Genomic DNA, 48,321 nt, shown 5'->3' with positions numbered 1-48,321 from the left:
GGTCCAGTCCCATGGGTAAGTGTCCGCGAATCCCTGGAATCGACGCACCAGCTTCACCCTCACTTCGATCGTCCGCGCCTCCAGCCCGCGACTCGATTGCTGCTCGGCCCATCCGTCCAGCATCGAGTCGAAGACGAACTTCTCTTCGTGCAGAGGAAAGACGTTGTTTCGCAGCTGAAAGGGGATCGGCGAAAATGAGGAATCCGGCACTCAACCATGTTGCATTAGAAGTAGCATTGATGCAACTAAGGACTCAAGCTAGAAGAGTCGCCCCGGATCCGATGGCGGCGTATCGGCGCCTTCCGGGTCGACATGGATGATCGCGTTTACAGGCGCCGACGCCGAGACCGCCGCTTCAAACAGTTCCCCTCCTGGGTCCGGCCTCGTGAGCCACTCTTCGGCAAAACCGGGGTTGATCAGCAGCGGCATCCGATCGTGGATGTGCTCCAAGTGATCGGAGGCCGGCTGCATCACGATGCTGTAACAGGTGTAGACCGTCCCATCGGCAGCACGACCAGGGCGCGTCACCGCGGCGAGACCCAATAATCTGTTCTCCGGAGCGGTGAAGCGATACCAGACGCGGGACGGCTTAGCCATCTCGCGCCAGTACGAGACAGGCACGATTGCGCGACCGGGGAGAGTGCCCGTCGTGTGGGCGAGTCGCTCGGATCGGGTGTTGATCGACGCGAAACTCGCCGGTGCACCATTGACGAGGTACCCCCACCAGGCCAGTTCCAGACTGGTCAAGTCCGTGACGATAGGGTTCAGATTGCGCAGATTCTTCCCGGTAGGGCGCAGGATCTCGCCGTCATTCTGAGAAGCCCACGAGCGAAGCCCCTCAAGCACTGACGCATCGACGGCATCCCGATATTCGCGATCGTCAAACCGCGGGTCCAGCCCATAACTCGCGCAGATCAGAGGCTCCTCACGTCGAATCGGAATAACCTATCCCGATCAATGCCTGGTCGAGGGTCCAGCCCGTAACTCGCGCACATGCGCCTCAGCGTAGACGCCGCTGTGGCCCGATGAGGGATTGCGTGACGACTTCGCGGCCGAGGCCGCCGCGGCGCACCGCCCGGCGGCCCAGGTCGCGTGCGAGTTGATACGGGAGCATGTCGAGAGCCAGCGACGCGATCTGGTCGTCGGGTTCCGACTGCCGCCGTCAGTCGGCCGCGATGATGCCGACTTCGGTCAGGCGCTCCAACAGTGCCGCACCGTCCTCGCCCGAAACCCATGGCACGTTCGCCGCAGAATGGTCGTTCACCGCCGTGCGACCGCCCGCCAAGACAGCCTCGGCCGGGGAGAGGCGGCGGATGCCGACGGCCGTCACATGATCGGGGAACTCGCTCGTGAATTCGGTGTAGAGCGCATCGTCGTGCTGCCCGTCGTCGCCGATGAGCATCCACTGGATGCGGGGAAACTCCCGCGCGAGGCGCCGGAGGTTCTCCTGCTTGTGGGAGCGCCCGCTGCGGAACCAGCGATCGTGGGTCGGTCCCCAATCCGTGAGCAGAAGTGAACCGGTGGGGAACAGGTGACGCTGGAGAAAGCGTTGGAGCGTCGGTGCCGCATTCCATGCGCCGGTGGAGAGGTAGATCATGGGGGCGCGCCCGTGATCGGGGGTGAGACGCTGCAGGAGAACCGCCATTCCGGGAACGGGCTGCCGGGCATGCTCGTCGACGACGAAGGAATTCCATGCCGCGAGGAAGGGCCGGGGGAGGGCGGTGACCATGACGGTGTCGTCGACATCGCAGATCACGCCGAAGCCGACGTCGTCCGCGACGATGAACACCTGCGTTTCGACCGGGTCACACCGCTCCACCGACATCGTGACGGTCTGCCATCCCGGCGCAAGACGAGCGGGCAGGACGGTGTCGATGACCCCGCCGCGGTCAGTGACGACCTCGTGAGTCGCACCGTCGATCGTCACCGTGACCTGTGCGTAGCCGATCGGGACGGCCGCGTAGCTCCGCCATCCCCGAACGCTCGCGTGCTCGGCGCCCTGGCGTGTCGGGGGAACGATGAGCACCCGGCCGAGCACACGCACCCACTCCTGACTGCCGTATCCGGGGGAGGTGGACACCGTCGGGTGATGACCCCGGCCACGCGCACGACGTTCGCGCCACGCGTGGAAGCGGTACTCGAAGCGCGCCAACCACAGCACCTTCGTGCGGGGCGTGCGCGAGGAGGCCATCGGTCTATCGTCCCACGCGACCCGTGTCGAGCGGTCCGCGGTGGTCGCCATCGGCGGTCATGTGGCGTGTTTCGCGAGCGACGATGACCCGCCTGATCAGATAGGCGACCAGTAGGAAGAGCACGAGGACACCCACGAAGAGGTAGCCCGCGACGTGCAGCTGGTCGGCGAGCTCTCGATACGTGCCGGCCGCGGCAGCGGCGACCGAGACATACGCGATGGCCCATACGACGCAGGCAGGGGCCGTCCAGGCGAGGAAGCGGCGGTAGGCGAATCCGCTCATTCCGACCGTGAGTGGGACGAGCGAGTGGAGCACCGGAAGAAAGCGGGAGAGGAAGATAGCGGGGCCGCCGCGACGGCGCAGGTAGAGCTCCGCCCGGGTCCAGTTGTGTTCGCCGATAAGCGCACCGAGTCGTGAGAAGCGCACGCGCGGACCGAGCCATCGTCCCAGGCCGAAGCCGATGCTCTCGCCGATCAGCGCGCCTACCACCACCACGCCGATGAGGATCACCGCCTCAGCGACGGAGCCCACGGCGGTCGCGGCAACGATGACGATGGTGTCGCCGGGCACGATCAGCCCGATCAGCACGCTGGTCTCGAGCACGATCGCCGCTCCGGCCAGCGCGGTACGGACGACCGGATCCACGCTCTGCACCGCATCCAGCAGCCACGTGAGGAACTCGTTCACGGGCCCAGAGTATGCGTCTAGCCTGAACGTGTGCCACCTCTTTCGACCCGTCGTCTGGAGACCTGGATCGACCCCGAGCTCCTGTTCCTCGGCGGGCCCGCGCGTGCGCCGCACGGTTTCTGGCTGGATGCCGGGTCGGCCGCGCCGTCTGGCTGGAGTTGGCTGGGTCTGGGGGTACCGGCCGAGCCCGATTTCTCGCGGATCGAGTGTGGCGCGCCGGCGGCAGATGTGGGTCCGTTTCCCGGCGGATGGGTCGGCTGGCTCAGCTATGAGGCGGGCGCGGCTGCGGCGGGAGCACCCGTCGCGAGGAGTGAGCCGTCGGCAGTCTGGCTGCACGTCGAGCGATTCGTTGCGGTCGACCACGCTGCGCGGGCGCTGTGGCTGTACGCACCCGAAGACGAACTCGCATCGTTCGCGGCTGAGGTGGACGGCTGGCGGGAAGTGGGCCTCGGGAGCCCGCCCTTTCCGCTTCCGCCGGCCGGCGAGGTCATCGCGCGCGACAGCCCCGAGCGCTATGCCGCGCTGATCGAGGATTGCCGCTCGGCGATCCGCGCCGGTGACGCCTATCAGCTGTGCCTGACGACGCGATTCGAGATCACGGCATCCGCGCTCGACCCCGTTGCGTCCTATCTGCACCTGCGCCGCGCACAGCCGTCGCACCACGGCGGATTCATCCGCAGCGGCGCATGGGCGCTCGCGAGCGCCAGCCCCGAGCAGTTCCTGCACCTCGGAGGCGGAACGGTCCGCACGCACCCCATCAAAGGCACCCGGCCGCGCGGCCATGACGCCGAAACGGATCGCGCGGCGGCGGCGGAACTCGTCTCGAGCGAGAAGGAGCGTGCCGAGAATGTCATGATCGTCGATCTCATGCGCAATGATCTGCAGCGCGTCTGCGTACCGGGCACCGTCGCCGCCGAGAGTCTTCTCGCGATCGAATCGTATCCGTCGGTGCACCAGTTGGTCTCGACGATTTCCGGGCGCCTCATGCCGGGCACGACCATCGGTGATGTGGTGGATGCCGCGTTCCCCGCGGGAAGCATGACCGGGGCGCCGAAGCTGTCCGCGATGACGATCCTGCACCGGTTCGAGCGGGGTCCGCGTGGGGTGTACGCGGGGTGCTTCGGCTGGGTCGGTGCTGACGGCAGCGCCGACCTGGCGATGGTGATCCGCTCCATCGTCTTTCACCCGGGCGGCGCCTATGTCGGGGCCGGCGGGGGGATCACGTGGCTCTCGGATGCCGCGGCCGAAGTCGCCGAAGTCGCCGTCAAAGCGCGTGCGCCGCTGGCCGCGCTCGGAGCGGCTCTCCCCCCCGGCTGGTGAGACGACGCGTCCGGTAACCTGAGAAGACGCGTCCGCGCGTCCCCCCGACTTCCACGATTGGTGCTTTTGTGTCCACAACGTTCCCCCCTGCCGGCGAGACTGCCGAGGGCAGCAGCTTCGATCCGTCCGCGATCCAGGCGAAGTGGCAGCGGCTGTGGAACGATGCCGATCCGTTCCGCGCCGGTGGTGAAGACGACACCCGCCCGCGCAAGTACGTCCTGGGCATGTTCCCCTACCCGTCCGGCGACCTTCACATGGGCCACGCCGAGAACTACGCCTACGTCGATGTCGTCGCGCGCTTCTGGCGGCACCGTGGCTATAACGTCCTGAACCCCATCGGCTGGGACAGCTTCGGTCTGCCCGCTGAGAACGCCGCGATCAAGGGCGGTGCTGGGTCGGACCCGCGCGAGTGGACGTATCGCAACATCGACCAGCACAAGAAGAGCTTTCGCGAGTTCGGGTCCTCGTATGACTGGAGTCGTGTGCTGCACACCAGCGACCCGGAGTACTACCGCTGGAACCAGTGGCTGTTTCAGCGGCTGTACGAGCGCGACCTCGCCTATCGAAAGGAAAGCCCGGTCAACTGGTGCCCGAACGATCAGACCGTGCTCGCGAATGAGCAGGTGGTGGACGGACACTGCGAGCGCTGCGGCGCCGAGGTCGTCAAGAAGAAGCTGACGCAGTGGTACTTCAAGATCACCGACTATGCCGACCGGCTGCTCGATGACCTGAACCAGCTCGAGGGCTTCTGGCCGTCCAAGGTCATCCGCATGCAGCGCAACTGGATCGGGCGCTCCGTCGGCGCCGACATCGACTTCGAGATCGAAGGCCGCGCGGAGAAGATCAGCGTCTTCTCGACGCGCCCCGACACGCTGTACGGCGCGACGTTCATGGTCGTCGCTCCCGATTCCGATCTCGCCGCGGAGCTCGCCGCCGGCTCCAGTCCCGAGGTCCAGGCGGCCTTCCAGGCCTATCTCGATCGTGTCGGTAAGGCCAGTGAGATCGAGCGCCAGGCCACCGATCGCCCGAAGACCGGTGTGTTCCTCGACCGCTTCGCCGTGAACCCGATCAACGGCGAGCGACTGCCGATCTGGGCGGCCGACTACGTGCTCGCCGACTACGGCCACGGTGCCGTCATGGCGGTGCCCGCGCACGATCAGCGTGACCTCGACTTCGCGCGCGCGTTCGGTCTCCCCGTGAAGGTCGTCGTCGACACGACGGCGCCGGTCACCGGCGCGCTCTCGGTGATCGAGCTCGACGAGGAGGGCGTGCCGATCGACCCGTTCGACGACGAGCCGACGCTTGCCGAGCTAGACCCGGCATCCACAGGCATGGCCCTCACCGACGATGGGCGGCTGATCAACTCCGGTTCGCTCAACGGGCTGAGCAAGCGGCACGCAATCGCCCGTGTCATCGAAGAGCTGACGGCTCGCGGCACCGGACGCGCGTCCAAGTCGTACCGCCTGCGCGACTGGCTGATCTCACGACAGCGGTTCTGGGGCACGCCGATCCCGATGATCCACACGGCCGACGGACGCACCCTCCCGGTGCCCGAGGATCAGCTTCCTCTGGTGCTCCCGGACGCGCGGGGCCTCGACCTCGCCCCCAAGGGGACATCGCCGCTCGGAGGCGCGACCGAGTGGATGCAGACGATCGATCCTGAAACCGGCGAACCGGCGCTTCGGGATCCGGACACGATGGACACCTTCGTCGACAGCTCGTGGTATTTCCTGCGCTTCCTGGCTCCTCACGACAGCTCCGAGGCGTTCCCGCCCGCGCAGGCCGCGCGCTGGGCGCCCGTGGACTCATATATCGGCGGCGTGGAACACGCCATCCTCCACCTGCTGTACGCGCGCTTCATCACCAAGGTCCTCTTCGACATGGGGCTCATTGACTTCACCGAGCCGTTCTCGAGCCTGATCAATCAGGGGATGGTGCTGCTCGACGGGTCGAAGATGTCCAAGAGCAAGGGCAACCTCGTCGAATTCGCCTCCAGCATGATCGAGCCGGGTGCCGACGCCGTGCGTGTCGCGATCGCGTTCGCCGGTCCGGTAGAAGACGACATCAATTGGGAAGACGTCTCCACGACGGGAGCGCAGAAGTTCCTGGCACGCGCCTGGCGCGTCGCCAAAGACGTCGCGAGCGATCCGGAGGTCGTCTGGGCGGAGGGCGACGCGGCGCTGAGGCGTGTGACGCACCGACTCTGGGCGGATGCCCCGGGACTCATCGAGCAGACGAAGTTCAACGTCGTGGTCGCGCGGCTGATGGAACTGGTCAATGCCACCCGCAAAGTGATCGACTCGGGCGCCGGGCCGGCCGATCCCGCCGTTCGCGAAGCGGCTGAGGCGACGGCCATGATCCTCGATCTGTTCGCTCCGCACATGGCGGAGGAGATGTGGGAGATCCTCGGCTATGAGCCGTTCGTCGGTCTTGTGCCGTGGCGCCAGGCCGACCCGATGCTCCTCGTGGAGGAGTCGCTCACGGCGGTCGTGCAGGTCGATGGGAAGGTCCGCGGCACGCTGACCGTGTCGGCGCGGATCTCGGCCGACGAGCTCGAAGCCCTTGCCCGGTCCGATGAGAGGGTGCTGCGCTCGCTCGCGGGGCGCGAGATCACCCGGGCCGTCGTTCGTGCGCCGAAGGTCGTCAGCTTCACGACGGTCTAGACCGGCGCGCGTTGCGACGCCTGGTGGGATGCCGGAGTCTCCTCCACAGCGCGGGAGTTTCGGCATCGATCCACGGATCGCTTCCCGGACTGAGCCACCGGCTGTGCGCGCTGACACCCTGAACCCGTGTCCATTTCGCCGCCGCAGCACCCACGCCGGCGCCTGGGCGTGGGTGCTGCGATCGTGCTCGTTCTCGTAGCGGCGTGCGTCGCGGTGGCTGTCGGCGTCGTGAGGACGTCATCCGAGCCGGTCGAGGACATTCCCTACACGCAGTCCTCCGCCGAACCGGCCGTCCTCTACGTGCACGTCTTCGGCGCGGTCGCACAACCCGGGCTCTACCGGCTCCCGGAGGGCGCGCGCGTCGTCGATGTCTTCGCGGCCGCCGGCGGGCTGCTCAGCGAAGCAGACACGGCCGCGGTCAATCTCGCCCGCCTTCTCGCTGACGGTGAACAGCTCTACGTGCCCGCTGTGGGGGAGAGCCCGGTCGTCGACCCGCCCGGTGCCGGGCCGCCCGGAGATGGGCGGGTGAACCTCAACACGGCCGACGCCGCCGACCTCGATACCCTGCCGCGGATCGGCCCGGCGATGGCCGAGCGGATTCTGTCATGGAGGGAGGAGAACGGTCGCTTCACGAGCGTCGAGGATCTGCTGGCCGTCCCAGGGATCGGCGAGAAGATGCTCGAGGGGCTGCGAGACCTGGTGACGGTGTGAGTCTCCGGTCCGCGCGTCGACGCGACCTACGTCTCATACCGGTCGCGCTTTCGGCCTGGCTTACCGCGGCGATCGTCACGGTGCACGCGGAGGCTGCTTCAGCCGTGGCCGTCGCGTTGTGGATGGGGGCATCCGGGCTGCTGGGGGCGGCGATCCTGCGTCGTCGTCGCAGCAGCGGCGCCGCGGGGCTGGTGATCGTCATCACCGCCGTCTGCTGCGGCGTTGCAGCGGCGACTGCGACGTCCGTCGCGGTGTCCGCCGAACCCCGAGCAGACGCCGCGGAATGGCAGCTGGGCGGCGGACGGGCGCTCGAGGCCGAGGCTGCTGTCGTCGGCAAGATCGAGCGGACCACCACCGGGTGGCGCTTCGATGCCCAGTTGCGCTCGCTCGCGACCGGGGCCGTTGCACGGGTCCAGGCGGTGCCCGTGGTCGTGCGCATCTCGAGCGTTCCCGCCGGGCTCGATCTGGGCGCTGTCGTCGCGGTCTCCGGCACGGCGTGGCCGGCTGATCCGGGTCAGCGCGCCGTGCTGGTGATCCAGTCCACCGGCGAGCCCCGCGTGCTCTCACCGCCCGGCGGAGTGTTCGCAGCCGCATCCGCACTGCGCCACGGCCTGCTCGCGACGACGGCGGGGCTTCCACAGCCCGCCGCTGGGCTCATCGCCGGGTTGGCGGTCGGCGATACCTCCGACGTGTCCGTCGACCTGGACGCGGCGATGAAAGCGTCGTCCCTGTCTCACCTGACGGCGGTGTCGGGAGCGAATTGCGCTCTGGTCGTCGGCATCGCGTTCGCCTGCGCCGCACTGTGTGGTGCGCGGCGCGGGCTTCGCGTCGTCATCGGCCTCGCCGCGCTCGCCGGTTTCGTTGTGCTCGTCTCGCCGGAGCCGAGCGTCGTACGTGCGGCCGTCATGGCCGCCATCGCCATGCTCGGGGTTCTGCTCGGCCGTATGGGTGCCGGTGTGTCGCTGCTCAGCACCGCAGTCGGGGTGATCCTCATGGTGGATCCGTGGCAGGCGGGCTCCCTCGGCTTCGCTCTGTCTGTCGCGGCGACCGGGGCGTTGCTGCTCGGCGCCGGTCCGATCGCCGACGGGCTGTCGCGATGGATGCCGTCCGCCCTCGCGCTCGCTCTGTCCGTGCCGCTCGCTGCCCAGTTGGCCTGCGGGCCGCTGCTCATCCTGATCGCGCCACAGGTTCCGGTCTACGGCGTGCTGGCCAATCTGCTCGCTGCGCCCGCGGCCCCGGTGGGCACCGTCCTCGGGCTCCTCGCGTGTGTCACGGCCGGAATCCCGCTGCTCGGCCCGGGCGTCGCGGCGATCGCGTGGCTTCCTGCGGCGTGGATCGCGGGGACCGCCGACGTGTTCGCGCGCGCGCCGGGAGCGAGCATGCCATGGATCGAGGGAGTGCCGGGTCTTGTCGTTCTGGCACTGCTGGGTGCGGCGGTCGTGGGCGTGATCGTCAGCGGACCCGGCCGGGTGCGGGCCGGGTCCGCCTTCGTCGTAGCCGTCGGACTCGTGCTGATGCTCGCGCTCGGACCCATCGCGGGAATGTTGACGCGCGCTCAGGTTCCTGAACGGTGGGCCATCGCGGCGTGTGATGTGGGGCAGGGTGACGCCGTGCTCGTTCGCTCCGCCGGCGCGGTGGCGCTCATCGATACGGGACCGGATCCTGGCCGGTTGCGTGCGTGCCTGCAGCTCCTCGGGGTGGAGCGGATCGACCTGCTCGTCCTCACCCACTTCGATCTGGATCATCGGGGGGGAGTGGATGCCGTGCGCGGCCGGGTCGGGACGGTCCTGCACGGGCCGCCGGGCGGCATTGAGCACCAGCGCGCGCTCGACGCGTTGGCGGCCGGAGGCGCCCGGCTCGAGCGGGCAGTCCTCGGTCAACGTGGCGCGCTCGGCGACGCCCGGTGGCGCGTTCTCTGGCCGCAGCGCGATACGCTGCCGAGCAACGACGCCAGCGTCGTGATCGATGTCGAGGGTGGCGGGGTCCCGGGGGCGCTGTTCCTCGGCGACCTGTCCGGTGCTGGCCAACAGGCGTTCGCCGCGCGTGCGATCCTCCGCGCGCACTACGCCGTGATCAAGGTCGCGCATCACGGCAGTGCCGATCAGCATCCCGCGCTGTACGCGGCCACCGCACCGACGCTCGCGGTGATCTCCGTGGGCGAGAACACGTACGGCCACCCGCGCGCCGAGACGATCGACTTCCTGCTCGACGATCATGCGCGCGTCGTCCGCACCGATCAGGGCGGCACTGTCGCGGTATGGTCCGAACCAGGTGCGCTGCGCATCTGGCGATCCGAGCCTGTCGGCGCCGGTGGCTAGGCTGGGACGATGCCGCCCGCCCCTCGCCGCCCCGCTGGACGCACCTCGTCCGCGATCCCGCAGGTGTCCTGGCGTTCCCCGCAGCCGGCGCCGATCGTGCTGGTCTTCGGACCCGAGGAGGTCTGCGCGGAGCGGGCGGTCGCCGGCATCCGCGAGTATCTGCGCGCCGAGGACCCGAGCCTCGAGGTCTCCGACCTGCGCGCCGACGACTACACCTCCGGCAGCCTGCTCACCCTCACTTCGCCCTCGCTGTTCGGCGAACCGCGACTGGTGCGTGTGGCGGGCGTCGAGAGGTGCTCAGACGAGTTCCTGAGTGAAGCGCTGTCCTATGTCGAGGCGCCGCAGGACGGGGCCACCGTGACCCTCCGACACACCGGAGCCAGCGTGCGCGGAAAGAAGCTCCTCGATGCGCTGCGCAGCGGCAAGGGCGGAGGCATCGAGATCGCGTGTCCGGCGATCAAACGCGACGCCGACCGCTTCGACTTCGCCGCGGGTGAGTTCCAGGCGGCGCAGCGCCGTATCGCGCCCAACGCTCTGCGCGCACTCGTCACCGCCTTCGCCGATGATGTGACCGAACTCGCCGCCGCGTGTCAGCAGCTCATTTCCGATGCACGGGGCGACATCGATGAGGCCGTTGTCACGCGCTACTACGGCGGCCGTGTTGAGACGTCGGCATTCGCCGTGGCCGACACCGCGATCGCCGGACGTTACGGAGAGGCGTTGGTCACGCTGCGTCACGCGCTGGCCAGCGGCGCAGATCCGGTGCCGCTGGTTGCGGCGATCGCGGTGAAGCTGCGCACGATGGCCCGCGTCGCCGGTTCGCGTGAATCTTCGAGCGCGCTGGCCGCCCGCATCGGCATGAAGGACTGGCAGGTCGACCGGGCTCGGCGTGATCTCACGGGCTGGAACGAAGCGACACTCGGCATGGCGATCCAGGCGGCCGCGCGCGCAGACGCCGAGGTCAAAGGCGCATCACGTGACCCGGTCTTCGCGCTCGAGCGGCTCGTGACGGTCATCGCCACGCGCGCGCCGTTCGGCGCCTGATCACACCGCATTGCGACGACGAAGGCCCGCCTCCAGGGGCGGGCCTTGTCATATGGTCATGCTCAGAGTGCGGCGACCTGCTTCGCGATGGCCGACTTGCGGTTCGCGGCCTGGTTCTCGTGGATGACGCCCTTGCTCACGGCCTTGTCGAGCTTCTTGGCTGCGCGAGCCAGTGCCTTCTCGGCAGCGGCCTTGTCGCCACCGGCGACAGCCTCGCGAGTACGACGCACCTCGGTGCGCAGTTCGCTCTTCACCGCCTTGTTGCGCTCGCGCGCCTTGTCGTTGGTCTTGTTGCGCTTGATCTGCGACTTGATATTCGCCACGTTCGACGTCTTTCGTTCGGGGTTTCGGATGAAGAATGTCGCCCGGCGGTAGAGGGGCGCAGGGCGACTGTCGTGTGAGGTGTGGGACTCCCACGCAAGCCAATCACCGAGTCTATCAGGTCACCGAGCGCTGTCACGCGGGGCGGCCGGATCGGTCGCGCCGGCCTCGATCGTCGCGATCGCGAGATCGAGAACCGCGTTGAAGACCTGCGGACGCATGGCGGTCACGAGGTGACTGGTCCTCGGTACCACGATCAGCTCGGCATCCGGCGCGACCTTCGTGAACAATCGCTCATTGACCCGTAGCTGGTCGTACTGTCCGTTGACGAACCACAGCGGCACCTCGATGCGCCGGAGCGCCGCCAGCAGATCGAGCACCGAGAGACTCCGCAGCGCGACGTCCTGCGCGTCATAGGCGTAGCCGCCGGCGCCGAAGTCTGCGCGGGTCTCGGGCGGCAAGGTCAGGTCGAGCAGCTGATCGGCGACCCACGCGCCGCGCCGGGGGAGATGGTCGACCCCGAGCGCGAGGGTTCGATACGTCCGCAGCGCGACACCGCGAGGGATCGCCGTGCAGGACGCGGCGATGAAGGCGGAGATCGGTGGTGGCTTCTCGGCACCTGCGTACTCGACGCACAGGAGCCCGCCCATCGAATGCCCGACGAGGAGCACGTCGCCCGCCTCCGCGGCGGAGCGGACCGCGCGGTCGATCGTGGCGAACGCTTCGTCGAGCGTGAACTCTTCGCTCATGCGTGTCCCGTGCCCGGGAAGGTCCACGGCTGTCGATCCGATGCCCCGTTGATTCAGGTGCTGGACCTGCGCGCGCCACATCGTCGCAGAGGTGCGGATGCCGTGGACCAGTACAACGTGGACAGACATGACCTCAGCCTAAACAGACGAGGTCCGCGGGTGCCGCCGGCATCCCCGCGGACCTCGTCCCGGTTCTCAGAACAGGACCCGCACCTTCACCGCTCCGCTGGTCGAACCGGTGGCGACTTCGGGATCCGACGGCACGAATACGGCGGTATACGTATGCATGCCGCGACTCAGCCGACCCAGTGTGTGGGTTGCGAACCCGCGAGTCACCGGCGCACTCGCCACCAGCGTGTCGCCCTCGCGGAACTCGACGGTCCCCTCGGCGCGGCCGCCATCCTGCTGAACGTAGGCGACGAGCGTCGACGGCACGAGCCGGTTGACGTGGATGGGCAGAATGGCGATCAGCCCGGTGGAGGTCTCCGCCGCCGGCGCGGCCGCAGCCTCCACCGTGAGCGGGACACGCACGACCGTGCCCGACGCCGGGGCGGTCAGCGTCAGCTCCGCGGCGCCGGCGGGTGTACCGAGCGGCAGGGTCACGGTGACCGTGGCCGCGCCTGCCGCGACGGCGACCTCGCCGAGCGCGACCTCGCCGAGCGACACCTGCAGCGTCGTGTTCTCGGGTGCCCCGCGGCTTGTGAGGTCGAGGCCAGATACGGCGAACGTGAACGGCGTCCCCGCGGTGACCTTTTCGGGAAGGCCGCCGACCTGGACGGCGTGCTTCGCGTAGTCCGGTGCGAGCGGCGTTTCGTCGGCGATGTAGTCGACCCACGCCTCGTAGTCGAGGAGACCCGTGTCGACATAGTCCGTGCCCTGCGTGAACCCGCGGAAGTTGTCGCCGCCGGTCGCCAAGAACGAGAACGTGCCGATGCGGTACGACCGGGCCGGGTCGAGCGGTGCGCCGTCGATCGTGACCGAGGTGACGCGGGAACCCTCGGGGCGTGTCGTGTCATACGTGTAGGTGACGTTATCCGACAGGCCCAGCTGCAGATACGGCCGGGAGGGCACCGTGCCGGCGGCGGTGCGCTGCCACTGCTGCTCGAGCACGGTCTGCAGTTGCGTACCTGTGAGGGTCACGAGGCTGAGGGTGTTGTTGAACGGCAGAACCGCGTTCGCCTGAGAGAACGAGACCGTCCCGTCGGGGAGTCCTGGAACGGCGGCCGCACCGAACTCGGTCTGCGTGTTCCAGAGGTCGGCGCGCAGACCGCCAGGGTTCGTCACGCCGATGTCGGCGCCGTTCGGGAGGACGCTCAGCGAGTCGCGCAGCATGTTCGCCACGGCGTTGCCGAGGGTTGATTCGCTCGCCCGGTCATCGCGTGTTCCGCCCGACCACACTCCGTTCTGGAACGCGCCGCCCGCGTACGCGGTCGTGATGTCACCTGCCACCTCGCCGACGCCCGTGTTGCCGATCTCCGCGGCCGCGGCCAGTGCGGCATCGACGATCGACCCCACGGCGGCGACCCGTGGGTACGTGGCCACGAGCGTGGCGGCCGTCGTCGTCGTCCGCTTCACGTTCGTCTCAGTGTGAGTCGACACATCGCCGGTTGCAGGGTCGATCGTGAGGGTGATCTTTCCGATGTTCGCGCCGTAGGCGCCGGTCTGCACGACGGGGCGGGTGCGATCCGTGCCGGGGACCGGCGCCGACCATGCATACTCTTTGTGCGTGTGCCCGGTGAAGATCGCGTCCACCGTGCTGGACGTGTCGTTCACGAGGGCGGCGAAGGCGCCACCCGCCGCAAGCTCCTCAGCGAGCGTGGCACCGTCTGGAGTTCCCGCTCCCGCGCCCTCGTGGTAGAGCGCGACGATCACGTCGGCCTCGCCATTGGAGGGGTCGTCGTCACTGAGTGCTGCCGCGACGCGGTTCACCGCCTCGACGGGGTCGCCGAAGTCGAGATCCGCGATGCCGGCCGGTGACACGAGCGCCGGGGTCTCCTCCGTCACCGCGCCGATGACACCGACCGTGAGACCCTCGGCATCCAGCAGCGTGAACTCGTCGAGAGCGGGCGTTTGGGTGCCCTTCAGGTACACGTTGGCGCCGAGCTGAGGATAGTCGGCGGCGTCGCTGACGCGCCCCACGAGATCCGTGAAGCCTCTGTCGAACTCATGGTTTCCGACTGCGGATGCCTGAAGCCCCAGAGTGTTGAGCACCTCGATCGTCGGCTGATCTTTGGCGACTGACGAGGCGAACAATGACGCACCGATGTTGTCACCCGCCGACAGGAACAGGGTGGGCCCATTCGCCGCCGCGCGCAATTCCTCAACCGTTCCCGCGAAGGCGACGGTGTTGGCGTCGATGCGCCCGTGGAAGTCGTTGATGTCCAGAAGGGTCACCTCGACGGGCGCGGCTTCGGCGGCCAGGCCGACGATCACCGGGTCATGATCACTCGACCGATACGGGTCGTCCGCGTAGAACTCAGTGCCGTGTGACCGGAACCGACTGTACTCGAGGGCCACGGACTCACCCGAGTTGATGTTCCAGATGTCGGCGCCGCTCGCGCGACCGAGGGCCGCGTCGTTGAGCAGCACGTGATCGAGCGAGCCCGAAAGGCCGGAGAAACTGTAGGACGACGAATCCACCTCGAACGCCTGCTCGGCGTCGGTGTAGCCCGCGTCGTACAGGATCTGTAGCGGATCTTCCTGACCATAGGAGTTGAAGTCGCCGACGAGGGCCACAGCCGTGGCGTCTCCCTGCACGGTCGAGACCCAGTCGCGCAGGGCCGTCGCCTGGCGGACACGAGATTCTGTCGAGGACCCTTGACCGTCGCCCGCATCGGCGTCGCCCGGCCAGGGACCGGCCGAGCCCTTCGACTTGAAGTGGTTGACGACGAACAGGAAGGGTGCCCCACCGGCGTCCGGCGTGAAGACCTGACCGATCGGTTCGCGCGCATTGCCGAAGGCCTCGCCCTCGGCGCTCTGGTCGCCGAGGGCGCGTGCGGCGCCGACGGTGTCGACCGATGCGGTGCGGTAGATGATCGCGTTCGTGATGACGTCTTGCTCGCTCGCCGGCGGAAGATCACTCGAGGAGCTGACGAACGTCCAGGTCTGTTCGCCGGCCGCATCGTTGAGCGCCGCGACGAGGGTGGCTGTCGCCTCATCCGCCGGCTCGCCGAGCGCGGCGGAGTTCTCGATCTCCATGAGACCGACCACGTCAGCGTCAAGCGCCGAGATCGCCTCGACGAGTTTGTCCTGCTGCCGCTGGAGGTCCGCGGCGTCCCAGGCGCCGCGCTGTGGGCAGCCCTCGCGGACGGTGACGCCATCGCCGAAGCGGTCGGTGTAGGGCACGCAAGACGGATTCTCATTGCCGAGCGTCGTGAAGTAGTTCAAGACGTTGAACGACGCCACGCGGAGGTCGCCGCCCACAGCCTCGGGAGCGGCGGTGCGCGGGTTGGCGAAGACCACCGCATCCACTCCGGACCCGTCGCCGGGGAGGGGCTCTCGGGGGTTCAGCTTCCAGACGTTGTTGCGGTAGTCGACGATGAGCGGCTCGGTGAAGGTGACACCGGCGCCGACGACGACCGGCTCGGCCAGCGAGACGTAGGCCGGGGTGAGCGCCGCGTTCGCGGCCGACAGATAGTTGATGCTGGTGCCGTCGTCGAGTGTCACGCCACGAGCAGCGTTGTCCGCCGCGATCGCAGCGGCCTCCGGTGTGCCGGGCCGGGCGAGGTCGGTCGGCTGCCGCAGCGGCTGGTCACCCGCGGCCAACCCCACTTCGCCGTACTGGTTGGTCGCATATGTGTTCGTGACCGTGAACGCTCCCTGCGGAGCGATCACCATCGACTCGAGACTCTCCCGGTGCGCCGCGGTCGCCGGCCAGGGAAGGGCAGCGGGTGTCGGCGGCGTTGCCGCCTCGATGGCCACAGCCCCGCCGGGCGCGACGGTGATCTCGGTCAGTCCGTTGAACTCCGAGACTGCCCCGGTGACCTGCACGGTGTCGCCGAGGGCGACCTCCGCGGTCGCAGCGGGGGAGTAGACGAAGACCGCGTCGGAGGCCGTATGCGTGGCGAGGTCTACTGCGCCGCCCGTGCCGGGAGTCTGGATGACGTAGCCGCTGTAGCCGCCGGTGGCGTAGCGAGCGGTGACGACGCCGGTCGTGGTGACGGTCGTGCCGGCCAGCGGCGAGGCATCGCCGGAGCCCTGGATCTCGGCGATCGTCGCTGTCGTCGGCTCGGGGGGAGTCGGCTCGCCGCCGGTCGCGCGGCCCACCGGAGTGGGCGCGCCCGCCGTGAAGTCGGCGGCGTTGTCGGCCGTGTTCGCGAAGGTCGCCGACCGCGAAATGCTCGTCGCGTTGGTGGTGGCAGGTGCCGCCGCTGTACCGGCGAAGTGGGTGGCGCCGCCCCATCCGACGAAGTCGATGACCTCGGGCAGCGCCACCAGCCCCGTCGCGCCGACGAGAGCGGCAGGACGGGACACGAGCGCGACCTTACCCTGGGTGCCGCTGAGGGCGATCGAACCATCTACGTCCGAACTGAACCCCGGCAGCGACGTATTGGCGCCGGTCGCCTCGCCGATCAGCAGCTGCTCCCCCGCGTCAAGGGATCCGCTGAGCGGGGTCACCTGCCAACTCGCTCCCGTCGCCGAGGCGTACTGCACGCTGTAGCTGCTGAGATCAATCGCGTCGACGCCGACGTTCGCGAGTTCGATGAAGTCGCGGTTGTAGGTCGCGCCGCTGTTCCCGCCGCCGCCGTACACCTCGGAGATCACCAGTGCGGAGGTCGGTGAGACCGCCGCGGACGCGGGGAGCGGTGCAAGCACCAGCCCTGCGGCAACCATGGCGGTGGCCGCCAGGGTTGCGGTGAAGCGGCCGCTTCTCCTTCGGCTGGCGCGGTGCGGATGGGACAGGGCGTTGTTCGTCACGTTCGTCTCCGAGGAGGTCCGGGCACGACTGGGAGTTTCGCGCAGCTTCCGGCCACCACCTTGAGCATCTTGGCATCGAACCGTTCTGACAAGTGACGCAATGGTTAACTCTTTCTCACACGCGGATTCGCTGGCGCGTCTCACTGATGTCGACTAGAGTCCCCGCCTCCCGGTGCAAGGTGTGCCGGGAGGGTGGTGTGTGCTCCCGGTAGACTTGCCGGAACATGTCCCCGCGCGCCCTGAAGCCTCTCGAGCCTGCCTCCACCCCGCCCGAGCTCATCCGCAACTTCTGCATCATCGCCCACATCGACCACGGCAAGTCGACTCTGGCCGACCGGATGCTGCAGATGACCGGCGTCGTGTCGGACCGCGACATGCGGGCGCAGTACCTGGACCGGATGGACATCGAGCGCGAGCGGGGAATCACGATCAAGTCGCAGGCGGTGCGGATGCCGTGGGCCCTCCAGGAGGCCCTGGGGGATGGGCAGCAGACGTACGCGCTGAACATGATCGATACTCCGGGGCACGTGGACTTCACGTATGAGGTCTCCCGTTCGCTCGCCGCGTGTGAGGGCGCCGTCCTGCTCGTCGACGCCGCGCAGGGGATCGAGGCGCAGACCCTGGCGAATCTGTACCTCGCGCTCGAGAACGACCTGCACATCATCCCGGTCCTCAACAAGATTGACCTTCCCGCCGCCGATCCGCAGAAGTTCGCGTCGGAGTTGGCTAATCTCATCGGTGGGCGGCCCGACGACGTCCTGCGCGTGAGCGGGAAGACCGGGCAGGGCGTCGAGCAGCTGCTCGACCGCATCGTCGAGCAGATCCCCGCTCCGCGGGGGAACGCGGAAGCGCCGGCGCGCGCGATGATCTTCGACTCGGTGTACGACTCGTACCGCGGAGTCGTGACCTACGTCCGCATGATCGACGGAAAGCTCGAGCCGCGAGAACGCATTCAGATGATGTCGACGCGGGCGACGCACGACCTGCTGGAGATCGGGGTGTCCAGCCCAGAACCCGTACCCACCCAGGGCCTCGGCGTCGGCGAAGTGGGCTACCTGATCACGGGTGTCAAGGATGTGCGCCAGTCCAAGGTCGGCGATACGATCACCCACCACCGGATACCGGCGACCGAGGCGCTCCCCGGATACACCGACCCGAAGCCGATGGTGTTCTCGGGAATCTACCCCATCGACGGCAGCGATTATGGCGACCTGCGCGAAGCCCTCGACAAACTCAAGCTGTCCGACGCATCTCTCCAGTACGAACCCGAGACGTCGGTCGCGCTCGGTTTCGGATTCCGATGTGGATTCCTCGGGCTCTTGCACCTCGAGATCATCACGGAGCGGCTTTCTCGCGAATTCGGCCTCGATCTCATCACGACGGCACCGTCCGTCACGTACGAGGTCACCACGGACACCGGGGAACTCATCACGGTCACCAATCCGAGCGAGTACCCCGACGGCCGCGTCGCCGAGGTGGCCGAGCCGGTTGTGAACGTCGGCATCCTGCTCCCCAAGGACTACGTCGGCACCGTCATGGAGCTCTGCCAGTTCCGGCGCGGCACGCTGCTCGGCATGGAGTACCTCAGCGAGGACCGCGTGGAACTGCGCTACACCATGCCTCTGGGCGAGATCGTGTTCGACTTCTTCGATCACCTGAAGTCCAAGACGCAGGGATACGCGAGCCTGGACTACGAACCGGCCGGTACTCAGACCGCCGACCTCGTGAAGGTCGACATCCTCCTGCAGGGTGAGAAGGTCGACGCGTTCAGCTCGATCGTCCACCGCGACAAGGCGTATGCATACGGAACCATGATGACGGAACGCCTGCGGAAGCTCATTCCACGGCAGCAGTTCGAGGTGCCCATCCAGGCCGCGATCGGTGCTCGCATCATCGCCCGCGAGAACATCCGGGCCATCCGCAAGGACGTCCTCGCCAAGTGCTACGGCGGGGACATCACCCGTAAGCGCAAGCTCCTTGAGAAGCAGAAAGAGGGCAAGAAGCGTATGAAGATGGTAGGCCGTGTCGAGGTTCCTCAGGAAGCCTTCATTGCGGCTCTGTCGGGTGACGTGGACGGCAAAGACAAGAAGTAGCAGATCGGCGAAGGGTGGAGCGCATGCGCCGCGGGAACTTCCAGGACGACACCGTCGACTACGCCGCGGTCGGCGCGACACAGGCGCACGACCTGATGGGATACCCGCCCGAGCACAGCGTGCCGGCGGAAGCTTCATGGCGGATCGGGAGCGGCGAGGAACGCTTCACCTCCTCGGGCGAGGCATTGCTCTCGTGGACGGCACTGCGCGGCGCCGGCCTCGCGGTCCGGGACGTCCGCCCGGCAGCCGGGCCGATGTATTCAGGTGTGAGCTTCGACGCGGAAGGCGCCCCCGTCGTGCCGAGTCGCCTCGAGGCTGAGCAGCGCTTCGATGCCGACGGCACTCCGTACGTCGGTGCCGGGACGACTGTGCGGGTGCACGGTCGCGTCGGGGGAGTGAGCGCCGATGCCGAATTGCGCGTGATCTTCGTGACCGAGGAACCGCGCCGCGTCGGCTTCGCACTCGGGACGGTCGGCGATTCGGTCGTCAGCGGTGAAGAGTCGTTCGTCATCGAGTGGTATGACAACGACGAGGTCTGGTTCACAGTGCGGGCTTTCGATCGGCCCGTGTCTCCGCTCTATCGCTTGCTGCCCCCGCTGGTGAGGCGCCGGCGCCGCGAGCTGTTCCAGGGGTACCTGCGCGCGATCTCTCCGCTGTACACGACGCCGGCCTGATGGGGTCGGCTGCCCCGCTCGGCGATCCGGTTCCGCGGGACGGCGCGCTCCCGGACGATATCCACGCCAACCCCGACCGCGGCTTCGGCGTGTACCTGCATGTTCCGTTCTGCCGAGTGCGCTGCGGGTACTGCGACTTCAACACCTACACGGCGACAGAACTGCGCGGGGCACGGCAGGACACCTATGCCGACGAGGTTCTCCGCGAGATCTCTCTGTCGCGTCAGGTCCTTTCCCGCGCGGGCGCACTGCGCGCCGCGCGCACGGTGTTCTTCGGCGGCGGTACCCCGACGCTGCTTCCGCCGGGTGACCTCGCGCGCATGCTGGGAGGCGTGCGTGACACGTTCGGGCTGGAGCCGGAAGCCGAGATCACCGTCGAGGCCAATCCCGACACGGTCACGGATGCCGGCGCGAAGGCGCTGGCCGCCGCTGGTGTGACGCGGCTGTCGATCGGAATGCAGTCGGCTGTGCCTCACGTGCTGGCCGCGCTCGACCGTACTCATGACCCCGACGGCGTGGAGACGGCTGTCGCGTCGGCCCGTGCGGCTGGGCTCGCCGTGAGCCTCGACCTGATCTACGGCGCGCCGGGAGAATCGCTCGCCGACTGGCGGGTCTCGCTGGAGTCCGCGATCGCGCTCCATCCGGACCACATCTCCGCCTACGCGCTGATCGTCGAGGAAGGCACCAAGCTTGCGCGTCAGATTCGCCGTGGGGAGGTGCAGGAGCCCTCGGATGATCTCCAGGCCGATATGTACGAACTGGCCGACGAGCTGCTGGCGGCGGCGGGATTCCACTGGTACGAAGTGTCAAACTGGGCGACTGAACCCGCGCACCGCTCCCGGCACAATCTGGCCTACTGGCGGGGTGAGGATTGGTGGGGGTACGGCCCCGGAGCCCACAGCCACGTGGGCGGACTCCGATGGTGGAACGTGCGGCATCCCGCCGCATACGCTCAGCGCCTCGTCGCAGGCGAATCCCCCGGGGCCGGGCGTGAGCGTCCGGACGCCGCCGCCCGGCAGCTCGAAAGTGTGCTGCTGCGATCGCGGATCGCCGACGGGCTCGCGGTGTCGGAGCTCACGCGCGAGGGCCGCGAAGCCATCGCGGGGCTTATCGGCGACGGCCTCGTCGACGGTGCCGCCGCCGTCCGCGGAAGGATCGTGCTGACTCTCCGGGGCCGTCTGCTGGCGGATGCCGTCGTGCGCGCGCTGACGCGTTAGCGCATCAGCGCGCTCGTGACCCGGCAGTTGCATCGGTGCGAGTGACACGCTCATCACGTCGAGGCACGGACGGTCGTCCGGGTGGCGCGATAGGATTGGCACTCGAGGATCGGGAGTGCCAGAACCCGGCGGATCGGCGAGGAGGATCATGGTCTCGGAACGCGGCCTGCAGGTCCTGCGCGCGATCGTGCAGGACTACGTTGAGACGCACGAACCCGTCGGAAGCAAGGCGATCGTCGACCGTCATCAGTTCGGCGTCTCGGCAGCCACGATTCGCAATGACATGGCGCTGCTCGAAGACGAAGAACTCATCGAGGCTCCACACACCTCGTCGGGGCGGGTCCCGACCGATAAGGGCTATCGCGTCTTCGTCGATCACCTCGCCGACCTCCGTCCCCTGAGCACCGCGCAGCGGACGGCGATCTCGTCGTTCCTGACCGATCCGGTCGACCTCGACGATCTCCTCGTGCGCACCGTACGCGCGCTCACTCACCTCACCGGCCAGGTCGCGATCGTGCAGTACCCGTCTTTCGCTCGCGCGAGCGTCTCGCACGTCGAGGTCGTTCATCTCGGTGGCACGCGGGTGGTGATCATCGTCGTGACAGACACGGGTCGTGTTTCGCAGCGCGTCGCATTCTTGCGCGAAGAGCTTTCAGGCGGTGACATCGATCAGATCAAGGCGGCGATCGCCCGCCTCGTCACCGGTTCGTCGGTGCGCGACGCGGCACAGGCGATCGCCGATGTCCTCGCAGAGGAGTCCACACGTCCCTCCGCGGGGGTGGAGGACGCCGTGCGCTCCGTCGCGCGGATCGTCGCCGAGGAGCTCGACGAGTTCCGCCACGACCGCCTGGTCATGGCCGGCAGCGCGACTCTCGCGCGCCGGGAAAGCGACTTCCGCGGCAGCATCTATCCACTTCTGGAGGCGATCGAAGAGCAGGTGACACTGCTGCGCCTCATGGGCGAGATGGTCGCTGACGAACAGGGACTGGCCGCCAGCATCGGGCGCGAGAACGACCCGTTCGGACTGGGCGAGGCTTCCGTTCTCACGAGCGACTACGATGCAACCGGCTCCCCGGCGCGCGTGGGCCTGCTCGGTCCCACCCGCATGGACTATCCCACCAACCTCGCGACGGTTCGCGCCGTCGCACACTACCTGAGCCGCCTGCTCGACGAGGACGACACGTCCCGCTGAGCGCGCGGTTCGCAACCCCGCGTCCCCGGGAAGCAGCCGGGGCAGGAAGGCGATTGTGGCAGACCACTATGACGTCCTCGGCGTTTCCCGCGAGGCGACTCCGGAAGAGATCAAGAAGGCCTATCGCCGTCTTGCGCGAGAGCTGCACCCCGATGTGAACCCGGGGGAGGAAGCCTCCGAGCGCTTCAAGCTCGTCACGCACGCCTACGACGTCCTCAGCGATCCCGAGCAGCGCCAGCGTTACGACCGCGGTGGCGACGGCGGACTCGGCGGCGCCGGCTTCGGCGGCTTCGGCGACATCTTCGAGACATTCTTCGGTGGCGGTGGCGGGCAGCGCGCCGGCCGACCACGCTCGCGCCGCGAACGCGGTCAGGACGCCCTTGTGCGGGTGACACTCGACCTGCGCGATGTCGTCTTCGGCATCCACCGCGACATCGAGGTCGATACGGCCGTGCTCTGCGAGACGTGCGAGGGCTCATGCTGCCAGCCCGGCACGCGCGAAGCGACATGCGACATCTGCCACGGTTCGGGTCAGGTCCAGCGGACGGTGCGCAGTCTTCTCGGCAACGTCGTCACGTCGCAGCCGTGCAACACCTGCCAGGGCTACGGCACGACGATCCCGTATCCGTGCTCCACGTGCCAGGGTCAGGGGCGCGTACGCGCGCGCCGCACCGTATCGCTCGACATCCCTGCGGGCGTCGAGACGGGACTGCGCCTGCAGCTGCCCGGTTCGGGAGAAGTCGGTCCGGCCGGCGGGCCGAACGGCGACCTGTACCTCGAGATCACGGTATCGCCGGATGACGTCTTCAGCCGGGACGGCGACGACCTCCTCGCGACGTTGGAGGTGTCGATGTCTGATGCGATCCTCGGCACCGACACGACCATCACCTCGTTGGATGGCGAAGTCGACCTGGAGGTGCGTCCCGGTGTCCAGTCCGGCGACGTGCTGACGATCAGGGGCCGCGGCATCACACCGCTGCGCGGCGGGAACCGCGGCGACCTGCGCGTGGCCGTCCAGGTCGTGACTCCCACACGCCTCGACGCCAAGGAGCGTGCGCTGATCGAGGACTTCGCCAAGAAGACCAAGGCCCCCGCGCCGCAGCTGTCGCAGTTCCACCAGGGCATGTTCGCGAAGCTCCGCGACCGCTTCCGAGGCTGACGTGGCCCTCCACTTCCTGACGGAAGAGGCGTCCGCGGCGGTGGGGGAGGACCTCGTCCTCAGCGGGGCCGAAGCCCACCACGCGATCGTGCGGCGTGTCCGTGAGGGCGAAGGGGTGACCGTCGGGGACGGCGCAGGGACCTGGCTCGCCGGCACCGTCGCGGTGGTCAAGCCGAAGGAGGTCGTCGTCCGGGTGACGTCTGTCGCTTTCCAGCCGTCCCCGCGGCCGCGACTCGTGCTGGCGCAGGCGCTCGCGAAGGGCGATCGCGACGAGCTCGCGGTGCAGGCCGCGACCGAGATCGGCGTCGACGAGATCCTGCCGTGGCAGGCGGCGCGGAGTGTTTCCCGCTGGTCGGATGACAAAGCCGCCAAGGGGGTCGCCCGGTGGCAGGCGATCGCACGCGAGGCGTCGAAACAGGCGCATCGCGCGTGGGTGCCGTCGATCGCGACGCCGAAGTCGACGGCAGAGATCGCGGCACGGCCAGGGATGCTGCTTGTCCTCGAACCGGCGGCATCCGCTCGACTGTCGCAGGTCGAACTTCCCACGGAGGGCGACATCGTGGTGATCGTCGGTCCCGAGGGGGGCGTCGCCTCCGAGGAGCTCGCCGAGCTTGAACGAGCCGGCGCGTCGTGCGTACGCCTGGGGGACACCGTGCTGCGCACGTCGACGGCGGGCCCCGCCGCCCTCGCGCTCACCAGCGCCCGCCTCGGCCGCTGGTGAGCGCCCCCGCATAGACTGGGGACATGAGCGAACCGTCCGTCTTCACCCGCATCCTCAACGGCGAGATCCCGTCCGAGATCGTCGCCGAAACCGACAACGTCTTCGCCATTCGTGACATCGCGCCCCGTGCCCCGCTGCACCTTCTCGTGATTCCGAAGACAGCGGCCTATCGCGATGTCGTCGAGCTCGCGGCGGGCGATCCCGGCCTCCTCGCGGAGATGGTGAGCCTCGCGAAAACGCTCGCCGAAGAGCACGCGGACGGCGATTTCCGCCTGATCTTCAACGTCGGTGAAGGCGTGGGACAGACCGTGTTCCACGTCCATGCGCATGTCGTCGCCGGGAGATTCAGCGAGGGGAGCGTCGGTGGCTGACGCCGCGGAACCGATCGTCGATCGCATCCTCGTGGACGGCATCGCGATGGTGCAGCTGCTCGGTCCTCAGGACCGCCTCCTGCGCGTCGTGGAGAAGGAGCATCCGTCGGTCGCGGTTCACGTGCGGGGCAATGAGGTCACGCTCGCCGGAGAAGCGGATGCCGTGGCGGCAGCGCGCGCGCTGATCGAGGAACTCATCGCGATGACGCGCGTCGGCGCACGGCTCGACCCCACCGACGTCGAGACGTCGAGCCGCATCCTCCGTGACGACTCGGGCCAGCGCCCCTCGGAGGTGCTCGGCGAGGCCATCCTGTCGTCGCGCGGTCGGGTCATCCGCCCGAAGACCCTGGGGCAGAAGCAGTACGTCGACGCGATCGAGCACAACACGATCGTCTTCGGGATCGGACCCGCCGGCACCGGGAAGACCTATCTGGCCATGGCGAAGGCTGTCCAGGCGCTGCAGCGCAAGGAGGTCGACCGCATCATCCTGACCCGGCCCGCCGTCGAGGCGGGGGAGCGGCTCGGCTTCCTGCCGGGGACCCTCACCGACAAGATCGACCCCTACCTGCGCCCGCTGTACGATGCGCTCAACGAGATGCTGGATCCCGAACTCGTGCCCAAGCTCATGGCATCCGGCACGATCGAAGTCGCCCCGCTCGCGTACATGCGCGGTCGCACGCTCAACAATTCGTTCGTCGTCCTCGATGAGGCGCAGAACACGACGCCCGAGCAGATGAAGATGTTCCTCACGCGCCTGGGCTTCGGCACTCGCATGGTCGTCACCGGCGACATCACACAGGTCGATCTTCCAGTGGGCGCGTCGGGACTCCGGCTCGTGACGCGAGTCCTGAAGGACATCGACGACATCCACTTCGCGATGCTCACGAGCGACGATGTCGTTCGACACAACCTCGTGGGCCGGATCGTCGACGCCTACAGCGTGTATGACGAGCAGCGCTTGGCATCGCGGCGGGAGCACGACGAGGCCTCCGAATTCGCCAATCGCGCGGAGCGCCGCGGAGACGCCCGCTCGAACGGGCCGCGTGACCACCTTCCGCATCGAGGACGATCATGACCATCGAGATCACCAACGAATCCGGCGTCGCCACCGATGAGACTGTCCTGTTGCGCCTCATGGAGCACAACTTCCGCGAGCTGCACGTCAGTCCTGACGCCGACGTGGCCATTCTGCTCGTCGACGAGGGCGCGATGGAGGCCCTCCATGTCCAGTGGATGGACGAACCGGGACCGACCGACGTGCTCAGCTTTCCGATGGATGAGCTTCGTCCCGGCACCGAGGAGCAGCCGACTGCGCCCGGTCTGCTCGGCGACATCGTCCTGTGCCCGCAGGTCGCCGAGGCGCAGGCGCAGGCCGCCGGCCACCCGACCCTCGATGAGCTCGTGCTTCTGACGACCCACGGCCTGCTGCACCTCCTCGGGTTCGATCACGCGGAGCCGGATGACGAACGCGAGATGTTCGCCCTTCAGCGCGATCTGATCACCGCCTTCCAGACGTCCGAACGCCGTCGACGCACATGACCGGAGTGCTGCTCCTGATCGCCGCGGTCGTTCTCGTGGCCCTCGGCGGCCTGATGGCGGCGCTCGATTCCGCGCTCAGTGTCACGTCGCGCGCCGACGTCGCCGAACTCGCCACGACCGGTCGCAACGGTCGCGCGCTCGCGCGGATCTCGGCCGATCCGGAGCCGTACGGCACCGCCGTCGTCTTCATCAGGATCCTCGCCGAGACGACCGCAGCCGTGCTGGTGACGGCAGCGCTCTCCGTCATCTTCGACAGCATCTGGTGGGCGGTGTTCGCCGCGGCAGTACTCATGACCATCGTGTCGTTCGTCCTCGTCGGAGCAAGTCCGCGCGCGGTGGGTCGGCAGCACGCCAAGGGGCTTCTTCGCGCCTGCGCCCCGCTCATCCGCGGAGCGCGCGTCGTGCTCGGCCCGGTCGCGCAGCTGCTCATCGTCGTGGGCAACCGATTCACGCCCGGTGTGCAGCGCGGCACGTCATTCGCCTCGGAAGAGCAGCTGCTGAGCATGGTCGATGAGGCCGCCTCCCAGGATCTCATCGAAGAGGACGATCGCGAACTCATCCACTCGGTGTTCGACTTCACCGACACGTTCGTGCGAGCCGTCATGGTGCCACGCACCGATATGGTGACGATGGATGCCGCCGCCACCACTCAGCAGGCGATGCACCTGTTCTTGGACAAGGGCGTTTCGCGCATTCCGATCGCCGACGACGCGGCCGACGACATCACGGGCGTCGTCTATCTCAAAGACCTCGTGCAGTTCGCCTACCGCGACGAAAGCGCCTGGCGCGATGCTCCGGTGAGCACGATCGCACGTCCCGCCGTCTTCGTGCCCGAGTCGATGAGGGCCGAGACCCTCCTCCAGCAGATGAAGAGGGACGCCGTTCATGTCTGCCTGGTGGTCGACGAGTACGGCGGCGTGGCCGGCCTCGTCACGCTCGAAGATCTCATCGAGGAACTGGTGGGTGAGATCGCCGACGAGTATGACGCGCGGTCGACCGAGATCGTCGCCCTCGACGCCGGCCGGTATCGGGTGAGTGCGAGGCTCGGTCTCGATGAAGTCGGCGAGCTCTTCGGCATCGATCTTGAGGATGACGATGTCGACTCGATCGGCGGTCTGCTGGGCAAGCTGCTGGGGCGGGTTCCTCAGCCCGGCGCGGCGGCCGAGCACGGTGGTCTCATCATCACCGGCGGAACGTCGCGAGGCCGCGGGCGGGGACTGGCCACCGTCTTCGTGGAGCGTGCGCCGAACCTGGTCGCCGCGGAAGCCGCGTTCGGCGGACGCGCCCCTCGCACGGGAAGCACCCCGGTCGGCGAGCACGCCGATGGGCACACCAAGAGCGGGACCACCAAGACCGGCAAGAACAACACCCAAAGGGGCACCCACCGATGACCGAGACGCGATCGGGATTCGTGACATTCGTCGGCCGCCCCAACGTCGGAAAGTCCACGCTCACCAACGCGCTCGTGGGCGAGAAGATTGCGATCACGAGTGACAAGCCTCAAACAACCCGTCGCGCGATCCGCGGCATCCTGAACCGTCCCGGCGGCCAGCTCGTCATCGTCGACACACCCGGGATCCACAAGCCGCGGACGCTGTTGGGTCAGCGCCTGAACGACCTCGTCGAGCAGGTGCTCGGCGACGTGGATGCGATCGGCTTTCTCGTGCCGGCGACCGAGAAGGTCGGTCCGGGCGACCGGAGGATCGCCGCATCCTTGGACGGGTATCCGCGCGCGAAGAAGGTCGCGATCGTCACGAAGACCGATATCGCCAGCCGTGACGAGGTCACCGAGCGCCTGCTCGAGGTCGACGGCCTCCGCGAGGATTGGGCCGCGGTCATCCCGCTGTCAGCCGTTGCCGGTGAGCAGCTCGACCTGCTGGCCGATGAACTGCTGGCGCTGCTGCCGGTCGGCCCCGCTCTCTACGGCGAAGGTGTGGTGACCGACGAGTCGATCGAGGACCGCATCGCCGAGATCATCCGCGAGGCGGCGCTGGCGGGCGTGCGCGATGAGCTGCCCCATTCCATCGCCGTGACGATCGATGACATCTCTGAACGCGAGGACGGAGGCTTGACCGACATCTACGCGAATCTCGTGGTCGAACGCGACAGTCAGAAGGCGATCATCATCGGCCACAAAGGCTCCCGCCTGCGCGATGTCGGTGCCCGCGCACGTGCTCAGATCGAGCCGCTCGTCGGGACGCGGGTCTTCCTGGCCCTGCATGTGCGCGTCGCCAAAGAGTGGCAGCGTGACCCGAAACAACTCGGCCGACTCGGCTTCTGACCGCGCGTCGCGCGACCATCGACCCGCACGGCGCGCGCACCGGTCCCATCGGGTGTAATCTTTCTGCATGCGCTTCACCGGCATCCTCCTTCTTCTTAGCCGCCGCGACGAGACCTCGGTTTAGGGCCTCCCTCGTCGCGGAGCTTCGTCGTTGGCCCTCTACGAGCAGACGAAGGACAGAAGCGACACATCATGGACAACCACCAGAAGCCGTCGGCGATGCCGATCCACAAGTATCGGCCGTTTCACGAGCAGATCAGCGTCAACCTGCCGGACCGCACATGGCCTGACAAGCGCATCACCCGGGCCCCGCGCTGGTGCGCCGTCGATCTTCGCGACGGCAACCAGGCGCTGATCGACCCGATGAGCCCCGAGCGCAAGCGCATCATGTTCGACCTTCTCGTCGGCATGGGATACAAGGAGATCGAGGTCGGGTTCCCGAGTGCGAGCCAGACCGACTTCGATTTCGTCCGCCACTTGATCGAAGACCATGCGATTCCCGATGACGTGACGATCCAGGTGCTCACGCAGGCGCGCGAGCACCTGATCGAGCGGACCTACGAGTCGATCGCCGGGGCGAAGCAGGCGATCGTGCACCTGTACAACTCGACGAGCGTGCTGCAGCGCGAGGTCGTCTTCCGCACCGACCGTCAGGGAATCATCGACCTCGCACTGGATGGCGCGCGGTTGTGCCGTGAATTCGAGACGCGGATCCCTGAGACGCAGGTGTTCTACGAGTACTCGCCGGAGTCCTACACAGGCACCGAGCTCGAGTTCGCTTTGGACGTGTGCAACCAGGTGATCGAGGTCTTCGAGCCGACGCCCGAGCGGAAGGTCATCATCAACCTCCCGGCCACCGTCGAGATGGCGACCCCGAACATCTACGCCGATTCGATCGAGTGGATGAGCAGGCACCTCGCGCACCGTGAGAACGTGATCCTTTCGCTGCACCCCCACAATGACCGCGGCACCGCGATCGCTGCGGCCGAGCTCGGGTACCTCGCCGGCGCGGACCGCATCGAGGGATGCCTGTTCGGCAACGGTGAGCGCACCGGCAACGTCGACATCGTGGCGCTCGGCATCAATCTGCTGACTCAGGGTGTCGATCCGCAGATCGACTTCGGCGACATCGACCACGTCAAGCGAACCGCCGAGTACTGCAATCAGCTGCCGGTGCACGAGCGCAGCCCGTGGGCGGGCGACCTCGTTTTCACCGCGTTCAGCGGTTCGCACCAGGATGCCATCAAGAAGGGCTTCGAAGCGATGGAGGCCACAGCTGTCGAACGCGGCGTGACCGTCGACGAGATCCATTGGGCTGTCCCGTATCTGCCGATCGATCCGAAGGATCTGGGCCGTTCGTACGAGGCTGTCATCCGCGTCAATTCACAGTCCGGCAAAGGCGGTGTCGCGTACCTCCTCAAGAGCGACCATGCGCTGGATCTGCCGCGAAGGCTGCAGATCGAGTTCTCCGGTGTCGTGCAGGCCAAGACCGATGCGGAAGGCGGCGAGGTATCCAGTGACCAGATCTGGGCGATCTTCACGGACGAGTACCTGCCGGCATCCGCCGCGGACGAGAAGTGGGGCCGCTTCGAACTGCTCTCCACACGCACACAGAGCGATATGTCCGGTGACGTATCACTTGAGATAACACTGCGCGACGGTGAAGAGGAGGTTGCCGCGTCCGGACGGGGCAATGGGCCGGTGGCGGCCTTCTTGAGCGTGCTCGGGGCCCGCGGATTCGACATCTCGCTGTACGACTACGTCGAACACACGCTCAGTGCCGGCGGCGATGCGAAGGCCGCTGCATATGTCGAGCTGCAGGTCGATGGGGAACGCCTCTGGGGCGTGGGCATCGACGGGGACATCTCCACAGCGAGCCTCAAGGCGATCGTGTCGTGCGTGAATCGGGCGATCCGTACGCGCGAGCGCTCGGCGATCCTCACCACGGTCTGAGGGACCGGGGCGCACGCCCTTCGCGGGATGTTGGCGGACGGTCAGGGCCTGATGATCGGGATGGCGCTGGTCTCCACAGCGACCTTGCGCTGGTACAGGGCCCGTTGCTCGGGCAGCGAAATGTCGAAGATCACCGCGAGCAGCCGGATGATCGTCGTCACGGTGATGCAGGCGACAGCTGCGACGGCGAGTGGCGCACCCCATGCGTTCGCTCCGACGAGCACGAAGCAACCGGCGGCGGCTGCGACCGCGTAGAGCGATCCGACGTGCATGATCGCGACGGGCAGTCCCATGAAGATGTCTCGCAGGATGCCGCCGCCCACCGCGGCACAGACTCCGACGAACACGGCCGGAACCTCCGGGAGCCCGATAGCGAGCGCCTTGGCCGTGCCGAAGGCACCGAAGAGCCCGATCACGAGCGCGTCAAGGGCGATGATGAGCTGATTCAGCCGCTGGAACAGGCTCGCCAACAGCATGCCGATGAGCGCCGCGGCGCCGGCGGTCACCAGGTACCAGTTGCTCTGCAGCGAGACCGGCGGAACGTTGAGCAGCAGGTCGCGGATGAGACCGCCCCCCATCCCCATGATGATCCCGATGATCGTGACGCCGAGGAGATCGAGACGGCGCTTTCCGACGAATCCCGACGCGAACATCGCGCCCTGCACGCCGCCGAGGCCGACGGCGACGAGGTCTGCCCAGAGGGGGATCACGAAGAGCGGCTCTGTCACGCATCCATTGTCGCCCGTGAGGGCGATAATCGTTGAGTGCCCACCTACCGCGACGAAGTCGTGGTCCTGCGTACCCACAAGCTCGGGGAAGCGGATCGCATCCTGACGATGCTCAGCCGCCGCCACGGCAAGATCCGTGCCGTGGCGAAAGGCGTACGGCGTACGTCGTCGCGCTTCGGCGCTCGGCTGGAGCCCTTCATGGTCGCCGATGTGCAGCTGTACGAAGGGCGATCGCTCGATGTCGTCCAGCAGGCCGAATCGCTGGCATCGTACGGGGCCCAGATAGCGGTCCACTACGACCGCTACACCGCCGCACACGCGATGGTCGAGACGGCTGATCGGCTCAACGAAGCCGAATCCACCCCTCAGCAGTATCTGCTCCTGGTGGGGGGGTTGCGTACCCTCGCGCAGGGTGTGCACGCATCTCGGTCGGTCCTGGATTCGTATCTCCTGCGCGCCATGGCCCTCTCCGGCTGGGCGCCCGGGCTCGGCGACTGCGCCCGCTGCGGACGGGCCGGACCGCACGACTGGTTCGTCGCACAACTGGGTGGAACGGTGTGCAACGATTGTGCGCCCGCGGGCTCCGCTCGCCTGCGTCCCGAGACCGGCGACCTCCTGCGCGCGCTGATCGCTGGGGAGTGGGATGCCGTGGATGCCGCATCGGGCCCTGCCACCGCATCGGCGTCCGGGCTCGTCGCGGCATATGCCCAGTGGCATCTCGAGCGTGGAATTCGCTCGCTGTCGCTCATGGAGAGCACGCGATGATCTTTCCCGCCCGTGCTCCCAAGCCGTTCACTCACCGCGACGCGATGCCGTATCGCCCGCTCGACTGGACCGGGATCCAGCCGCCGCCCTTTCCCGCGGGGAGTGTGCCGGCGCACGTGGCGATCGTCATGGACGGAAACGGACGCTGGGCCAATCGTCGCGGGCTCCCCCGGATCGAGGGGCATCGAGCGGGGGAGGAAGTGCTCCTGGATGTGGTCGCCGGAGCGATTCAGGCGGGCGTCAGACACCTCAGCGTCTACGCGTTCTCGACGGAGAACTGGAGCCGCTCGCCCGACGAAGTCCGATTCCTCATGGGGTACAACCGTGACGTGCTGCGCCGTCGCCGTGATCAGCTCAACGAGTGGGGCGTGCGGATCCGCTGGGCCGGACGGCAGCCCCGCCTCTGGGGATCGGTCATCAAAGAACTGCGCATCGCCGAGCAGCTGACCGCGGCCAATGGCACGCTGACGCTGACGATGTGCATCAACTACGGTGGCCGCATCGAGCTCGTCGACGCGATGCGGAGCATCGGCGACGAGATCGCCGCCGGGCGGCTCAAGCCCTCTGCGATCAGCGAGAAGACGATTCGTCGCCACCTCTACATCCGCGACATGCCCGACGTCGACCTGTTCGTGCGTTCCTCCGGAGAGCAGCGCACGTCGAACTTCCTGCTGTGGGAGTCTGCGTACGCCGAACTGGTGTTCCTGGACACGCTCTGGCCGGATTTCTCCCGCACCGACCTCTGGCACGCCATCGGGACGTACCTGGACCGCGACCGCCGCTTCGGTGCTGCGATCGACCGACCGGCCGGGGAATAGATCCGGGTGTCCCGCTCGTTGCCACTGAGGTGACGAATGCCATCAAGATCGACGTATGGAGTGACATCGCGTGCCCCTGGTGCTACATAGGGAAGCGCAACCTGGAGAACGGACTGGCTGTCGTGGCCGACGATCCCGATGCTCCGCGGGTGGAGGTGACCTTCCACTCGTTCGAGCTTTCCCCCGACACCCCCGTTGATTTCGATGGTGACGAGCTCGAGTTCTTGAGTGGGCACAAGGGAATGCCGCGCGAGCGCGTGCGAGAGATGCTCGAGAACGTCACGGGTGTCGCAGCAGCGGCAGGGCTGGAGTATCGTTTCGACCTGCTGAAGCACACCAATACCGTCAAAGCGCATGAACTGCTGCATTTCGCGAAGGCACAGCACGCACAGCACGCGATGGAGGAGCGCTTGATGGCAGCGTACTTCACAGAGGGCCGCCATGTCGGACGCATCGACGATCTCGTGGAGCTGGCCGCAGAGGTCGGTCTCGACCCCGATGCCGCGCGGGATGCGCTCGTGTCGGGCCGGTACCTGGCGGATGTGCGAGCTGACCAGGAGCAGGCGCAGGCGTACGGCATCCAGGGCGTGCCGTTCTTCGTGATCGACGGGAAGTACGGCGTCAGCGGTGCTCAGCCGCCCGACGCGTTCGCTCAGATCACGCGCCAGGTGTGGGCCGAGCGCCAGTCGGCCTGATCAGGCGGGGAGGCTCGCCTCGATCGCGGCGACCACCTCGGGGTCGTCGGGCTTGGTCTGCGGGCGGAAGCGGTGCACGTCGCCAGACGGGGCGATGAGGAACTTCTCGAAGTTCCACATGATCGGGCCCCGTGCGCCCTCTACGTTCGGCGACTTCTTCAGCGCCTTGTAGAGCGGGGCCGCATGCGCGCCGTTCACGCGGATCTTGTCCATCACGGGGAAGCTCACTCCCCAGGTCGTCGAGCAGTACTCGAGGATCTCCTCCATCGAGCCCGGCTCCTGACCCATGAACTGGTTGCACGGGAAACCGACGACCTGCAGTCCTCGCTCGCCGTAGGCACGCTGGAGCTCCTCGAGCTGCTCATACTGCGGCGCGAGGCCGCACTTTGAAGCGACGTTGACGATGAGGATCGCCTTGTCACCGAAGTCTGCAAGAGTCTGCTCCGCGCCGTCGGCGGTCTGGAAGGCGATGTCACGGATGTTCACTGTCTGGGTATCGGCCATGTTGTCCACGATATGTCGCCGCGGCGCGACCGGGCCGATGTTCTCTGGGAGAATGGAATGAATGTCCACCCCTCTTGCCCCCGCACCGGCCCCGTCACTGAGGATCGGCCCGATCACGATGGATGCACCCGTCGTACTCGCGCCCATGGCCGGCATCACCAATACGGCGTTCCGTCGGCTATGCCGAGAGTATGGCGCGGGACTCTACGTCAGCGAGATGATCACGACGCGCGCCCTCGTCGAACGCAATGACGCCACGTTGCGGCTCATCCGACACCATGAATCAGAGACGCCGCGCTCGATTCAGCTCTACGGGGTGGATCCTGAAACGACCGAGGCGGCAGTACGCATCCTGGTCGAGGAGAATCGCGCCGACCACATCGATCTGAACTTCGGCTGCCCGGTTCCCAAGGTGACCCGGAAAGGCGGCGGTGCGGCTCTCCCGTGGAAGCTCGGACTCTTCCGCGAGATCGTTACCCGCGCGGCCCGCGCCGCCGACCACATCCCTCTGACGGTGAAGATGCGCAAGGGCATCGATGAAGGTCACCTGACCTATCTCGACGCGGGTCGAATCGCAGAGGATGCGGGGGTCGCCGCCGTCGCTCTGCACGCCCGCACGGCGGCGGAGTTCTATTCCGGGACCGCCGACTGGGACGCGATAGCGAAGCTGAAGCGCGCGGTCACCGGGATCCCGGTTCTCGGCAATGGCGACATCTGGGCAGCGGAGGACGCTCAACGGATGATGGCAGTCACCGGTTGCGACGGTGTCGTGGTCGGACGCGGCTGTCTGGGCCGGCCGTGGCTGTTCGGCGATCTGGCGCGCGCTCTGGGCGGTCCGGCCGGGGTACACCGGCCGCCGGTCGATGCGACTCTCGGCTTCGTCGCGGACGCGTTTCGACGCCACGCCGAACTTCTCGTCGAGTTCTTCGAGGACGAGGGGCGCGGATGCCGCGACATGCGCAAGCATGTCGCCTGGTACTTCAAGGGGTATCCCGTGGGCGGCGAGACGCGCGCGGCGTTGGCGACCGTCTCCAGTCTTGCCGAGATCGACGTTCTTCTCGCGACCCTCGACCTCGCCGCTCCCTACCCGGGTGCCGCCGCAGAGGGGCAGCGAGGACGCGCCGGTACGCCCAAGCGCCCCGCGCTACCGGATCGCTGGCTGGATTCGCGTGAGCTCGATGCCGCGGAGTCATCTGCCATGGCCGACGCTGAGCTGGACCACAGTGGTGGCTGAGGCGGGAGGTGTCGGCATCTCGGCGGGCCGCCCGGCCGGCTACGACGAGCACGACGTGGAGCGCTTCCATCCCGAACTGCATCGCTCGCGCCGCGACGGCTTCGCGCGCGACCGTGCTCGCGTACTGCACTCAGCGGCGCTGCGGCGCCTCGCGGCCAAGACGCAGGTGCTCAGCCCTGCGAGCCCGGCCGATTTCGCCCGCAACCGCCTCACGCATTCGCTCGAAGTCGCACAGGTCGGGAGAGAGCTCGCGATCGCGCTCGAGCTCTCTCCCGACGTGGTCGATACAGCATGCCTCAGTCACGACCTGGGCCACCCGCCGTTCGGCCACAACGGTGAGCGGGCACTGAACGATTGGGCCGTGGACATCGGCGGATTCGAGGGCAATGCGCAATCGCTTCGCATCCTCTCCCGACTGGAGCCCAAGGTCGTCGATGCGGATGGCGGCAGCTTCGGGCTCAATCTCACGAGAGCGAGTCTGGATGCCGCGTGCAAATACCCCTGGAACGTCGAACACGCGATTCTCGATCCCGGAGGGCGGCTGAAGTTCGGCGTGTATCCGGAGGACGAAGCGGTGTTCCGGTGGATGCGCGAGGGTGCGCCCGGGCGCGTGCGCTGCATCGAGGCCGAGGTCATGGACCTGTCGGACGACATCGCGTACTCGGTGCATGATTTCGAGGACGCGATCCTCAACGGCTACCTCGATCCGCGCCGGCTCTTGGATGCGCGGGAGCATGAGGCGCTGTTGACCGCGATCCGCTCGTGGGTCGGAAACGAGTTCTCGCGAGATGAGCTCGGCGATGCGCTCTTCCGGCTGACTCGACTGCCGGAATGGATCGCCGGGTTCGATGGCTCGCGCGCGGCCGTGGCGCGGCTGAAGAACCTCACGAGCGACGTGATCGGCCGGTTCGCACGCGCCGCGACGGCCGCCACGCGCGAGTCCTACGCGGCACCCGTGCTGACGCGGTTCCGCGGACGCATGGTGATTCCGCGCGTCATCGAGGTGGAGATGGCCGTCCTCAAGGGCGTTATCGGGGCCTTCGTCGTGTCGATCGAAGGCCGGAAGGGCCTGTACAGGGAGCAACGCCGCGTACTGGGCAGGCTCGCCACGGCGCTATGGGAGCGCCCCGACCAGTTGGATCATCTCTACGCCGAGGATTTCGCTGCGGCCTCCACCGATTCTGCGCGTCGCCGGGTCGTCGTCGACCAGGTCGCGAGCCTGACCGACCGGTCTGCCATCGAGTGGCACGCCCGCTTGGTGGGACCGGTCGACCTGAGGGAGCTCGGTTTGCGGTCGTCGGGGGAACGCGTCACTGCCGCGCATGCCTATGCGCTGCCGGAGCCGATCGAGGGACTGGGTCCCGACCTCGCGACCGGCCTCGGGGTCGGGGCCGTACCGGCCGAGGGCTTCTGATGGCGCGGATCAGGCAAGAGGATGTCGACGAGGTGAAGGCTCGCACGAATATCGCCGATATCGTCGGGGAGCGCGTCGCTCTGAAATCAGCGGGGGTCGGCTCGATGAAGGGCCTGTGTCCCTTTCACGACGAGCGGAGTCCGAGCTTCCACGTGCGCCCACAGGTCGGGTACTACCACTGCTTCGGCTGCGGCGAGTCCGGAGACGTCTACTCATTCCTCCGCTCGATGGACCACGTGTCCTTCACGGAGGCTGTCGAGCGTCTTGCTGCCAGAATCGGCTTTGAACTGCACTACGAGGATGGGGGAGTCGCCCCAGAGACGAGCGGACGCACGCGGCTCTATCAGGCCAACTCCGCCGCCGCGGAGTGGTTCCGGAGCCGGCTGTCTTCGCCCGAAGCGGAAGCGGCGCGTCGTTTCCTCGGCGAGCGGGGCTTCGACGCGGGCGCAGCAGCGCACTTCGGTGTGGGCTATGCACCGAAGGGCTGGAACGGGCTGCGCGATGCACTCAAGACGCAGGGCTTCACCGAGCAGGAACTCACGGCGGCGGGCCTGCTCTCTCAGGGGCAGCGCGGGGTCTATGACCGCTTTCGCGGGCGACTGGTCTGGCCGATCCGTGATGTGACCGGTCAGACGATCGGCTTCGGCGCGCGGAAGTTGTACGAGGACGACCAGGGACCGAAGTACCTCAACACGCCGGAGACCCCGATCTACAAGAAGGCGCAGGTCCTCTACGGTCTCGACCTCGCCAAGAGGGAGATCTCGCGGTCGCACAGCGTCGTCGTCGTGGAGGGGTACACCGACGTGATGGCGTGTCACCTCGCCGGGATCACGACGGCAATCGCCAGCTGCGGCACCGCGTTCGGCTCCGATCACATCACGGTGCTCCGCCGTGTGATGGGTGACGACACGGCATCCGGGGAAGTCGTCTTCACCTTCGATCCGGACGCCGCCGGTCAGAAGGCCGCCTTGCGCGCCTTCAGCGAAGAGAAGCGCTTCGCCGCGCAGACCTATGTCGCTGTCGGCCCGGACGGCCTCGATCCGTGCGACCTGCGCCTGCACCGAGGCGATGCCGCCGTCCGCGCGATCATGGACGACAAGACCCCGATGTTCGAGTTCGTGATGGACCAGCGGCTCGCTGTCTTCGACCTCTCCACCGTCGAGGGACGCGTCGGCGCCCTTCGCGCCGCGGCGCCGATCGTCGCCGAAATCCGCGACCCTGCGCTACGGCCGGGGTACATACACGTCCTCGCCCGGAAGCTCGGGATGGACCTCGGCGAGGTGCGTCCGGCCGTCGAACGTGCCGCGCGTGCCACGCGCGCGACGGCTGCCCCCCTCGCTTCACCGCATCCTGTGGCGACGAGAACGGCTGAGCAGACGCTCGCGGCCGACCGGGTCACGATCGCCGCTCTCCCCCGTACGGCCGACGTCGCCCTCGAGCGCGATGCCCTCATGGGCGTGCTGCAGTACGGTCACCTCTTGGACGCGGCCGAGACGGATGCCGCCCTGGCGCTGCCGATGTCACATCCTGCGTTGGATGCTGTTCGGCTCTCGATCGCGGCACAGCCCGATCGCACCCGCGTCGGTTGGGCCGCTGCTGCGGTCGAGGCTACCCGGGAGCCGCTCCGGTCACTCGCGGTCGAGCTTCTCACGGCGACGTTCCCCGCGCTGACAGAGTCGGAGGCGAAGGCGTCCGCACGCTCGCTCTGCCTGCGCCTGCGCGTGCGCGCGATCGACCGCGAGAAGAGTGAACTCCTCGGGGCGATTCAGCGCCTGCCGGCGGATTCGTCCGAAGGCCGCAGCGTCCGCCTCGCCCTCCGTGACCTCGATCAGCGCCGACAAGCGCTCAGCGAGGAGAAGTAGCGTGGTCGGAGCGAACGGGGAATGATGAAGCCCATGCCCCGCATCGCCGATGACGCCCCAGCCATCCGCGCCGCGGACCTGTCGCTCGACCGCGGCGGAGTGCGCGTCATCGACGGCATGACGTTCACGCTCCAGCGCGGCGGAGCCTTGGCGATCATGGGCCCGACCGGTGCCGGAAAGTCCAGCCTGGCCGCGATCCTGTCCGGAGTCCGCCACGATGGATTGACCGTGGCCGGAGGTGATGCCTGGGTTACGGGCATATCGGTGCGGCGCGGGGGTCGCAGGCTCCGGGTGAGGGGCGTTCTCACCGGGTACCTCGCCCAGGGCGCTGGATCGAGCCTTCCCTCACGCCTGACCGTCGAGGACGTCATCAGCGAGCCGATCATGGCGCGCGATCGCAGCGTGAATCCACGTGGGCTGGCGATCCGTGTAGCGGGGTTGCTGGATGAGCTCGAACTGCCGCTGGGCGCCGCCGCGAAGTACCCCTATGAGTTGAGCTCGGGGATGCGCCAGCGTGTCGCGCTCGCCCGCGCCCTGATTCTTGAGCCGCTGGTGTTCATCGGGGATGATCCTTACGCGAACCTCGATATCGGAGTGCGCCGTGCGGCGCGGGACGCACTGCTGCGGCGTCGCGAGCACGCGGGCATGGCGCTCCTCGTGGTCACCAACGACTCGGAGACGGTGCGCGAGCTTCAAGCCGACGTCGTGGTGCTGCGCGCCGGTCATATCGTCGGATGCGGCCGCGGTGGTGGAGAGCTCGTGTGGACGCCGGACGGTCGCAATGCTCTCGCGCTGTGACACGCGCCGATGGGCCCACGCGTCGTCAGCACCGGTCGAGTCTTGCTAGGATGGTCTGGTTGCCCGCTCGCGGGTGGCTGATCCTCGGTAGCTCAATTGGCAGAGCAGCCGGCTGTTAACCGGCAGGTTCTTGGTTCGAGTCCAAGCCGGGGAGCGAAGGGCCCTGGACTCCACTCCGGGGCCCTTCTTCGTCACCTGGATCATGGGCGATGTCACGCGTCGATATCGTCGACGCCGGGGGTCCAGGACTGCCCCGTCACTCCCCACCCGCGCTTGCGCGCGAGTTTCTGAACCGTCTTCCATTCGCCGTCGTCGAGCCGGTCGAGGTACAGGATGCCGTCCAGATGATCGTATTCGTGCTGCATGATCCTCGCGCGCCACCCGGTCACTTCGATGCGGACCGGGTTCCCGTCGAGATCCGAACCCGTGACCAGGACCTCGTCCGAGCGGCGAAGCGGAAAACGCTCGCCGGGGAACGACAGGCATCCTTCCGACTCTTCCTCGGGGTCGGGTGCGCCGGGTTCGATCGGCCGCATCCACAGTTCCGGGTTGATGATCACACCGCGCCAGGGGCCGCCGTCGTCATCCTGATAGCCATAGGTGTATATCCGCAGCGAGACGCCCACCTGAGGGGCCGCGAGCCCCACGCCGGGCGCGGCATCCATCGTGTCGAACATGTCCGCCACGAGCGTGCGGATCTCGTCGGTGATCTCGTCGACGGGGGCGGCGGGGGAGTGCAGGCCGGCGTCGCCCATGATTCGAATCGGAAGAACAGCCACGTCCTGAGCCTACCGATCGCCTGCGGCAGTTAGTGTCGAGGGATGATGGATGCCGCCTCGACCCTCGGTGATGTCACCGATCAACTGGTCGGCGTTTTCGACGATCCCAAGATCTTGATCGGCGTTCCGTTGGCGCTTCTCGGCGCCGTGTTCATGTCGTTCGGTGCGCAATACCAGCACCGCGGCGTCCAGAAGGTCGAGCGGCTCACTCACGTCAACGGCGGCAGCGGACTCACCGGAGCTCAGCTGGCCAATTTGCTGCGGCGGCCGTCGTGGGTCGCGGGAACCGCGATGCTGGGTCTCGCAATCGTCTGCCAGCTCGCCGCGCTGTCGTTCGCTCCGCTCATCCTGGTGCAGCCGCTGGGTGCGATCTCGCTCGTGATCACGACGCTGCTGAACGCCCGCATCAGCGGTCACCACCCGACGAAGCGGTCGATCGGCGCGATTGCCCTGTGCGTCGGCGGCATCTTCCTGTTCGTCACGATAGCGGCCGTCTATGCCACCGAGACGCCGGTCAGCGACCGCCAGCTTCTCACGGTGCTCGTGATCTTGGCCGTCGTCGTCGTCGTGCTCGGCGGTCTGTGGGTGTGGCTTCGGCGCCGGACGAACGCACTGTTCTACATCGCGAGTGCGGGCATGATCTACGGTTTCGTCGCGACCCTCGCGAAGGTCGTCATCAGCCGCATTCAGCATGGCGAATTCGAGTGGCTCACCGTCCTCTGCGTCGTGGCGCTCGTCGCCGGCACCGCAGTCGGCGCTTACTTCGTGCAGACCGCATACGCCTCCGGTCCCCCCGATCTGGTCATCGCCGGGTTGACCGTCATCGACCCGATCGTCGCGATCGTCATCGGCCTCGCCGTTCTGCACGAAGCGGCGACAGCACCGTGGGGTGCGTTCGTCGGTTTCGCGGTGGCGGGTGCGCTTGCGATCGCGGGGGTATTCCAGCTGGCCCGCTATCATCCGCAGATCGTCAGTGACAGTCAGGAGATCCCGATTCCGCGCGGGAGCGATGCGTCCTCGGGCACGGGGTCCACCCGCATCACCGAGGCTGTCGCCAAGGTCTGGCCCGATCCGCCGGTGCGCAATCGCGACCAGTCTTCGCCGCGATAGGATCGAACCCGCAGGGGGCGGTGGCCAAGCTGGTCAAGGCAGCGGGCTCATAACCCGACGATCGCGGGTTCAAGTCCCGCCCGCCCTACGTCACAAATCACACTGTTGTGATTCGCGGAGTCCTTCGGCCATAATGGGGGATAATCGCACATCTCGCCGTAACTCCGGCATCTCAGGTCGTAGGGGAAGACGTACCTGACGAAACGGAGAAGCAGATGGCGACATCACCCGCGCGTGGAGTGGTCTACATTCACTCTGCGCCACGAGCGTTGTGCCCCCACCTGGAGTGGGCGGTAGGACGTGCCCTGGGCCGTGCGGTCAGTTTCGACTGGGTCGACCAGCCGGTCCTCGCCGGCAGTCGACGTGCCGAATTCTATTGGGAAGGACCCGCCGGAACAGGCGCCGCCCTTGCCACGGCGATGCGCGGGTGGGAGCACCTGCGATTCGAAGTGAGCGAGGATCCCTCCCCGCGCAGCGACGGCGGCCGCTGGATGCACACGCCGGGCCTCGGAATTCACTTCGCACAAACCGACACGGCAGGAAACATCGTCGTCGGAGAGGACCGCATCCGCTACGCGATGGAGATCGCGGCGGGCGACGCCACCGAGCTTCGACGCGAGCTCGACATCGCCCTGGGTTCGGCATGGGACGAGGAACTCGAGGCCTTCCGCCATGCGAGCGACGACGCCTCGGTCGTCTGGCTTCACAAGGTCGGCTGACGACGGGCTCAGACCGAGGCGAAGGCTACGACCGCGTTGTGTCCGCCGAAACCGAATGAGTTGCTGATGGCGAGCTGATCACCCGCTCCCAGAGGGGTCGGCTGTCCCGACAGGCGGAAGGGCACTGCCGGGTCCTGCTCACTGATGTTGATCGTCGGAGGAGCGACGCGCTCTCGAATGGCGAGGATCGCGAAGATGGCTTCCAGCGCTCCGGTGCCACCCAGCAGGTGCCCGGTGGACGCTTTCGTGGCCGAGACGGGGATCTCGTCGATCCGCGCGCCGAAGACGCTCTTCAGTGCGACATACTCATTGGGGTCGCCGACCGGTGTGGATGTCGCGTGGGCGTTGATGTGTGTGACCTCGTCCACCGAGCGTCCCGCCGCTTCGAGTGCCATCCGCACGGCACGCGCGGCGCCGTCGCCCTCGGGATCGTTCGCGGTGATGTGGTAGGAGTCAGCCGTGACGCCACCGCCGACGACCTCTGCGTAGATCTTCGCGCCACGCGCCTTTGCGTGCTCCTCGGTCTCGAGGATCAGAACGGCCGCGCCTTCGCCCATCACGAATCCGTCGCGGTCGATGCTGCCCGGCCGCGAGGCCGTTTCGGGGGAGTCATTGCGCTTGGAGAGCGCCTGCATCGAGGAGAAGGAAGCGATTGTGACCGGGTGGATCACTGACTCGGTACCACCGGCGATGACAACGTCGGCCAGCCCGTCACGAAGGTGCTCCACCGCGTTGACGATCGACTCGGTGCTCGAAGCGCACGCGCTCGCAACCGTCCGCGCGTACGCCCGCGCACCGAAGTGAAGCGAGAGGTTCCCGGCCGCTGAATTCGGCATGAGCATCGGGACCGTCATCGGCAGAACTCGCCGGGGACCCTTCTCCCGCAACGTGTCCCATGCATCCAGCAGGGTCCACAGTCCGCCGATGCCGGTGGCGAAGTCCACACCGAGGCGTTCAGGCGCTACGTCTGGTTCCCCGGCATCCTTCCAGGCTTCCAACGCTGCCACGAGGGCGAACTGGGCCGAGGGGTCCAGTCGCTTCGAGACCGGCCTTTCGAGAACCGTATCGGGTCGAACCGCTGCCTGAGCCGCGAACGTCACGGGAAGCTGGTACTGCTCGACCCAGTCGTACTCCAGGGTGCGCGTGCCGGACGCGCCGGACAGTAACGCCTTCCAACTGTCCGGCGCTGTCCCGCCGATGGGGGACGACGCGCCGATTCCGGTCACAACGATTCGCGGGGTACTCATGGTGTTCCTCGTGGTGTTCCTCAGCGTGCAGATGACTCGCGCCGGTGGGGGTGGATGCCCGCCACCGGAGCGTCGATCACGCCTGGTGGGAGATGATGAAGGTGACGGCGTCGCCGACAGTCTTGAGGTTCTTGACCTCTTCGTCGGGGATCGCGACGCCGAACTTCTCTTCTGCGTTCACAACGATCGTCATCATCGAGATCGAATCGATGTCGAGATCGTCTGTGAAGGACTTCTCGAGTGCGACCTCGTCGGCAGAGATGCCTGTCTCATCGGTGATGAGTTCGGCGAGCCCGGCCAGGACCTCGTCGTTGCTGAATGCCATGGGATTCTCCTTCTTTTCGGGGTTCACCGACCCGTGCGGGCCGGAATCAGTCTAGATGGGGGGGTCCGCCCGTTCAGGGGAGGACGACGACCTGGGCGCCGAAGACGAGTCCCGCGCCGAAGCCGATTTGCAGAGCCAATCCTCCGCTGACTTCGGGATGTTCCCGCAGCAGCCGATGCGTGGCGAGGGGAATGGATGCCGCTGAAGTGTTCCCCGTCGTCTCTATGTCGCGCGCGATCACGACGCTCTCCGGAAGCTTCAGTTGCTTGGCGAACTGGTCGATGATGCGCATGTTCGCCTGGTGAGGAATGAACGCGGCGAGGTCGGATGCCTCGATCCCGGCTGCCTCGAGGGCCTGATGCGCGACCTTGGCCATCTCCCAGACGGCCCAGCGGAAGACCGTCGGCCCCTCCTGCCTCATGGTGGGCCAGGGAGCAAGACCGTCACGGAACTCGACGAGCGTGTGATTCATGCCCACGACGTCGGCCTTCGATCCATCGGATCCCCACACCGTCCGCCCGATACCGGGAAAATCGCTGGGCCCGATGACGGCGGCGCCGGCGCCATCGCCGAGGAGGAAGGAGATGGAGCGATCGGTGGGATCGACGATGTCGCTGAGCTTCTCAGCCCCGATGACGAGCGCGTAACTCGCAGCGCCGGCGCGGATGAGCGCATCCGCCTGGGCAACGCCGTAGGCGAATCCGGCGCACGCGGCGTTCACGTCGTACGCGGCGGCGGGATTGGCGCCCACTCGATCGGCGACGATCGCCGAGACCGACGGCGTCTGTCGCGGATTGGTGATCGTCGTGACGATGACGAGGTCGATCTGCGCAGGGTCGATGCCGGCGGCGGCGATCGCTTCCGCGCCGGCCCTCGATGCCAGGTCGACGGCCGTTGTCTGGGCGTTCGCACGCGCGCGCGTGACGATGCCCGTGCGCTGCCGGATCCATTCGTCGCTGGAGTCGATCGCCGCGATCAGATCGTCGTTGGGGACGAGGTTCTCGCCCCGTGCCGCGCCGTAGGCGAGGATCCGGGTGTGTGCCGGTCCGGTGGGCTGGATGAGCGTGCGGGTCATGCGTCGGCTCCTGTCAGCAAGGCGGCGGCGGCCGCAAGATCGTCCGGCGTCTTCACTGCGACGGTCGGGACGCCGCGCAGCGCCCGCTTGGCGAGGCCGACGAGCGTGCCCGCCGGGGCCAGTTCAATGATGCCGGTGACGCCGTGATCGGCGAAGGACGACATGCACCGGTCCCATCGCACCGGCGTGGCCACCTGGGCGACCACCAGGTCGAGCGCTGCGCGACCCTCGGAAACGGTCGAGCCGTCGTGGTTGGTCCAGAGCGTGAGGCGAGGATCGGCGACCGCGATGTCATCGGCCGCGGCACGGAGGGCGTCGACCGCGGATGCCATGAAGCGTGTGTGGAATGCTCCGGCCACCTGCAGAGGGACGATTCGCGTGGACTGAGGAGCGTCGGCCCGCAAGGCCTCGAGCGCGGTCAGGGCGCCGGCAGCGACGATCTGGCCGCCTCCGTTGTAGTTGGCCGGCGTGAGATCGAGTTGAGCGAGCCGGCCGAGGACGGCTTCCTCGTCGCCGCCGAGAACGGCACTCATGCCGGTCTGCTCCGCCGCTGCGGCCACAGCCATTGCGCGCCCGCGGAGACCGACGAGGGACATTCCGTCGCTTTCTGAAAGGACGCCGGCCGCGACGAGCGCGGCGATCTCCCCGACAGAGTGCCCGGCGACACCGCCGGGCTCGTCGCCCGCCGCGGTGAGAGCGGCGAAAGAGACGAGCGAGGCGGCGACGATAAGGGGCTGCGCGACGCGGGTGTCGCGGATGCGGTCGGCATCCCACACGGTCCCCGCCGCGATGAGGTCGACCTGCGCGTCGTCGGAATAGCGCAGCAGAGCGTCACGTACTCCGGGCACATCGAGCCACGGCAAAAGAAACCCGGGAGTCTGTGAACCCTGTCCGGGGAAGACGGTGATGATCACTTCCCTATCCTCCCAACATCCTCCCGGTGCCCGCTGGCGATCATGTCACAAGAATGCCGCCCAGCCTTGTGTGTGTCATACATGGGGATTCCGGTGCGCGCGTCTCACGCGCGACGTGGACCCGGCGCACGGCGGCGCGTGGCGTCAGTTCCGATCGAGCCGATGATGAGTGCTGTCTGCAGTATCAGCGCTTCACGGGGTCCGGTGGCATCCCAGCCGATGACCTCCGACACTCGCTTCAGGCGATAGCGGACGGTGTTTGGATGCACGAAGAGATCCCTCGCTGTGGCCTCGAGCGAACGGCCGTTGTCCAGATAGCTCCACAGTGTCGTCACGAGGTCGGGCGAATGCGCTTGCAGGGGACGGTAGATGCGTTCCACCAGCGTCGCCTTCGCCATGACGTCGCCAGCCAATGCGCGCTCCGGCAGCAGGTCGTCCGCTTCCACCGGTCGTGGTGCGTTGCGCCACGCTGTGGCAACCGCAAAGCCGGCCAATGCGGCATGCGCACTCCGCCCGGCATCCACCAGTGCCGGAACGGGAGGTCCCAGAACGAGGTGCCCCCCTCCGAACGCGGGCTCGAGTCGGCGGGCGATCTCGGGGAACGGAAGTACGGCCCGGGCATCGTCGCGCGCCGACAGCTCGGCCCGACCGATCACAAGGACCAGCCGTGAGCTCTGGACGCCGATCAGGACGTCCACCCCGAATCTGCGCGTCATGCGCCTCAGCTGATCCACGTCGAGCTGAGGGGGAGTCGTACCCACGAGCACCGCGACCTCGCCGTGACCGTGCCAGCCGAGAGCGGCGATGCGGCTGGGAAGCTCATCGTCGGCTTCGCCGGTAAGGATCGAATCGACCACGAGCGCTTCGAGGCGTGCATCCCACAGACCCCGTGCCTCGGCCGCCCGCGCATAGATGTCCGCGGATGCGAAGGCCACCTCGCGCGAGAACAGCAGGATGCTCTCACGCAGGTCCTCTGCGCGTCCCGCGACCCTCTCCTCGGTGACGGCGACCGTCACACGAAGAAGCTGCAGGGTCTGGGTGAGACTGACACTGCGCAGCAACTCTCGAGGAGCGGCGGCGAAGATGTCTGCGGCGATCCACGGCGTCGAGCCGGGGTCTTCGTACCATTGGATGAAGGACGCGATGCCCGCCTGCGCGACGAGTCCCACCGCGGATCTTCTCGCCGGCGGCATGTCTGCGTACCACGGCAGTGAATCCTCGAGGCGCTGGATGGTCGCGGTGGCCAGATCGCCGGAGATACGCCGGAGCCATACGAGTGTCTCCGCCTTCTCCTCAGCGGTGGGGCGGGCGGTCATGGGAAGGGGGTCAGCTTTCGCCGCCAGCGCTTCCACTCGTGCCTGCTGTGACGTCGTGCAGGTGGTATTTCTCGATCGCCTGTGCCGAGAGCTTTCGGTCGACGAGTCCTTCGTCGGCAAGGGCCTGAAGGGTCCTGACGACGACGGACGGTCCATCGATCTTGAAGAATCGGCGAGCAGCCGCGCGCGTATCGGAGAAGCCGAACCCGTCCGCGCCCAGCGTCGCGAACCGCCGCGGAACCCATGGCCGGATCTGATCCTGCACCGCGTGCATGTAGTCGCTCACGGCGATGATCGGGCCGTCCGTTTCCTGCAGCTTCTGGGTGACGTACGCGGTGTGCGGCTCTTCGAGCGGATTGAGGAAGTTGTGCTCGTCTGCGCGCAGGCCGTCGCGGCGCAACTCTGTCCAGCTCGTCACCGACCAGACATCGGCCGTGACACCCCAATCGTCCCTCAGCAGCTTCTGAGCCTCGAGCGCCCACGGTACGCCCACGCCGGAGGCGAGCAGCTGAGCACGGTGGCCCTCACCCTCGCCGACGGCGACGCGGTGCAGGCCGCGGACGATTCCTTCTGCATCCACGTCCTCCGGCTCGGCCGGCTGCACGATTGGCTCGTTGTACACGGTGATGTAATACATGACGTTCGGGGCGGGGTGGTTGCCGCCGTACATCCGCTCGATCCCGGCGCGCACGATGTGAGCGATCTCATATCCGTATGCGGGGTCGTAAGAGACCGTGGCGGGGTTGGTGGATGCCAGCAGGTGCGAGTGCCCGTCGGCGTGCTGCAGACCCTCGCCGGTGAGGGTCGTGCGCCCCGCCGTCGCGCCCATGATGAAGCCGCGCGCCATCTGGTCGCCGGCGGCCCACTGGGCGTCGCCCGTACGTTGGAAGCCGAACATCGAGTAGAAGATGTACACCGGTATCAGGGGTTCACCGTGCGTCGCGTACGCGGTTCCGATGCTGGTGAACGCCGCGACGGCGCCTGCCTCGTTGATCCCCACGTGGATCATCTGGCCTTGCGGACTCTCCTTGTAGGCGAGGAGCAGTTCTCGGTCGACCGACGTGTAGTTCTGCCCATTCGGGTTGTAGATCTTCGCGGTCGGGAAGAAGGCGTCGAGCCCGAACGTGCGCGCCTCATCAGGAATGATCGGAACGATCCGGTGACCGAAGTCCTTCGCCCGCAGCAGGTCCTTGAGCAGCCGCACGAACGCCATCGTTGTGGCGACTTCTTGCGTGCCCGAGCCCTTCTTCGGCAGCGCGTACGCGGTGTCGTCGGGCAGGGTGATCGGCACGTGATGAGTGCGGCGCTCGGGCAGGAACCCACCCAGATCACGCCGCTTCTCGACCATGTAGCGGATCGTCTCGTCCTCCATTCCCGGGTGGAAATACGGAGGGGCGTAGGGGTTCTCCTCGAGCTGCGCGTCGGTGATCGGGATGCGCATCGAGTCGCGGAACTGTTTGAGGTCCTCGAGGCTCATCTTCTTCATCTGATGGGTGGCATTGCGCCCCTCGAAGTGGTGGCCGAGTCCGTAGCCCTTGATCGTCTTCGCGAGGATGACGGTCGGCTGCCCTTTGTGCTCCGTGGCGGCCTTGTAGGCGGCATAGAGCTTCCGGTAGTCCAGTCCACCGCGGCGGAGCTTGCCCCAGATGTCTTGGTCCGACCAACCCGACACCATCGCTGCGGTTCGCTCGTCGCGTCCGAAGAAGTGGTCCCGGATGAACTTTCCGTCTTCCGCTCGATACGTCTGGAAGTCGCCGTCCGGAGTCGTGTTCATGAGGCGGACCAACGCGCCATCGTGATCGTCCTGCAGCAGTTCGTCCCAGCCACGCCCCCAGACGACTTTGATGACGTTCCAGCCGGCGCCGCGGAAGAAGCTCTCCAGCTCCTGGATGATCT

At 67.4% G+C, this 48,321-nt stretch carries 41 protein-coding genes, 2 tRNA genes and 1 pseudogene; 28 read left to right on the top strand and 16 right to left on the bottom strand.

Annotation, left to right across the window (positions count from 1 at the left end):
* From QZV81_RS02610 to QZV81_RS02595, 4 genes and pseudogenes are all read right to left on the bottom strand, one after another.
* Nucleotides 1-210: pseudogene (locus QZV81_RS02610) on the bottom strand (site-specific integrase); the annotation flags it as partial.
* A 48-nt stretch (nt 211-258) separates the two neighbouring features.
* Nucleotides 259-747, bottom strand: coding sequence for an SOS response-associated peptidase family protein (locus tag QZV81_RS02605; protein ID WP_292832039.1), 489 nt, complete (start codon nt 745-747; stop codon nt 259-261).
* Between the two features lie 415 nt (nt 748-1,162).
* Nucleotides 1,163-2,191: a phosphatase domain-containing protein gene (locus QZV81_RS02600; RefSeq protein WP_292832036.1), complete on the bottom strand. Its 1,029-nt coding sequence runs from the start codon at nt 2,189-2,191 to the stop codon at nt 1,163-1,165.
* Between the two features lie 4 nt (nt 2,192-2,195).
* Nucleotides 2,196-2,879, bottom strand: coding sequence for a VTT domain-containing protein (locus tag QZV81_RS02595; protein WP_292832033.1), 684 nt, complete (start codon nt 2,877-2,879; stop codon nt 2,196-2,198).
* A 30-nt stretch (nt 2,880-2,909) separates the two neighbouring features.
* Here QZV81_RS02595 and QZV81_RS02590 point away from each other — a divergent pair, with 30 nt between their 5' ends.
* The 5 genes from QZV81_RS02590 (at nt 2,910) to holA (ending at nt 10,935) form a co-directional block, all read left to right on the top strand.
* Nucleotides 2,910-4,199: an anthranilate synthase component I family protein gene (locus QZV81_RS02590; RefSeq protein ID WP_292832030.1), complete on the top strand. Its 1,290-nt coding sequence runs from the start codon at nt 2,910-2,912 to the stop codon at nt 4,197-4,199.
* A 68-nt stretch (nt 4,200-4,267) separates the two neighbouring features.
* Nucleotides 4,268-6,862 (top strand): leucine--tRNA ligase, encoded by a 2,595-nt coding sequence (leuS, locus tag QZV81_RS02585; protein ID WP_292832027.1) that lies wholly within the window; start codon nt 4,268-4,270, stop codon nt 6,860-6,862.
* 126 nt (nt 6,863-6,988) lie between these two features.
* On the top strand, nt 6,989-7,573 hold the full coding sequence (locus QZV81_RS02580) for a ComEA family DNA-binding protein (RefSeq protein ID WP_292832023.1): 585 nt from the start codon (nt 6,989-6,991) through the stop codon (nt 7,571-7,573).
* Between the two features lie 104 nt (nt 7,574-7,677).
* Entirely contained in the window at nt 7,678-9,891 is a 2,214-nt protein-coding gene (locus tag QZV81_RS02575; RefSeq protein WP_363331578.1) for a ComEC/Rec2 family competence protein, read from the top strand.
* Nucleotides 9,892-9,900: 9 nt separating this feature from the next.
* A complete protein-coding gene (holA, locus tag QZV81_RS02570) occupies nt 9,901-10,935 on the top strand; it encodes a DNA polymerase III subunit delta (protein ID WP_292832020.1) in 1,035 nt (344 codons plus the stop codon).
* Nucleotides 10,936-10,997: 62 nt separating this feature from the next.
* Here holA and rpsT read toward each other — a convergent pair whose 3' ends face one another.
* The 3 genes from rpsT to QZV81_RS02555 form a co-directional block, all read right to left on the bottom strand.
* Complete coding sequence (gene rpsT, locus QZV81_RS02565) at nt 10,998-11,258, bottom strand: 30S ribosomal protein S20 (protein ID WP_292832017.1); 261 nt, start codon at nt 11,256-11,258, stop codon at nt 10,998-11,000.
* A gap of 120 nt (nt 11,259-11,378) precedes the next feature.
* Nucleotides 11,379-12,134: an alpha/beta hydrolase gene (locus QZV81_RS02560; protein ID WP_292832014.1), complete on the bottom strand. Its 756-nt coding sequence runs from the start codon at nt 12,132-12,134 to the stop codon at nt 11,379-11,381.
* 66 nt (nt 12,135-12,200) lie between these two features.
* On the bottom strand, nt 12,201-16,922 hold the full coding sequence (locus QZV81_RS02555; RefSeq protein ID WP_363331576.1) for an ExeM/NucH family extracellular endonuclease: 4,722 nt from the start codon (nt 16,920-16,922) through the stop codon (nt 12,201-12,203).
* Between the two features lie 224 nt (nt 16,923-17,146).
* Here QZV81_RS02555 and lepA point away from each other — a divergent pair, with 224 nt between their 5' ends.
* From lepA to leuA, 12 genes are all read left to right on the top strand, one after another.
* On the top strand, nt 17,147-19,015 hold the full coding sequence (lepA, locus tag QZV81_RS02550) for a translation elongation factor 4 (RefSeq protein ID WP_292832011.1): 1,869 nt from the start codon (nt 17,147-17,149) through the stop codon (nt 19,013-19,015).
* A gap of 23 nt (nt 19,016-19,038) precedes the next feature.
* A complete protein-coding gene (locus QZV81_RS02545) occupies nt 19,039-19,689 on the top strand; it encodes a DUF1990 family protein (protein ID WP_292832008.1) in 651 nt (216 codons plus the stop codon).
* Complete coding sequence (gene hemW, locus QZV81_RS02540) at nt 19,689-20,906, top strand: radical SAM family heme chaperone HemW (protein WP_292832005.1); 1,218 nt, start codon at nt 19,689-19,691, stop codon at nt 20,904-20,906. The genes QZV81_RS02545 and hemW overlap by 1 nt, the downstream gene beginning before the upstream one ends.
* Nucleotides 20,907-21,054: 148 nt before the next feature.
* The gene (gene hrcA / locus QZV81_RS02535; RefSeq protein ID WP_292832002.1) at nt 21,055-22,098 is read left to right on the top strand and encodes a heat-inducible transcriptional repressor HrcA; all 1,044 of its coding nucleotides are present in this window, start codon (nt 21,055-21,057) and stop codon (nt 22,096-22,098) included.
* Between the two features lie 55 nt (nt 22,099-22,153).
* Nucleotides 22,154-23,257 (top strand): molecular chaperone DnaJ, encoded by a 1,104-nt coding sequence (dnaJ, locus tag QZV81_RS02530; RefSeq protein WP_292831999.1) that lies wholly within the window; start codon nt 22,154-22,156, stop codon nt 23,255-23,257.
* 1 nt (nt 23,258) lies between these two features.
* A complete protein-coding gene (locus QZV81_RS02525; RefSeq protein WP_292831996.1) occupies nt 23,259-23,978 on the top strand; it encodes a 16S rRNA (uracil(1498)-N(3))-methyltransferase in 720 nt (239 codons plus the stop codon).
* Between the two features lie 23 nt (nt 23,979-24,001).
* A complete protein-coding gene (locus tag QZV81_RS02520; protein WP_292831993.1) occupies nt 24,002-24,349 on the top strand; it encodes an HIT domain-containing protein in 348 nt (115 codons plus the stop codon).
* Nucleotides 24,306-25,424, top strand: coding sequence for a PhoH family protein (locus QZV81_RS02515; RefSeq protein ID WP_292832057.1), 1,119 nt, complete (start codon nt 24,306-24,308; stop codon nt 25,422-25,424). The genes QZV81_RS02520 and QZV81_RS02515 overlap by 44 nt, the downstream gene beginning before the upstream one ends.
* Nucleotides 25,421-25,888, top strand: coding sequence for an rRNA maturation RNase YbeY (gene ybeY / locus QZV81_RS02510; protein ID WP_292831990.1), 468 nt, complete (start codon nt 25,421-25,423; stop codon nt 25,886-25,888). The genes QZV81_RS02515 and ybeY overlap by 4 nt, the downstream gene beginning before the upstream one ends.
* The gene (locus QZV81_RS02505) at nt 25,885-27,279 is read left to right on the top strand and encodes a hemolysin family protein (protein ID WP_292831987.1); all 1,395 of its coding nucleotides are present in this window, start codon (nt 25,885-25,887) and stop codon (nt 27,277-27,279) included. Before ybeY ends, QZV81_RS02505 begins: the two co-directional genes overlap by 4 nt.
* On the top strand, nt 27,276-28,169 hold the full coding sequence (era, locus tag QZV81_RS02500; RefSeq protein ID WP_292831984.1) for a GTPase Era: 894 nt from the start codon (nt 27,276-27,278) through the stop codon (nt 28,167-28,169). Before QZV81_RS02505 ends, era begins: the two co-directional genes overlap by 4 nt.
* Before the next feature lie 192 nt (nt 28,170-28,361).
* Nucleotides 28,362-30,122 (top strand): 2-isopropylmalate synthase, encoded by a 1,761-nt coding sequence (gene leuA / locus QZV81_RS02495; protein WP_292831981.1) that lies wholly within the window; start codon nt 28,362-28,364, stop codon nt 30,120-30,122.
* 41 nt (nt 30,123-30,163) lie between these two features.
* Here the strand turns inward: leuA and QZV81_RS02490 are convergent, their stop codons facing one another.
* Nucleotides 30,164-30,850 carry a TRIC cation channel family protein gene (locus tag QZV81_RS02490; protein WP_292831978.1) on the bottom strand — a complete coding sequence of 229 codons (687 nt, stop codon included), beginning with the start codon at nt 30,848-30,850 and terminating at the stop codon, nt 30,164-30,166.
* A 36-nt stretch (nt 30,851-30,886) separates the two neighbouring features.
* On the opposite strand from QZV81_RS02490, the gene recO reads away from it, so the two are divergent.
* Genes recO through QZV81_RS02475 form a run of 3 tightly spaced genes read left to right on the top strand, consistent with a single transcriptional unit; the run spans nt 30,887 to nt 33,128 of the window.
* Nucleotides 30,887-31,615: a DNA repair protein RecO gene (gene recO, locus QZV81_RS02485; protein ID WP_292831975.1), complete on the top strand. Its 729-nt coding sequence runs from the start codon at nt 30,887-30,889 to the stop codon at nt 31,613-31,615.
* Nucleotides 31,612-32,433: an isoprenyl transferase gene (locus tag QZV81_RS02480; RefSeq protein ID WP_292831972.1), complete on the top strand. Its 822-nt coding sequence runs from the start codon at nt 31,612-31,614 to the stop codon at nt 32,431-32,433. Before recO ends, QZV81_RS02480 begins: the two co-directional genes overlap by 4 nt.
* 29 nt (nt 32,434-32,462) lie before the next feature.
* On the top strand, nt 32,463-33,128 hold the full coding sequence (locus QZV81_RS02475; protein ID WP_292831969.1) for a DsbA family oxidoreductase: 666 nt from the start codon (nt 32,463-32,465) through the stop codon (nt 33,126-33,128).
* Here the strand turns inward: QZV81_RS02475 and QZV81_RS02470 are convergent, their stop codons facing one another.
* Entirely contained in the window at nt 33,129-33,632 is a 504-nt protein-coding gene (locus QZV81_RS02470) for a glutathione peroxidase (RefSeq protein ID WP_292831965.1), read from the bottom strand.
* 61 nt (nt 33,633-33,693) lie between these two features.
* On the opposite strand from QZV81_RS02470, the gene dusB reads away from it, so the two are divergent.
* The 5 genes from dusB (at nt 33,694) to QZV81_RS02445 (ending at nt 39,094) form a co-directional block, all read left to right on the top strand.
* The gene (gene dusB, locus QZV81_RS02465; protein ID WP_292831962.1) at nt 33,694-34,866 is read left to right on the top strand and encodes a tRNA dihydrouridine synthase DusB; all 1,173 of its coding nucleotides are present in this window, start codon (nt 33,694-33,696) and stop codon (nt 34,864-34,866) included.
* Complete coding sequence (locus QZV81_RS02460; protein ID WP_292832054.1) at nt 34,856-36,280, top strand: deoxyguanosinetriphosphate triphosphohydrolase; 1,425 nt, start codon at nt 34,856-34,858, stop codon at nt 36,278-36,280. The genes dusB and QZV81_RS02460 overlap by 11 nt, the downstream gene beginning before the upstream one ends.
* On the top strand, nt 36,280-38,142 hold the full coding sequence (gene dnaG / locus QZV81_RS02455) for a DNA primase (RefSeq protein ID WP_292831959.1): 1,863 nt from the start codon (nt 36,280-36,282) through the stop codon (nt 38,140-38,142). Before QZV81_RS02460 ends, dnaG begins: the two co-directional genes overlap by 1 nt.
* A gap of 33 nt (nt 38,143-38,175) precedes the next feature.
* The gene (locus QZV81_RS02450) at nt 38,176-38,940 is read left to right on the top strand and encodes an ATP-binding cassette domain-containing protein (protein WP_292831956.1); all 765 of its coding nucleotides are present in this window, start codon (nt 38,176-38,178) and stop codon (nt 38,938-38,940) included.
* 81 nt (nt 38,941-39,021) lie between these two features.
* Nucleotides 39,022-39,094: transfer RNA gene (locus tag QZV81_RS02445), tRNA-Asn, on the top strand.
* Between the two features lie 58 nt (nt 39,095-39,152).
* On the opposite strand, the gene def is transcribed toward QZV81_RS02445, so the two are convergent.
* Nucleotides 39,153-39,719, bottom strand: coding sequence for a peptide deformylase (def, locus tag QZV81_RS02440; protein WP_292831953.1), 567 nt, complete (start codon nt 39,717-39,719; stop codon nt 39,153-39,155).
* Nucleotides 39,720-39,761: 42 nt separating this feature from the next.
* On the opposite strand from def, the gene QZV81_RS02435 reads away from it, so the two are divergent.
* The 3 genes from QZV81_RS02435 (at nt 39,762) to QZV81_RS02425 (ending at nt 41,548) form a co-directional block, all read left to right on the top strand.
* A complete protein-coding gene (locus tag QZV81_RS02435) occupies nt 39,762-40,829 on the top strand; it encodes a DMT family transporter (RefSeq protein ID WP_292831950.1) in 1,068 nt (355 codons plus the stop codon).
* Nucleotides 40,830-40,843: 14 nt separating this feature from the next.
* Nucleotides 40,844-40,917, top strand: a tRNA-Ile gene (locus QZV81_RS02430).
* Between the two features lie 127 nt (nt 40,918-41,044).
* Nucleotides 41,045-41,548 (top strand): DUF3145 domain-containing protein, encoded by a 504-nt coding sequence (locus QZV81_RS02425; protein ID WP_292831947.1) that lies wholly within the window; start codon nt 41,045-41,047, stop codon nt 41,546-41,548.
* Nucleotides 41,549-41,556: 8 nt separating this feature from the next.
* Here the strand turns inward: QZV81_RS02425 and QZV81_RS02420 are convergent, their stop codons facing one another.
* From QZV81_RS02420 to aceE, 6 genes are all read right to left on the bottom strand, one after another.
* The gene (locus QZV81_RS02420) at nt 41,557-42,795 is read right to left on the bottom strand and encodes a beta-ketoacyl-[acyl-carrier-protein] synthase family protein (RefSeq protein WP_292831944.1); all 1,239 of its coding nucleotides are present in this window, start codon (nt 42,793-42,795) and stop codon (nt 41,557-41,559) included.
* A gap of 76 nt (nt 42,796-42,871) precedes the next feature.
* Entirely contained in the window at nt 42,872-43,120 is a 249-nt protein-coding gene (locus tag QZV81_RS02415) for an acyl carrier protein (protein WP_292831941.1), read from the bottom strand.
* A gap of 73 nt (nt 43,121-43,193) precedes the next feature.
* Entirely contained in the window at nt 43,194-44,195 is a 1,002-nt protein-coding gene (locus QZV81_RS02410) for a beta-ketoacyl-ACP synthase III (protein ID WP_292831938.1), read from the bottom strand.
* Nucleotides 44,192-45,109 carry an ACP S-malonyltransferase gene (locus tag QZV81_RS02405; RefSeq protein WP_292831935.1) on the bottom strand — a complete coding sequence of 306 codons (918 nt, stop codon included), beginning with the start codon at nt 45,107-45,109 and terminating at the stop codon, nt 44,192-44,194. The genes QZV81_RS02410 and QZV81_RS02405 overlap by 4 nt, the downstream gene beginning before the upstream one ends.
* 104 nt (nt 45,110-45,213) lie before the next feature.
* On the bottom strand, nt 45,214-46,425 hold the full coding sequence (locus QZV81_RS02400; RefSeq protein ID WP_292831933.1) for a PucR family transcriptional regulator: 1,212 nt from the start codon (nt 46,423-46,425) through the stop codon (nt 45,214-45,216).
* A 10-nt stretch (nt 46,426-46,435) separates the two neighbouring features.
* A partial coding sequence (aceE, locus tag QZV81_RS02395; protein ID WP_292831929.1) for a pyruvate dehydrogenase (acetyl-transferring), homodimeric type occupies nt 46,436-48,321 on the bottom strand: 1,886 nt, incomplete at its 5' end.

The organism is Microbacterium sp. (genome assembly GCF_011620665.1).
Lineage (GTDB): Bacteria > Actinomycetota > Actinomycetes > Actinomycetales > Microbacteriaceae > Microbacterium.
This window is presented reverse-complemented; position numbering and strand designations above follow the sequence as displayed.

Coding starts and splice junctions, on each gene's coding strand:
- QZV81_RS02600 (WP_292832036.1), bottom strand. CDS start 2,191: ATGGCCTCCTCGCGCACGCCCCGCACGAAGGTGCTGTGGTTGGCGCGC.
- holA (WP_292832020.1), top strand. CDS start 9,901: ATGCCGCCCGCCCCTCGCCGCCCCGCTGGACGCACCTCGTCCGCGATC.
- QZV81_RS02560 (WP_292832014.1), bottom strand. CDS start 12,134: ATGTCTGTCCACGTTGTACTGGTCCACGGCATCCGCACCTCTGCGACG.
- lepA (WP_292832011.1), top strand. CDS start 17,147: ATGTCCCCGCGCGCCCTGAAGCCTCTCGAGCCTGCCTCCACCCCGCCC.
- QZV81_RS02545 (WP_292832008.1), top strand. CDS start 19,039: ATGCGCCGCGGGAACTTCCAGGACGACACCGTCGACTACGCCGCGGTC.
- hemW (WP_292832005.1), top strand. CDS start 19,689: ATGGGGTCGGCTGCCCCGCTCGGCGATCCGGTTCCGCGGGACGGCGCG.
- hrcA (WP_292832002.1), top strand. CDS start 21,055: ATGGTCTCGGAACGCGGCCTGCAGGTCCTGCGCGCGATCGTGCAGGAC.
- QZV81_RS02520 (WP_292831993.1), top strand. CDS start 24,002: ATGAGCGAACCGTCCGTCTTCACCCGCATCCTCAACGGCGAGATCCCG.
- QZV81_RS02515 (WP_292832057.1), top strand. CDS start 24,306: ATGTCGTCGCCGGGAGATTCAGCGAGGGGAGCGTCGGTGGCTGACGCC.
- ybeY (WP_292831990.1), top strand. CDS start 25,421: ATGACCATCGAGATCACCAACGAATCCGGCGTCGCCACCGATGAGACT.
- QZV81_RS02505 (WP_292831987.1), top strand. CDS start 25,885: ATGACCGGAGTGCTGCTCCTGATCGCCGCGGTCGTTCTCGTGGCCCTC.
- era (WP_292831984.1), top strand. CDS start 27,276: ATGACCGAGACGCGATCGGGATTCGTGACATTCGTCGGCCGCCCCAAC.
- leuA (WP_292831981.1), top strand. CDS start 28,362: ATGGACAACCACCAGAAGCCGTCGGCGATGCCGATCCACAAGTATCGG.
- QZV81_RS02480 (WP_292831972.1), top strand. CDS start 31,612: ATGATCTTTCCCGCCCGTGCTCCCAAGCCGTTCACTCACCGCGACGCG.
- QZV81_RS02470 (WP_292831965.1), bottom strand. CDS start 33,632: ATGGCCGATACCCAGACAGTGAACATCCGTGACATCGCCTTCCAGACC.
- dusB (WP_292831962.1), top strand. CDS start 33,694: ATGTCCACCCCTCTTGCCCCCGCACCGGCCCCGTCACTGAGGATCGGC.
- dnaG (WP_292831959.1), top strand. CDS start 36,280: ATGGCGCGGATCAGGCAAGAGGATGTCGACGAGGTGAAGGCTCGCACG.
- QZV81_RS02450 (WP_292831956.1), top strand. CDS start 38,176: ATGCCCCGCATCGCCGATGACGCCCCAGCCATCCGCGCCGCGGACCTG.
- QZV81_RS02435 (WP_292831950.1), top strand. CDS start 39,762: ATGATGGATGCCGCCTCGACCCTCGGTGATGTCACCGATCAACTGGTC.
- QZV81_RS02425 (WP_292831947.1), top strand. CDS start 41,045: ATGGCGACATCACCCGCGCGTGGAGTGGTCTACATTCACTCTGCGCCA.
- QZV81_RS02420 (WP_292831944.1), bottom strand. CDS start 42,795: ATGAGTACCCCGCGAATCGTTGTGACCGGAATCGGCGCGTCGTCCCCC.
- QZV81_RS02415 (WP_292831941.1), bottom strand. CDS start 43,120: ATGGCATTCAGCAACGACGAGGTCCTGGCCGGGCTCGCCGAACTCATC.
- QZV81_RS02410 (WP_292831938.1), bottom strand. CDS start 44,195: ATGACCCGCACGCTCATCCAGCCCACCGGACCGGCACACACCCGGATC.
- QZV81_RS02400 (WP_292831933.1), bottom strand. CDS start 46,425: ATGACCGCCCGCCCCACCGCTGAGGAGAAGGCGGAGACACTCGTATGG.